Genomic DNA, 57,671 nt, shown 5'->3' on the forward strand with positions numbered 1-57,671 from the left:
CCCTCGTAGCGGAGCTACTAGGGCTTTTGTCCGGTGCGGCGAGAGTGCGTGCCGGGCGTCGCGACGCCACGGAGATCCGTCAGACACCCCCTAGGCCCAGCAGCGGGAAGAAGAGCAGCCAGTAGCCCCCGTACCCGGCGGCGAGTCCGCAGGTCAGGACGGTCATCGCGGCCAGCGCCAGCCAGGTCGCCGGAGACTCCCGCTGTTCCGTCACGAACGCGCGGAAGACGACGTAGATGTAGAGGGAGTTGAAGGTGAGCAGCCCCAGGCCGCCGATCCAGGGGTTGTCGGCGTGGCCCTGGAAGAGGTTGGAGAAGGCGCCTAGGCCGAGCAGCAGCCAGGGCAGCAGCGAGAACCCGGTCGCGCCCCCGCAGTCCCCGTCCGTCTCCCCTCGCGTCTCCGTCCCGGTGTCCCGCCAGTCAAGCCGCGCGAACCCCCAGGTGCCCCCGCGGCGCCCGACCCCACCTGTCCACGGCATGTGACACTCCCCCCGTTCCGGCCGGATTCCCGGCCGCCCGTCCTCCTTCCTCAGCGTAGAAAGCCCCGCCCCGCCGCGACAGACACGTCCGTACGCGATCGGCCGGTACGGATGTCCCGGGTGCGGGCCACTCGCGGGAGCGGTCCCGCCGTATCTGACGTTCCGTCAGAAGTGCTCGCCGGGAGTCTTCCCAACTCCACCGCCCTCGGCTATACAGAGGTGCGCCGCAAGTGGAACGCGTTCTAGATGTCACGTCCGCCCCGCACGCCCTGTCCCGCCCCGGGAGCGTGTTCCCCGGCACCATGACGACCTCGGTGCGGCCGACGGTGCGGACGGCCGTGCCGGGGTCTCACCCCCGACCGCCCAGGAGCCCCATGCCCATCGACGCAGCCAAGGCGCTCGCCGCCGAACCCCGGACCGGCGAGATCGGCTGGGCGCACAAGGACGTTCTCCTCTACCACCTCGGCATCGGCGCCGGAGTCCCCGCCACCGACCCGGCCGAACTCCGCTACGCCCTGGAGTCCCGGCTCCATGTGCTGCCCAGCTTCGCCACCGTCGCGGGCGCCGGAGCACCCGGGGTGATCAGCGGACTCTCGCTGCCCGGCGTCGAGGTGGAGCTGGCCCGGGTGCTGCACGGCGGCCAGCACGTCCAGGTGCACCGCCCGATCCCGGTCCAGGGCACGGCCACCACCGTCAACCGGCTCGCCGCGGTCTGGGACAAGGGGAAGGCCGCCGTGCTGGTGCTGCGCACGGAGGCCGCCGACGCCGACGGACCGCTGTGGACCAACGACAGCCAGATCTTCGTCCGGGGCGAGGGCGGCTTCGGCGGCGAACGGGGACCCGCCACCCGCCTTGAGCAGCCCACCGGGGAGCCCGAGCACACCGTCGACCGGCCGGTCCGCGAGGACCAGGCGCTGCTGTACCGGCTGTCCGGGGACTGGAACCCGTTGCACGCCGACCCCGACTTCGCGAAGACCGCCGGTTTCGACCGGCCCATCCTGCACGGCCTGTGCACCTACGGCATCACGCTCAAGGCGGTCGTCGACACCGTGCTCGACGGCGACCCCGCCCGCGTCCGCTCCTACGCCACCCGGTTCGCCGGGGTGGTGTACCCGGGCGAGACGCTCCGCGTCCGGATGTGGCGACCGGGCCCGGACACCGTACGGGTCGAGGTCGGCGCCGTCGAACGCGGCGAGGCGCCCGTCCTGACCGACACGGTCGTCCAGCACACCTGAACCGACCCCGCCGCCCAGCACACCTGAACCGGCATATCCGAAGGGAGCCGCAGATGCGCGCAGCCGTACTGCACGAGATCGGCCAGGACAAACTGGAGGTCGTCGACGACATCGAGGCGGTGGCCTTCGGCCCCGGCCGGGTCCGCATCCGGGTCAGGGCCACCGGGCTGTGCCACTCCGACCTCTCCGCGATGAGCGGGGTGCTGCCGCAGCCGGGCCCGTTCGTCCCCGGCCACGAGGGCGCGGGCGAGGTGCTGGAGGTCGGCGAGGGCGTACGGAACCTGAAGCCCGGCGACCGGGTGGTGGTCTGCTGGCTGCCCGCCTGCGGCGCCTGCCCCTCCTGCAAGCGGGGTCAGACCGAACTCTGTCTCGCCGGGTTCATGAACGCGGGCACCCCCAACTTCCGCCGCCCCGGCGGCGATGTCTTCGGCTTCGCGGGCACCGGCACCTTCACCGAGGAGGTGGTGGTCGACGCCGGCTGCGCGGTCCCGATCCCGGACGACGTGCCCTACGACATCGCCGCCCTCATCGGCTGCGGGGTCACCACCGGCCTCGGCGCCGCGCTCAACACCGCCGATCTGGAGGCCGGGGCGTCGGTCGCGGTCATCGGCTGCGGCGGGGTCGGCGTCTCCGTCATCCAGGGCGCCCGGCTCAAGGGCGCCGCCGAGATCGTCGCCGTCGACCCGGTCGCCGCCCGGCGCGAGGCCGCCCTCCGGTTCGGCGCCACCCGGGCCGTCGCCCCCGAGGAACTCGCCGACGCCAAGCAGTCCGTCACCGCCGGGGAGGGCTTCGACTACGTCTTCGAGGTGGTCGGCAAGTCCGCCACCGCCCGCACCGCCTACGAGACCACCCGGCGCGGCGGCACCCTGGTCGTGGTCGGCGCCGGAGCCATGGACGACCACCTCAAGCTCAATATGTTCGAGCTGTTCTTCGACGAGAAGCGCATCCTGCCGTCCATGTACGGCGGCGGCGACGTGCTGCGCTCCTACGAGCGGACCATCGCCCTGTGGCGGGCGGGCCGGGTCGACCTGGCGGGACTGATCACCCACCGGGTGCCGCTGGCCGACATCAACGAGGCGCTGGACCAGATGCGTACGGGGACCGCCCTGCGCACCTGCATCGAGATCTGACCGGCCGGCTGGGGGAGTTGTGGGTATGGCACTGCCACTGGAGGGGCTCTCGGCGGTCGTCACCGGGGCCGGACGCGGACTCGGCCGGGCCGAGGCGCTGGAACTGGCCCGGCTCGGCGCGTCCGTCGTCGTCAACGACTACGGACAGCCGGGCCGGGACGGCACCGGCGAGGCGTCCGCCGCCCCCGCCGAACAGGTCGCCGCCGAGATCCGCGCGGCCGGCGGCACCGCCCTCGCGCACACCGGGGACGTGGCCGACCCGGCGGCGGCCGAAGCGCTGGTGCGGACCGCCGTCGAGGCGTTCGGCACACTGGACATCCTGGTCAACAACGCGGGCATCCTGCGCGACCGGATGGTCTTCTCCATGACGGAGGGGGAGTGGGACTCGGTGATCCGGGTCCATCTCAAGGGGCACTTCAACACCACCCGGATCGCCGCCGCGCACTGGCGGGAGCGGTCCAAGGCGGCGGGCGCCCCGGTGTACGGACGGATCGTGAACACCTCCTCGGAGGCGTTCCTCGCGGGCTCGGCGGGCCAGCCCAACTACGCCGCCGCCAAGGGCGGCATCGTCGGTCTGACCACCTCCACCGCGCTGGCGCTCGCCCGCTACGGCGTCACCGCCAACGCCATCTGCCCACGCGCCCGCACCCGGATGACCGAGGACGTCTTCGCGGGCCTGGAACGCCCCGCCGAGGGCCTCGACCCGCTCGCGCCCGAGCATGTGGCCCCGCTGGTGGGCTATCTCGCCGCGCCCGCCGCCGCCCGCGTCAACGGCCAGCTGCTGGTGGTGCACGGCGGCATGGTGGCGATCGTGGAACGGCCCCGGGTGGCGGCGAAGTTCGACAGCAAGCAGGACACCTTCACCTACGACGAACTCGACGCGCTGCTCACCCCGCACTACGCCGGGCGCCCGGCGGGGGAGACCTTCGCGGCGGTGGAAGTACTGGGGCTGCGACGCGACGACCCGCCGCCCGCAGCCCCAGCGGTGTGACGTGCGCTCAGGCAGCGTTCACGGTCGTCTGGTCCACCGGCTTGCGGTGCCGGCCGCTGGGGGCCGACTCGGCGTCCTGGGACGCGACCTGCCCCCGGTGCCGGCCATGACCGGCGGACTCCTCGGCGGCGTCGGCGGACAACGGCTCGGACATGCTGGCGTCGCTCATCGGAAGAACTCACCCCGTCAAAATATGATCGTTCAAACAGCCCGGCGAGTTTAACCGGCGCCCCATATCCCAGATCCAGGCGCACAGGCAACCGCAGTCACTTCGTTACAACCCCTTCACCACCTTGAGGTTTCGACGGTGGGTTACTGGTCGGTTACGTCACACTGCGGAATCTTTACGGGCGTTGGGGAGTTACGCGCGGGCCCTTCCCCTCACCTTCCCCTCACCTTTCCGTCATCCCTTCCGTCGCGCCGGGCGCCCGGTGTCCCGTTCCCCAGCGGCGCCTGTTGCAGCGGCACCGGACGCAGGGCGACGGCGGGGGCTGGGGCGGAAGCCGATCGTGCGGTGCCCTCGGCCCGCGCGTCCGCGACAGCCGAGCCGCCCTCGGCCACCGCTTCCGCCGCCCCCTCCGCCGCCGTTTCCGTCTCGGCCGTCCAGTCCGCCTCCCACCGCCGTACCCCGCAGGGCAGCGCCCCCGTCGCGTACGGCAGTCGCAGCGCCCCGTCCCGGGTCCACAGCCCCGCCCCGGCCAGCCATCCCTCCGGCGCCGGAAGATGACGCAGCCGCCGGTCCGCCGGACGCCAGACCCCCACCCAGGGAACCTCCGCGCCCGGCCCGTCGACCCGCAGCGCGACCCCGCAGCTCTCCGGCGTCAGCATCTGCCCCGGCTGGATCGCGAACGGCGTCACCGCGCACCCCTCCACCCGCAGACACTCCGGGAACCGGACCGGCAGGGTGGAGCCGAGCACCCCCCAGCCCAGCCGCTCGGCGCCGGGCGAGGGGGCGTCGGAGCCGATGAGCAGCAGCCCGCTGTCCGGGTCGGCGAGCAGCAGCCGGTCGTCGCTGTCCGCCGCGATCTGGAGCAGCGGCGAGACCTCGCCGCCCCGGCCCAGGTCCACCACGACCGCCTTGGTGCGCCCGGTGTCCGGGTCGGCGCGGTCCAGCGCCAGCATCCGTCCGCCGCCGTCCAGCCAGACCCCGCCCGTGCAGCGCCCGGGGACATGGGCCATGTGCTCCGGACCGAACGCGCCGCCCGCCACCAGCCACACCGTGCTGTGCTCGGGGCCGGAGGCGAGCGCGTACGCGTGGGCGCCGCCGGGCGCCGGGGGCAGCAGCCGCAGCCGGGCGCCGGGCGGGCACTCCACCGCGCCCAGCGGCAGCTCACCGGTGCCGGGTCCGGTCGGATACAGCAGCGAGAAGAAGTGCCGCCCGTCGGTGCGGCGGCAGATCAGCACCCGGCCGTCGCCCATCGGCTGTACCTCGGTGCCGGGCTCCTCGGGCTGGTTGCCGGGCAGCGGCACCGCGTACGGCTCGGGCCCGTCCAGCGTCCAGCGCTCCGGGAACCAGGAGTCGGCGCCCTGTGCCGGGGAGCCGGCGACGGTGAGGCGGGCCGCGTAGGCGCCGTCCGCGGTGAGCACGCAGCCGGGCCGTGGCGGGGGGTCGTCCCGGTCCGCCGCGGCGGGCTCGATCGAACAGGCCGTCATCGTTCGGTCACCTCCGGCGACGAAGCTAGTTTTCGTACGCACGGGCGGGGGACCGCCGGGCGGCGACTTCACACATAAGGGTGGCCGTGCGGCGGTTCACCTGAGCCGACGGTGACCCCTGTGCTCGGTGGGAGCGGCCCGTACGCCCCGGTCCGGGGCGGCGGAGCGCCAGGTAGCCTTGGCGCGTGCCCCGTCTGTCAGAAGTCATCGCCGCGCTGGAGAAACTGTGGCCCGCCGAGCGGGCCGAGTCCTGGGACGCGGTCGGCACCGTCGTGGGCGACCCCGACCAGCAGGTCTCCCGGGTCCTGTTCGCCGTCGACCCGGTCCAGGAGATCGTCGACGAGGCGGTGAAGCTGGACGCGGATCTGCTGATCACCCACCACCCGCTCTACCTCCGCGGTACGACCACGGTCGCCGCGGGCCACTTCAAGGGCCGGGTGGTGCACACCCTGATCAAGCACGACATCGCGCTGCACGTGGCCCACACCAACGCCGACACCGCCGACCCCGGGGTCTCCGACGCCCTCGCGGGCGCGCTGGACCTGCGGATCGTCGGGCCTCTGGTGCCGGACGCCACCGACCCGGCCGGGCGCCGCGGACTCGGCCGGATCTGCGCGCTGGACCACCCGCTGACCGTCGCCGAGTTCGCCGCGCGCGCCGCGAAGCTGCTGCCCGCCACCGCGCAGGGCATCCGGACCGCCGGGGACTCCGGCGCGACGATCCGTACGGTCGCCGTCAGCGGCGGCTCAGGCGACGGACTCTTCGACCAGGTCAGGGCCGCCGGGGTGGACGCCTACCTCACCGCCGACCTGCGCCACCACCCGGTGTCCGAGGCCCGCGCCGAGACGCCCCTCGCGCTGTTCGACGCGGCGCACTGGGCGACGGAGTGGCCCTGGTGCGAACTGGCCGCCGCCCAGTTGGACGAGATCTCCGACCGCCACGGCTGGGGTCTGCGCGTCCATGTCTCCGACACGGTCACCGACCCCTGGACGACCCACCACCCGTCCACCACCCCGTCCTCCCCTTCCCACAGATCACCTGGAGCCCCCAACTGAACGCCGCGCCCGCCGACCAGATCCGACTCCTCGACGTCCAGGACCTCGACGTCCGGCTCCAGCAGCTCGCCCACAAGCGCAAGTCGCTCCCCGAGCACGCCGAGATCGAGTCGCTGACCAAGGACCACGCCCAGGTGCGCGACCTGCTGGTGGCCGCGCAGACCGAGGAGAGCGACTGCGCCCGCGAGCAGACCAAGGCGGAGCAGGACGTCGACCAGGTACGGCAGCGCGCCGCGCGGGACCAGCAGCGCCTGGACTCCGGCGCGGTGACGTCCCCGAAGGACCTGGAGAACCTCCAGCGGGAGATCATCTCCCTCGCCAAGCGGCAGGGCGATCTGGAGGACGTGGTGCTGGAGGTCATGGAGCGCCGGGAGTCCGCGCAGGAGCGGGTCACCGAACTGACCGAGCGGGTGGGCGCGGTGCAGGGCAAACTGGACGACGCCACGGCCCGGCGCGACGCCGCGTTCGAGTCCCTCGACGGCGAGGCGGCGACGGCCACCAAGGAGCGCGGGGTGATCTCGGCGACGATCCCGGCGGACCTCCTGGGCCTCTACGACAAGCTGCGCGCCCAGCAGGGCGGCATTGGCGCGGCCAAGCTCTACCAGCGCACCTGCCAGGGCTGCCGCCAGGAACTGGCGATCACCGACATCAACGCGATCCGCTCCGCGGCGCCGGACACGGTGGTCCGCTGCGAGAACTGCCGCCGCATCCTGGTCCGCACATCCGAGTCGGGCCTGTAACCCCGATGCCCGCGCCCCTGACTGCCCGCTCACAGAGCACGAACGCCGGTGTCCAGGGGCGCGGGGAACCGCGCACAGATCCCGCACTGACGTCACCTGTCGACTCACAGAGCACGAACGCCGGTATCCAGGGGCGCGGGGAACCGCGCACGGATCCCGCACGCCCGTCACCTGTCGACTCACAGACCATGAACGCCGGTGTCCAGGGGCGCGGGGAACCGCGCACAGATCCCGCACTGACGTCACCTGTCGACTCACAGAGCACGAACGCCGGTACGCAGGGGCGCGGGGAACCGCGCACAGAACCCCCACCCACGGCACCCGTCGACTCACCGACCAAGAACGCCGATCACCAGGGGCGCGGGGAACTGCGCGACCGACCCCCACCCACCGCAACCGCCCCCACCGGCTGGCGCCCCCCAGACCTGGGCCCGCCCACCACCTTCGTCCTCCTCCGCCACGGCGAAACCCCCCTCACCCCCCAGAAGCGCTTCTCCGGCAGCGGCGGCACCGACCCCTCCCTCTCCCCCACAGGCCAGGACCAAGCCACCCGCGCCGCCGAATCCCTCGCCCGCGCCCACACCCCCCACGCCGGTATCGAGGCGATCATCACCTCCCCCCTCACCCGCACCCGCGAGACCGCCACCGCCGTGGCCACCCGCCTGGGACTCGACATCACCGTCGAAGAGGGCCTGCGCGAAACGGACTTCGGCGCCTGGGAGGGCCTCACCTTCGCCGAGGTCCAGCAACGCCACCCCGACGACCTCACCGCCTGGCTGAAAACCCCCGACGCCCGCCCCACCGGCGGAGGCGAGAGCTTCGCGGCCACCGAGACCCGCGTCACCGCCGCCCGGCACAGACTCCTCACCGCGTACGCCGGCCGCACGGTCCTCCTGGTCACCCACGTGACCCCCATCAAGACCCTGCTCCGGCTGGCCCTCGGCGCCCCACCGGAGTCGATGTTCCGGATGGAACTGTCCGCCGCGTCCCTCTCCGTCGTCGCCCACTACTCCGACGGCAACGCGGGCGTCCGCCTCTTCAACGACACCTCACACCTGCGCTGACCGACCGCCCCCGCCGCCCAGCCCGGCGGCGGCCCGCGCCAGCTCCGTGACCCGCCCCCAGTCGCCGCCCGCCACCGCGTCCTTCGGCAGCATCCAGCTCCCGCCGACGCACGCCACATTGGGCAGCGCCAGATAGCCCGGCGCGCTGTCCGGCCCGATCCCCCCGGTCGGACAGAACCGGACCTGCGGCAGCGGCCCGTACAACGACTTCAGATACGCCGTCCCGCCCGCCGCCTCCGCCGGGAAGAACTTCAGCTCCGTCACCCCGCGCTCCAGCAGCGCCACCACCTCGGACGTGGTCGACACCCCCGGCAGGAACGGCACCCCGGACCCCCGCATCGACTCCAGCAGGGCGTCCGTCCACCCCGGGCTCACCAGGAAACGCGCCCCGGCGGCCACCGCGTCCCCGACCTGCCCGGCGCCGATGACGGTCCCGGCGCCGACCACCGCGTCCGGCACCTCCGCCGCGATCGCCCGGATGGCGTCCAGCGCGCCCGGCGTCCGCAGAGTCACCTCGATCGCGGGCAGCCCCCCGGCGACCAGCGCACGGGCGAGCGGCACGGCGTCGGCGGGATCGTCCACGACGACGACGGGCACGACGGGAGCGAGATCAAGGACGGAGACACCCGGGGAGGCGACAGCGGAAGAGACCATGACCGCCATCCTGCCGGTCCGATGCACCCTACGCAAAGCCCATTGCACACACCGCAACGCCCGCCGGGCGCGGCCGGCTGACCCCCCTCAATGCACCTCATCCACCAGCACATCCAGCCCCCACGCCTGCCCACCCCGCCCCGGAGCCTCCGCCTCCACCACATACCCGAGGTCCCGCAACACCTCCACCAGCGCCGCAGGCGTCCGCGGCGCGGCCCCGGCCGACAGCAGACTCCGTACGATCCGCCCCTTGGTCGCCTTGTTGAAGTGGCTGACGACCTTCCGGGTCGGCGCGTGCAGCACCCGGACCGTCGCCGTGCGCCCGGCCACCGCGCCCGTCGGCTTCCACGCCGCCGCGTACGCCGCCGACCGCAGATCCAGCACCAGACCGTCCCCGGCCAGCTCCGGCAGCACCTCGGCCATCGGTGCCCGCCAGTGCCCGGCCAGCGCCCCGAGCCCCGGCAGCCGTACCCCCATCGAACAGCGGTAGGACGGAATCCGGTCGGTCACCCGGACCGCCCCCCACAGCCCCGAGAACACCAGCAGCGAACGGGCCGCCCGCCGCTTCGCCGCGGTCTCCAGCGACGCCAGGTCCAGGGCGTCGTACAGCACGCCCGTGTAGATGTCCCCGGCCGGGCGGGTGCCCGCCGTCCGCAGCTCCAAGTTCTTCGCGATCTCGCCGCGCAGCCCCTCGCTCAGCCCGAGCGCCTCGCTCGCCTTGTCCTCGTCGGCCGCGCACAGCTCGACCAGCTCCGACAGCACCGCCTCCCGGGCGGGCGCGAGCCCCGGCAGCGACAGCGCCTCGGGCTTGAGCGGGGCACCACGCCCGGAGGCGGCCTTGCCCTCGGACGGCGGCAGCAGGACGAGCACGGCGGTGTCTCCCTCGATCGCGATCGGTTCCGTTCCGGACCTCGCGCCAGCGTACGGCGCCTAGGCCCCCGTGCCGCGCCCGCTCGCCCCCGCGCCGCCCCCGCTTCCCCCCGGCGCGACCGCGTCGCCCCCCGCCCCCGCGCCGGCCGCCACCAGCGCCCGTACGAACGCCGCCGGTTCGTCGGCGTTGACCCGTACGGTCCGTACCGGGCGCCGCCGCCCGAGGAAGGTGACGTACTCGACCGGCTCGGTCAGCTCCACGGTGACCGTCGTCTGCCCGGCGACCCCGATGTTCAGCTCGCCGTCCGCCCGGGTGTGGGTCAGCAGCAGCTCGCGCCGCACCCGGGCGATCCGCTCCAGCGGAACCCGCAGCTCGACATGGCCGGCGTACCGCAGCCGCACCGCGTCCGGCTCCAGCACATGCGGCCGGACCACCGCGGCGGCGTACAGCCCGGCCACGAAGAGCACCGTGTAGACATCCAGCACCAGCACCACCAGATGCACGGTCGGCCACCGGGCGAGCAGCACGGACAGCACGACCGTCTCCACCACGGCGACGAAGCCGAAACCGAACATCATCGGCCCGAGCCCCCGGGCCGACGGGAACAGCTCCCCGAGCCGCCCGCCGTGCCGCCGCCGCGCCAGCCACAGCGCGAGACTGCCGAGCAGCCGCAACTCATGCCGGACCAGCCGCACACCGAAGCGCACCACCCCCTTCACGCCCCCTCCCTCTGGTCCGTCACCCGGCGCATGGCGAGGCGGATCGCCGCCGCCTGGGCGGGCGGGAAGTCCGAGAGGAGGGCCCGCAGGAAGCCGTGCTCGGACTCGTCCGGCACACCGCCCTCGGGGAGCAGCCCCGGCGGAAAGCAGTCGGCGAGCACCCGGGCGGCCTCCTCGATCCGCGGATCGTCCGGTCCGGCGTCGGCGAGCGCGTCCAGCAGCGCGTACGCGTGTGTGACCTGGGCGACCGCCTCGGGCCGGTCGAACGCGGCGCGCAGCATGTCATGGATGCGCTGCCGGTCCTCGGGCCCGGCGGTGGTCTCCAGCAGTGTGAAGATCTCCCGGTCCTTGGCGGCCATGGGCGAGTCGGGCACCTGGCCCATCCCCGCGAACAGCTCGGCCAGCTCCGGTGAGACCGGCCCGTCGGCGGACAGCTCCCCGGCCTCCAGCAGCCGCCGCAGCCTGACCCGCCGCTCCCGCAGCGCCGCCTCCTGCCGGGCGAGGTCCGCGTCGAGTTCCTCCAGCACCTCGCCGAGGTCCCGCCCGGCGTCGTCCGCGAGCACGTCCCGTACCTCCGGCAGCCCGAGCCCCAGCTCGGTGAGACGCCTGATCCTGGCCAGCACGACGACATGCCGCAGCGCGTAGCTGCGATACCCGTTCCCGAGCCGCTCGGGCTCCGGCAGCAGGCCGAGATGGTGGTAGTGCCGGACGGTCCGGGTGGTGACCCCGACGACCGCGGCAAGCTCTCCGATCCGCATGACCCCAGTAGAGACGTTGACGCTACGACAAGGTCAAGCGCACCGCTGCGGAACGGGATGACAGGCTGACCGCCACACGCCACGGCGGACGACGAGGGGGCCCGGGATGGAGCAGGCACGCTGGAACAGGACAAGACTCGGCCACGGGGGCCCGGCGCTGGATCTGCTGACGGCGTCCTTCGACCGCCATGTCTACGCCCCGCACGCGCACGACGAGTACACGATCGGTGTGACCGTCGGCGGGCTGGAGGTCATCGACTACCGCGGCGCCCGGGTCGTCTCCGGTCCCGGCAACATCGTCGTACTGGCCCCCGGCGAGACCCACACCGGCGGCCCGGCGGACCGCGCGGGCTACGCCTACCGGGCCCTGTACGCGCCCCCGGCCCTGCTCACCGACGACCTGCCCGGCGGGACCCTGCCGGACTTCCGCGCCGCGGTCCTGGACGACCCCGAGCTCGCCCGCGCGCTCCGCCTGACCCACGCCGACCTGATCGCCTGCCCCGACCCGCTGGAGACCGAGTCCCGCCTGCCCTGGCTGCTGGCCGCCCTCACCCACCGCCACTCCACGGTCCGCCCGCGCCCGGCACCGGCCCCCGCCGCGACCGCCATAGCCGTGGCCGTCCGCGACCGCCTCGCCGACGACCTCCTGTCCCCGCCGTCCCTGGCCGCCCTGGCGGCCGACCTCCACCTGTCCCGCTACCAGCTGCTGCGCGCCTTCCGTACGGCGATGGGGCTGCCGCCGTACGCCTGGCTGGCCCAGCACCGGGTCGGCCGGGCGCGGGTGCTGCTGGAGCGGGGGCTGCGCCCGGCGGAGGTGGCGCCGCTGGTCGGCTTCGCGGACCAGGCCCATATGACCCGCTGGTTCCGCCGGGTCCTGGGCGTGACCCCGGCGGCATACCGCAACAGCGTTCAAGACACGCCCTGACCCCGTCCCGCACACTCCTCGCATGACTGCACGCGCCTGGCTGCTCTTCTCCCTGATGGGAGTGATCTGGGGCATTCCGTATCTGCTGATCAAGGTGGCGGTGGACGCGGACCTGACCCCGTCGACGGTCGTCTTCGTCCGCTGCGCCCTGGGCGCGGCCCTGCTGCTCCCGTTCGCCCTGCGCCAGGGCGGGATGGGGGCGACGGTCCGCCGCCACTGGAAACCGATGCTGGCCTTCGCGTGTATCGAGATCATCGGCCCGTGGTGGACCCTGACGGACGCGGAACGCCACCTGTCCAGCTCGACGGCGGGCCTCCTGATCGCCGGCGTCCCCATCGTCGGCGTCCTCCTCGCCCGCTTCTTCGGCGCCGAGGAGCACCTGGGCCCGCGCCGGGTGACGGGCCTGGCCCTGGGCCTCGCCGGGGTGGGCGTCCTCACGGCCCCCCATCTGACGGGCGGCGACGCCCGCTCCCTCGCCGAGGTCTTCCTCACGGTCCTCGGCTACGCCACGGCCCCTCTGATAGCGGCCCGCCACCTCCGGGACGTCCCGTCCCTCCACCTGACGGCCCCCTGTCTGGCACTGGCGGCGCTGGTCTACGCCCCGGCGGCGGTCCTGACCCGCCCACCGACCCTCCCGTCCCCCGAGGTCCTGGCCTCCCTCGCGGCCCTGGGCGTGATCTGCACGGCCGTCGCGTTCGTCGCCTTCCTGGAGCTGATCAAGGAGGCGGGCCCGACCCGCGCCACGGTGATCACCTACGTCAACCCGGCGGTGGCGGTCGCGGCGGGCGCCCTGTTCCTGGACGAGACGCTCTCGGCCACCATCCTGATCGCCTTCACCCTCATCCTGGCCGGTTCGGTGCTGGCCACGGCCGGTGACCGGAGCCGCCCGCGGAGGCGGCTACCATGGTCCACACGGCAGACGAGCCGGGCGGACGGCCGCGTGGAGGTCCTGATGGATCTCCCCGAGGAACGTCCGGGCTCCACAGGGCAGGGTGGTGGCTAACGGCCACCCGGGGTGACCCGCGGGACAGTGCCACAGAAAACAAACCGCCCGGCGCTTCGGCACCGGGTAAGGGTGAAACGGCGGTGTAAGAGACCACCAGTGCCCAGGGTGACCTGGGCAGCTAGGTAAACCCCACCCGGAGCAAGGTCAAAAGGGAGCACCCCTTTCGGAATCGAGAAGGGCGCGACTGCGTGGACGTCCGAGGGCTGCCCGCCCGAGTCCACGGGTAGACCGCACGAGGCCGACGGCAACGCCGGCCCTAGATGGATGGCCGTCACCCCGACAGCCGCGAGGCGTCGAGGCACAGAACCCGGCGTACAGCCCGACTCGTCTGCCGCTCTCCCTCCCTCCCTTCCCCCCCCGGAGCCGTGTCCGCTCCCTGTCCTGATCCCTCTCCACCCACACCTCCCGGCGGATGGCCGGCGGTACGTTGACCGCAGTGGAGCGGGGTGTCGGGTGGGCGAGAGGGGCGTGCTGTGGAGCGGCGGCGGTTGAGGGTCGGTGGGCGGGGGGTCTCGTATGTCGAGTCGGTGGGGGTCGGGCCCGCTGTCGTGTTCGTGCATGGGAACTCGTCGTCGGCCCGGGTCTGGGAGCCCCTGCTGAGCGGGGGGTTCGGGGAGCGGTTCCGGTGTCTGGCGGTGGATCTGCCGGGGCACGGGGAGTCGGAGGCGGCGGAGGGGGCGGACGGGTACTCGTTGCCGGGGTACGCGGCGGTGCTCGCGGAGTTCGTCCGGCGGACCGGGGCCGAGGATGCCGTGCTGGTGGGGTGGAGTCTGGGTGGGCACATCGTGCTGGAGGCGGCGGCGGAGCTGGCGCGGGCCGCCGGGTTCGTGGTGTTCGGGACGCCGCCGGTCTCCGGGGCCGGGGACTTCGGGCGGGCGTTCCTGCCCAATCCGGCCGTGAACATCGGGTTCACCGACGATGTCGACGCGGCGGGGGCCGAGGCGTACGCGCGGAGTTTTCTCGCGCCGGGGTCCGGGAGGGAGATCGGGGGGCTCGTCGCCGACATCCTCGGGACCGACGGGGCCGCCCGTACCGCGCTGTTCGCCAGTCTCGGCGCCGGGCGGTTCACCGACGAGGTGGGGATCGTGGGGCGGCTCGACCGTCCGCTCGCGGTGTTGCAGGGGGAGGGGGAGCAGTTGGTGAGTCTGGAGTATCTGCGGGGGATCGCCATGCCGACGCTCTGGCGTGGGGAGGTGCAGGTGGTGCCGGGCAGTGGGCACGCGCCGCAGATCGAGGCGACCGAGGTGTTCGGGGACCTCGTGGGGCGGTTCGTCGAGGAGGTTACGGGAGGGCGACGCGTGTCAGGCACGGAACGGTAACGAACCGCCGTTCCGGTGTAGTTGGCTGAATGCGCACCGTAGCATCCTCTGTCCCCGGGCCTTTTGCCGTGGTGTGTCCGGGTGGGGGAGGGGGGAACGGTGAAGTTCCCGTGTGCGACCCGTGGGGGGTCGCGTTCTGCGCAGATACGTGTGGTAATGGGCGCCGGGGTCTGTCTCGGGTTGCTGGTGCTCAGCGGGTGTTCCGGGGGCGGGGGTGACGCCGGGGGCGGGGGGTCCGCCGTACCGTCCGTCGTGGAGAGTGTCACTCCGTCCGTCGTGAGCGATCCGCCGACGTCCTACCTTCCGGAGTCGCCCTCGCCCAGTGACGTGGTCGAGACGACCGAGCCGCCTGTTCCGGAGGAGGAGGTGGTGGAGGAGGAAGAGGCGGTCGGCGGGGCTGAGGCGCTTTGGGGGGTCGAGTACAGCGGGACCGCCGAGGTCTCCGTCGACGTGTACGACTACTGCACCACCGACGGCTCCCGGCAGCTCGCGGACTCCCAGTCGTACGCCATGGACGCCACGCTCAGTCTCGGCTCGCCCCGGTCCGGCGGGGACGCCACCGAGGACAATCCGTTCAGTCTGGTGCTGGCCGTGGGACAGCCCTCCGACGCCGGGGCCGTGTCGCTCTGGTCGTCGTCCGTCAGTACCGTCTCCGGGCAGGATCTGGCCGGAAATCCGCGCGATCCCGATCTGCTGCTCCTCTACTGGCAGTTGGAGTGGGACGACGGTGAGCTGACCGGACAGCTCGTCGACGACCACACCGAGCAGGCCGTCGCCCTCAACCTGGTCAACTGGCCCAGCCAGATAGTGCCCTGCCGCAACGACCTCGGACAGTTGCCCGGCGGCTATCCGCACGCCGTCGCCGAGGGCACCACGCTCGGCGGCGACCTCGACACCGACGGCGCCTCGCTCACCGCCCAGGGCAGCACCGGCGACGGACAGCTGGAGTTCCGCTTCGACTTCAGCGGGAGCGCCTCATGAGCGGGCCGGACGTCCTCGCGGTGTGGGGGCCACGGGTCGCCGAGTGGGCGGCGCCGCACGAGACCGTGCTCGCCGCCCAGCTCGCCCACGCCTACGCGGAGGGCGGCGACGCCCGCCGCGCGCTGTTCCGCACCGGCGGCCACGCCCCGGGCGGCATCGGCGGTGAACTCTCCACCGTGCTGCCGGAGGTGCTCGACGCGCTCGCCCACGCCGCCGACGTGCTGAAGGCGCTGCTCTCCAGCCAGGAGTTCGCCAACACCGTCGCCACCACCGCGCTGCTCGTCAGCCTCCGGGGCGGGCGGTCCACGCGGGGGGAACAGCAGGCTGGGGACGCGGTGGCGCCGGAGGAGGTGTTACGGGCCGCGCTGCGGCTGCGGGAACGGCTGCTCGCCCACGGGGTCGCGCCCGATCTCGCCGACGATCTGGCCGCCCGGCTCACCACCGAACTCCTCGACTCCCGCGACCCCGCCGGAGCCGTCGCCTTTCTCGACGCGCTGGCCGCCCGGGAGGAGCCCGCGGCGCGGGTACCGGGGCGGTGGTCGGCCGGGGCCGTCGCCCGGCTGTTCCGGCGGCACCGGGGGTGAGCGCCCGGCAGAGCGCCCCGCTGGGGGGGCCGCTGTGGGGTCCGCTGTGGGGTCCGCCGCCCTGGCTCTGGCTGACCTGGGCGCTCTGCCTGGTGCAGACGAAGGTGCTGGTCGACTGGGTCGTCTGGTTCGTCGCGGAGGACTTCCGGATCACTCCGGTGCTGTCCGTCGTCCTGGCCATGACCGTCGTCCTCGCGGTGCCCGCGCTGGTCGGGCTGGCCGGGGCGCTCGCCCTGCTGGCGCCACGGGCGCGGGCCCGGCGGGTGGAGCGGCGGTACCGGCTGATGGCGCCCGAGCGGATGGCCGGTCCCGGGTCCGCCGAACTCGCCCGGGTGGTCGGTGAGATACGGGACTTCCTCGCCGCCCGCGCGCCCCGTACCGAACTGCGGGTCTCCCTGCTGCGGGAGCTGCCCGCCCGGGTCTACCCGGGCGGGTTCCGCACCGCCCGGGTCGCGGTCTTCGCGCCCCTGCTCGGGCTGTGGGCCCGCGACCGGCCCGCCGCCGAGGCGATCCTGCTGCACGAGGCCGGTCATCTCGGTCACGCCGAGCAGCATGTGGCCGGGCTCGGCAGTCCGCTCGTCGGGCTGGTGAAGGCATGGCCGTATCTGCTGCTGGGGTTCGGGGTCGTACCCGCCGGGCTGCTGCTCGCGGCCGGGCCGCTGCCCAGCGGGATGCCGTCCGCGCAGGTGCTGTTGATGCTGGCGGTCGTGCCCAAGACGCTGCTGGTGCTGGTCAGCGCGTTGTGGACGGCGGAGTTGACCGCCGACCGGTACGCCGTGCGCGCGGTCGGGCAGGACGTTCAGCTGCGGGCGCTCGGCGCGCTGGGCGGGCGCGGTGGTTCCTGGACCGCGCGGCTGCACCATCCGCCGCTGCGGCTGCGCCGCTGGTTCGTCGCGCGCTCCGGGCGGCCCGGCGCCCAGGCGCTGCTGATGCTGCTGTGGCCCGCCGCGATGGCCGTCGAGAGCGCGGCGGATCTGCTCGTGGCCGTCGCGGGCTACCGGCTGCTCGGCGAGACCCCGGCCGAGGCCGCGCGGACCGCGCTCGCGCTGGCCCACGACACGCTGCTCACGGGCCCCACCTGGTGGGCGACGCTCGCCCTGCTCGCGCTGTGGCCGCCGCTCGCCGGGCGCTGGTCACGGCTGTGGGGCTGGCGGGGGCCGACGGCCGGTACGTTCCGGCCCGCCGTGTACGCCGTCGCCGTGCTGCCGCCCGTCCTCGCGCTGCTGCTGGGGCTGCTGACGGTCCGTCCGGAGGCGGACCCGGTCGCACCGCCCGCCGCGTCCGCCGCCCCGCCGTCCGCGGGTCGGGAGGGGCTTCCCTCGCCCTGTCCCAGTCCCTCCCGGCCCGCGCCGCCCGTGCGGCCCGAGGGTCTCCCCGTCTTCGCCGCCCCGCCCGGCGCCGGGCCCGCCCCGGCCGCCACCGCCGCCCGTACCTTCCGGGGGCTGCGCGCCACCGCCGTCCGGCCGCTCGCCGGGACCAGCGCCCAGGCGGCCCGGGACACCGCCGCCCGGCTGCTGCGACTGCGCTGGACCCTCGCCGCCGACGCCACCCTGACCACCGACGACCCCGGCCTCCCGGCCCTGCGCCCGACCGCCGCGTACGGCGAGGTGCTGCTGTTGCGCGGGGAGCACACCGGCACCACCGAGGTCAGCGCCACCACGACCTGGACCGAGGCCCGGCTGACCCTGCCGGACGGGGGCGGCACCGCGCGGCTGGAGCTGATCCGCGCGGCCACGGGGGTCACCCACGCCGTGGTCGCCTGCCAGGTCTTCGACTCGACGGTCACCACGGCCGCCCGCCTCACCCTGGAACTGGGGGAGGGGTAGCGCACGGTGGACGGGACTTTCGCGCCGGAGTTGCGGAAGTGCCGTTCGGTGGTCCCCCCCCCTCGTGGTGGAAACAGGTTGCGGCGGAACCGCCCGCCGGGGTGGGGTGGGGGGATGAGCCGTGCCATGGGACAGCACACACCCCAGACGCTCCCCCTGCGCGGTCTCGCCGTGCTCGCCGCCCTCATGCTCGCCGCGTTCACCTTCAACACCGCCGAGAACCTCCCGGTCGGGCTGCTGGAGCTGATCGCCGCGAGCCTCGACGTGTCCGTCCCGGCCGTCGGACTGCTGGTCACCGGGTACGCCCTGACGGTCGCCGTCGTCTCGGTGCCGCTGGCGCACGCGGTGCGGTCCGTGCCCCGGCGCCATGTGCTCACCGGGGTGCTCGCCGCGCTGGCCGTCTCCAGCGTCGTCGCCGCGACCGCCCCGTCGTACGGTGTGCTGCTCGCGGCCCGGCTGGTGACCGCGCTGGGCCAGGCGCTGTTCTGGGCGGTGATGGGGCCGGTCGCGGTCGGGCTGTTCCCGGCGCGGATGCGCGGCCGGGTGATCGGGGCGCTGTCGGTCGCCGGGTCGCTCGCGCTGGTCCTGGGCGTGCCCGCCGGGACCTGGCTGGGCCGTACGGGCGGCTGGCCGCTGCCGGTCGCGCTGCTCGCCGTGCTCGCCCTGGCCTCGCTCGTCACGGTCGCCGCCCTGCTGCCGACGTCCCGCCCGGACGAGGAGCCCGCCGCCTACGCCGACCACCCCGACCGGCGCCGGTTCGCCGTGGTGCTGACGGCGTGCGCGCTGGCGGCCACCGGCGCCTTCGCCGGGTTCACCTATCTCGTGGCCTTCCTCGGCGGGGTGAGCCGCTTCTCGCCGGGGGCGGTCAACGCGCTGCTCGTGCTGTTCGGCGTGGCCACGCTCGCCGGGGTGACCCTGACCGGCCTCGTCCTGGACCGCCACCCCAGGGGCGCCCTCACCGCGGCCGTGGCCGTCCAGGCGACCGGCATGATCGGTCTGTACGCGAGCGGCGGGCACCAGACGGCCGTGGTGTTGTTCCTCGCCCTGACGGGCGCCGCCATCGGGCCGGTCTTCATGACCACCCAGAACACCATGCTCCGCTCCGCCCCCGGCCGCACCGACCTCGCCCTGGCCGCCAACTCCGGCGCCTACAACGCGGGGATCGCGGCCGGGGCGGCCCTGGGCGGGCTGATCCTCACCCTCGCCGGTGTCCGCGCCACGTTCCTGGCGGGCGGGCTGCTGACGGTGGCGGGGTCCGCGGTCCTGCTCGCGGGCGGGGGCGGCCAGAGGGCCGACCAAGAGGGCGGCCAAAGAGGCGGGGGCGGGCGAAAGGACGGCGGCGGGCTGCCCGGGGGAGGACCGGTGCCCGCCTGACCCCCGCCCGCTCCCCCGGACTCACCGCAGACTCACCCCGGGCTCACCACATCACCGGCAGTTCGTACAACCCCTTCAGCATCGCCTCCGCCTTCCACTTCAGCTCCTCCTCCGGCACCGCCGGCTTCAGACCGGGCAGCCGCTCCAGCAGCGTCCGCACGGCGACCTGCAACTCAAGCCGCGCCAGCCGCGAACCCACACAGAAGTGGGCGCCATGGCCGAAACTGAGGTGCGGCGCCTCGGGCTTGCGGTCCAGGACCAGCGACTCCGGGTCCCGGTACACCTCCGGGTCCCGGTTGGCCGCCGACATGTCGACCAGCACCGGCTCCCCGGCCCGCACCAGCACCCCGCCCAGCTCCACGTCCTCCAGCGCGTACCGGCAGAAGTTGAGCCCGTTCGGCATGGGCACGTACCGCAGCAGCTCCTCCACCGCCACCGGGATGTCGTCCGGGTTCTCCCGCAGCCGGGACATCCACTCGGGGCGGCGCAGCAGCAGATAGGAGAAGTTGGAGATCTGGTTGTACGTGGTGACGAAACCGGCCGTGAGCAGCTCCGCCGCCAGCTCGAACATCTCCTCGTAGGTGAGCCGCTCCTCCTCGTCCTGGGCCCGGACCAGGGCGCTGAGCAGATCCTCGCCGGGCTCGCGGCGGCGCAGCTCCACGAGTTCGCCGAGGAAGGCGACGAACGCCTCCGACTCGGCGACGAACGCCTCCAGCGACACACGGTGCGCCAGCATCAGATCCAGCCACTCCTGGATCTTGCGGTGGTCGCCCTCCGGGACGCCCAGCAGATCGCAGATCAGGGTGATGGAGAGCGGGAACGCGTAGTCCTGGACGAGGTCGCCGGGCGGGCCCTTCTCCTCCATCCGGTCCATCAGCTCCGTCGCGATCTCCTGCACCCGGTCCGTGAGCTGGTCGACCCGGCGGACACTGAAGTGCCGGGCGACGACCTGGCGCAGCCGGGTGTGCTCGGGCGCGTCGGTGGACATCAGGCCGACGCCGCTGGTGGACAGCGGACGCATCCGGGGCTGGTCCCGGTGGACCCCCGCGGCCAGGCTGAACCGGTGGTCGGCCAGCACGAGCCGGGCGTCCGCGTACCGGGTCACCAGCCAGGCGTCCTCCCCGTACGGCAGTTTCACCCGCGGCAGCGGACCGGCCCGCAGTTCGGGGTAGCGGGGCGAGAGGTCAAGGCACTCAGGGGAGGTGAACGGGTAGCGCAGGGGTGACGGGTGCTCGGTCATCGGTTGTCGCGTCCTTTCCATGATGTCCTCGGATGTCGTCCGGCGGTCGGGGGTCCTGCCGGTCGTGCGGGCCCACCGGGATGACCACATGGGTGGGCGGTGGGGCCGAGGTGTCGACGTCGGCGGTGAACGTCCGTCCGTCGTCCCGGCAGACGAACTGCATGACGTGCCGTCCCGCGGCGGCGGCCCGGATCAGCCCGCCCGTGGTGGCCCACACCCCGGAGAGGTAGAAGTTCGACAGGCCCGGCAGCGCGGGACCGTACTTCTTGATCAGCTCTTCCATCGTCTCGCCGCTCTCCACGAACGGCTGCCAGCCCAGCACGGTCCCGTCGTAGTTCCCGGTGTAGCGGACCTGGGTCAGCGGCGTGGACACGTCCCGGACCGCGACCGTGTCCCGCAGACCGGGGAAGCGGTGCTCCAGGAACTCCAGCAGCGCGTCCCGCACCTGGTGCTTGCCCTCGTAGTACGCCCGGCCGCGGCGCACCGGCAGGGTGTGCAGCTCGGTGCCGCCACGGCTGCGGGTGCGCTGCTCGGGGCCGTCGCTCAGCTCCCGCCACGGCTCGACGTCCGAGAAGTAGGTGACGTAGAGGACGGTGGTGCGCTCCGGGGACAGCTCCGGATAGTGGACGCTGCGGAACTGGACATTGATGCTGGGATGGCGGATACCGGTCAGCCGGGCCGCCTCCTCGTCGGTCAGCAGATACGTGGTGCAGGGGTCGCCCTCGGGGAAGGGGCGGCGCAGCCCGAGGAAGAGGGCGACATAGCCGGGGAAGACCATGCCGGGCTCGTCGATGACCTCGGTGTAGAGCCGCCGGTACTCCTCCGGCATGTAGCGGCCCTTGAGGAGCCGGGTCGTGGTGGCGTGGCCGTCGGCCGCCGACACCACGATGTCCGCGCGGAACTCCTGTCCGTCGCTGAGCCGGACGCCGACCGCCCGGTCGTCCTCGACGAGGATCTCCTCGACCTTCGCGTTGTAGGTGACCTCCCCGCCGAGCCGCCGGTAGCGCTGCTCGATGGAGGTGGACAGCCCCAGTGAGCCGCCCTCGGGCACCCCGGCCGACAGATTGGCGTGCGACGCCAGCTGGAAGTAGAACGGCAGCACGGGGAACGCGGAGTGCTTCTCGTAGAGCACGAAGTTGAACGCCTCGCGCAGCAGCGGGTCCTTGAACTTCGCCGAGTACTCGGTCATCAGGACGCTGATCGACTTCCGGATGACATTGAAGTAAGGGATGAAGGAGGCGAGCATCCGCCAGCGCTCCTTCCGGCCCATCAGCCCGACCGGCTTCAGGAACGGATATGTGGCCAGAGCGGCGCGGAACTTCCGCAGCCCCTGGCAGAAGTCGCGGATGCGCCGGGCGTCCGCCGGGGAGATCTCCCGCAGATGGGCCTCAAGACGGTCCGGGTCGGAGTAGAAGTACACCGCCCGGCCGTCCCGCCCGCGCACCACGTTGAAGACATCGAAGTGGCGCATCTCCTTGCCCTGGAGGGCGCCCAGCTCCAGCCAGATCTGGTGCATCTCGTTGCCGGGGCCGCAGCCCAGCAGCCAGCTCACACAGCAGTCGAAGGTGAAGTCGCCCCGGTCCCAGGCGGTGCAGCAGCCGCCGGGGATCTCATGCATCTCGAAGATCCGGGACCGGTAGCCGTTCATCTGGGCGTAGCAGCCGGTGGACAGTCCGCCCAGACCCGCCCCGATGATGATCATCGTCTGGCGTGGCGACCCGTCCGGTGCCGTCGCCCGCTCGTCGTTCCTCGTCACGCCCACCCTCACCTCGTGCTCTGGTCCAGCTGGGGCAGATGGCCCAGCTTCCCGGCGTGCCACGCCTCGCCGCCGGTGCTCTCCCACGCCTGGAACGGCAGCCCCCACTCCTCGCACAGGTACTGGGCGACGAACCGCCCGCCGGACGCCACCCGCACCAGCCCGCCGCCGGTGAACCACTGGCCCGCCAGCGACAGACCGGCCAGCCCCGGCAGCCGCAGCCGGTCCTTGTCGATCAGCGACTGCACCAGGTCGTCGGCGTCCGTGAAGGACTTCCAGCCGAGGATGGAGCCGCCCAGATTGCCGGTGTAGCGCTCGGTGGTGACCGGCGTGGCCACGTCGATCACCTCGACCCGGCCCGCGATCCCCGGATACCGCCGGTCGAGGAACTCCCGCACGAACGCCCCGGCCCGCTCCTTGCGCGCCCGGTACGCCCGCCGGTCGGTGCGCCGCAGCGCCTTCCAGGAGTCGTAGTCACTGAAGTACGTGCAGTGGATGACGGACTTCCCGGGCGGGGCGAGCCCGTCGGAGAACCGGGAGCGCAACTGCACCACCAGACTGTTCTGGAGCACCCCCGGCAGCCGCGCGCTGTCGGCGTCGGAGAGCAGATACGTGGCGCTGTGCGGGGCGTCCGCCGGGACGTCCCCGTCGAACCCGACGAACACCGACACGACCCCCGGGTACACCGACTCCGGGGTGTCCGGCAGGGTGTCGAACAGCTGCCGTACCCGCGCCCCGGAGTACTGCCCGTCCAACAGCCGCTCCAGGGTGGTGGCGCCGTCGCAGGCCGCCACCACATGGTCGGCGTAGTGCCGTTCCCCGCCGCGCAGCTCCACACCGACCGCGCGCCCGTCCTCCACGAGGATGCGCTCCACCCGGGCCCGGTAGTCGATCCGGCCGCCCAGCGAGGTGTACCGCTCCTCGATGGACCGGGCGAGCCCCAGCGAACCCCCCTGCGGGAAGCCCGCGTTGGACTGGTGCGCGCCCGCCATGTTGAACAGGTACGGCATCAGCGGGAAGACCTCGTGGTCCTGGAAGAAGATGAACGGCAGCGCCTGCCGCAGCAGCGGGTCCTGGAAGCGCGCCGCGAACGCCTCCATCGACGTACCCGCGGTGCGCCGCAGCAGATTCACCTTCGGCAGGATCTTGCGGGCCGCCCGTCCCTTCTCCCGCAGCGTCATCAGCGGGGCCGGTTTCAGGAACGAGAACAGGTCGAGGTCGCCGAAGGCGCGCAGATCCCGGCAGAACCGGCGGATCAGCCGCTCGTCGCCCGGGGACAGCCCCAGCAGATGCGTCTCCAGCCGGTCGGGGTCGTTGTAGAACGCCACCGAGCGGCCGTCGGCGCCGACCACCGTGTTGAAGGTGTCGAAGTGGCGGATCGACTTGCCGTCCAGCGCGCCGAGTTCCCGCCACACCTGGTGGGCGTCGTTGCCGGGGGCCGTGCCGATCAGCCACTCGATGCAGTAGTCGAAGATGTAGCCGTCCCGGCCCCAGGCCGTGCAGCAGCCGCCGGGCAGGACGTGCTTCTCGAAGACCCGGGTCTCCATCCCGCTCATCTGGCTGTAGCAGCCGGTCGACAGCCCGCCGACGCCCGCGCCCACGATGATCACCCGGGGCCGCTCGCCGGGGGCCAGGGTCCGCGCCTCCCAGGGCGCCCGCTGGTTACGGCGCATGAGGGGCCGCCTCCTTCGCCGTTCCGTTCGGCGCCCCGGTCAGCTCGCCCCGCCCGTTCGACGGCTGCTCACCGCCGTTGCCGTTGCTGCCGTTGGTCCGCTCGATGACCGGTGCCTGCGGCTGCTCCAGCACCGACGTCCGGGGCAGCCCCCCGCCCAGCGCCGCCCGCGGCAGCCGGGACGTGGCCCGCGCCGCCGGGGGCTCCGCGTCCTCCGGTGTCCCCGGGGCGACGACCACCGCCCCGGTCAGCACCTCGCGCACCAGCCCCGCGTTGTGCTCCACACACCCCGGGTCCAGCATGTCGGCGTGGACGCCCGCGCCGCGCAGCACCTCGGTGCGCACGGTCGACGTGCCATGCCAGGTGCCGCGCTCCCCGGCCGCGTAGAACGCGGTCTTCGCCTCGTCGGAGACCACGGTCACCCGCGCCCCGACCGTCCCGGTGTTGGGGGTTCGCCCGCTGAACTCGATGTACCCCCGGGCCTGGGCCAGCGTCTCGCGGGCCACCGTCTCCGACCCGGTGTGCTTGCGCAGATGCTCGCTCAGCTCCCGCTCGAACGCCGCGAGATGCTCCGGCCCCGGCGTGAACCCGCTGTCGATCCGGTACGAGTCGAGGATCACCACGTCCCCGACCTCGCGCCCGCGCCGCTCCAGTTCCTTGGCCACCTCGAAGGCGAGGTTCCCGCCCAGCGAGTACCCCAGCAGCGCGCACCGCCCGTCCGGCCGCAGCTCCTCGACCAGATCGGCGTACCGCACCACCTTGTCGTCCCCGGCGAGATAGTTGAACGCGATCAGCTCGTACTCGGGCAGCTGCTCGGCGAAGCGCCGGTACACCAGCCCGTGGCCGCCCGCGGGCGGGAAGCAGAACACCCGCTCCCCGGCGCCCCGGTGGAACGCCAGATACGGCTGGGCGCCCGGCAGCCGCCCGGTGACGATGTCCTCGACCGTACGGGCCATGCCGTGCAGGGTGGTCACCTGGAACAGCCGGCTGACCGGGATGTCCACCCCGAACTCGCCGCGCAGCCCGTGGATCAGCTCGATCAGCTTGATGGAGCTGCCGCCCGAGTCGAAGAAGTCGTCCTGGAGGCCGGGGGACCCGATGCCGAGCAGGGTCCGCCACAGCTCGGCTGTGCGTGTCTCGTACAGCGTGACCGGCGGCTCGTACGCCTCCTTGCCGGTGACGAACCGGGGTTCGGGCAGCGCGGCCACGTCCACCTTGCCGTTCGCGGTGAGCGGCAGCGCGGGCAGTTCGGTGAAGGACGACGGGATCAGATACGTGGGCAGCCGCTCGCCGAGATCGCGGCGCAGCTCCCGCCAGTCGAGGCGCTCACCGGGGACGGCGACCCCGTACGCGCACAGGGTGTTCTCGCCCCGCGCGTCCGGCCGGACCACGACCACCGCGCGCTCCAGCGCGGGCCAGCGGGCGAGCTGGGACTCGATCTCCCCGATCTCCACCCGGTGTCCGGCGACCTTGACCTGCGAGTCGGCCCGGCCCAGCAGATGGATGGTGCCGCCGGTGTCCCAGCGGGCCAGGTCCCCGGTCCGGTACAGCCTGACCGGACGTCCGTCCAGCTCACGGACGGTGAACCGCTCGGCGGTCTGCTCGGCGTCGCCGAGATAGCCGAGCGCGACCCCGGCCCCGCCGATCCACAGCTCGCCCGCGACCCCGGGCGGCACCGGCTCGCCGTGCACGTCCAGGACGTACACCTCGGCGCCCGGGAAGGGCCGTCCGATCGGCACCATCCGGCCGGGCTCCAGCCCCTCGGCGGGGCCTTCGAACCAGGTCGAGTCGATGGTCGCCTCGGTCAGCCCGTAGGAGTTGACCACCCGGGTGTCCGGGCCGCACAGCGCGCGCAGCCGCTCGTACTCGGCGACCTTCCAGGTGTCCGAGCCGACCGCCAGCAGCCGCAGGAAGTCGAGGCGCAGCCCCTCGCTCTCGCAGTGCGCCATCAGCCCGCGCACCACGGACGGCACGAACTCGGCGCAGTCCACGCCCTCCGCCCGCATCGCCGTGTACAGCCGGGCCGTGCTGAACAGCAGCTCCCGCCCGACCGGCACCAGCGTCCCGCCCGAGCACAGGGCCCGCACCAGGTCGCCGGTGAAGACGTCGAACGCCGGGCTCGCCATCTGGAGGTGCACCCGCACCTCGTCGTCCAGCCGGTACGCCTCCCGCCAGGCCGCGTACGCGGCGGCCAGATTGCGGTGGCTGACCCGGACCGCCTTGGGCAGCCCCGTGGAACCGGAGGTGTAGATCACATAGGCGGGGCTGTCCAGCGACACGGTGGGCTCCACCAGGTCGCCCGCCGCCCCGTCCGCCGCCGACTCAAGCTCTGTGTACGGCAGTACGCCCGGCCGTCCCGCCAGCCGCTCGGCCCCGGCCGCGTCGACCACGACCCGGGCCGCCCCGGCGTGCTCCACCAGGGACGCCAGCCGGTCCGCCGGGTTCCCCGGGTCCAGCGGCAGATACGCGCCGCCCGCCCGCAGCACCGCCAGCAGCGTCACGATCAGCTCCGGCGACTTCGCCATGCAGACCCCGACGACCGTGCCCTCGCCGACGCCCAGCGCCCGCAGCCGCCCGGCCAGCGCCCTGCTGCGGGCGTCCAGCTCGCCGTACGACAGCCGTCCGCCCGGACCCGCCTCGTCCGGCATCCGGACCGCCGTCGCCTCCGGCCGCTGCGCGGCGACCCGGCCGATCAGCTCGTGCACCGGCATCCCGGTGTCGGCGGCCCGTCGGCCCGCGCCGCTCCACTCGCCGAGGATCTGCCGTCGCTCGGGCGCGGCGAGCAGCGGGAGCCGGTCGGCGGGCCGCCCGGCCGGGGCGCGGGTCAGGGCGTCCAGCACCTGGACGTAGTGGCCGGACAGCCGGCGCATGGTCTCGGCCAGGAACAGGTCGGTGTTGTACTTGAAGACACAGTGGAAGCGCCGGTCGGCCTCGTCCTCGTACACCGACAGCGTCAGGTCGAACTGGCCCTCCTCCTCCGGGAGTTCGATGTACTCCAGGCGGTAGCCGTACTTCTGGGTGGCCACCTTGTGGGTGAGCAGGATGAACATGGCCTGGAACACGGCGGACCGGCTCGGGTCGTGCTGGAGCCCTAGCTCCTCCACCAGCAGCACGAACGGGTACTCCTGGTTGTCCAGACCGCCCAGCACCACCTCCCGCACCCGGGCGAGCAGCTCCTCCACGGACGGCCCGTCACCGAGGTTCACATGCAGCGGCAGCGGGTTCACGAAGTAGCCGTAGACCGAGGAGAACTCCTCCTGGGTGCGGCCGGTGACCGGGCTGCCGACGATGATGTCGTCCTGCCCGGAGTAGCGGTGCAGCAGTACGTAGTAGGCGCTGAGCAGCACCATGAAGACGGTGACGTTGTGCTCCCGGGCCACCTCGTGGACCCGGGCGCTCAGCTCCTCGTCCAGCACGAAGAACTCCGACGCCCCGTTGTGGGTCTGCACCGGCGGGCGCGGTTTGTCGGTGGGCAGGTCCAGGACCGGCACCTCGGCCGGCAGATGCGTCTTCCAGTAGTCCAGCATCCGGCGCGCCTGCGGGCCCGCGAGGAACTGGTTCTGCCAGTTGAGGAAGTCCAGATAGCGGGCGGCGAGCTGCGGCAGCTCGGGGGAGCGCCCCCGACGCAGCGCCTCGTACACCGCGAGGAGTTCCTCGATGAAGGTGAAGGTGGAGATGGCGTCCGACACGATGTGGTGGACGGCCTTCATCAGCACCCACCGGTCGTCGGCGCGGCGGAACAGCCGCAGCCGGATCAGCGGGTCCCGCTCCAGGTCGTAGGGCTTGCGGTACTCACGCACGATGGTGGCGTGGATGTCGTCCCAGGCCACCCCCTCGACATCGAACAGGCCGGTGTCCGCGCGGGCGGCGGCCTCGGCGGCGGGCGCCACCCGCTGCACCGGCTGCCCGTCCTCGTGGACGAAGGTGGCGCGCAGGCTCGGATGCCGGGCGATCAGCGTGCGGAACGCGTCGAACATCAGCTCGGGGTCGAGCGCGACCCGCACCTCGACGGCCCCGCCGATGTTGTAGGCGAACCCGTCGGGGTTGAGCTGCTTGAGGAACCACAGCGCCTTCTGGTTCTGGGTCAGCGGATGCCGCGACTCGTCCTCGAACAGCTCGACCGCGGTGACCTCGCCCGCGTCCGTCCCGTCGGCGGCCAGCTCCGCGATGCCCTCGTGCAGCCGCCCGACCAGCTCGGCGACCGGGGCGCTGCCCAGCAGGGTGACGACCGGCAGGGCGAGGCCCAGTTCGGCCTGGACGCGGGAGCGCAGCTCCATCGCCAGCAGCGAGTCCAGGCCGAGCGCGCCCAGCGCCGCCGCCGGGTCGACCCGCTCGGCGGGCACCCGCAGCACTCCGGCGACGACGGCCGTGAACCGCTCGGCGACCAGCGCCCGCCGCTCCTCGTCCCCGGCGTCACGGAACGCGTCCAGGAACCCGCTGTGCTCACCGCCCGCGCCCCCGGCCCCGCCCCCGGCGGCGGCCAGCTCCGCGACCAGCGGCGGCGGCACCGGGTACCAGGCCAGGAACACCGGCCAGTCCACCACCGTCGCCACCAGCAGCTGCGCCCGGTCCTGCCCGATGACCCGCTCCAGCACGGCCATCCCGGCGTCCGGCGACAGCGAACTCATGCCCCGGTTCACCCGGTAGTGCTCGATCAGCCCCAGTTCCTCGATCATGCCGGTCGCCCACGGCCCCCAGTCGAGGCTGAGACCGGGCAGCCCCCGCGCCCGCCGGTGGTGGGCCAGCGCGTCCAGGAAGGCGTTGCCCGCCGCGTAGTTGGTCTGCCCGGCGGTGGTCAGCAGGGAGGCGACGGAGGAGAACAGCACGAAGTGGTCGAGCGGTTCGTCCGCGAGCTGCCGGTGCAGGGCGTACGCCCCGAGCACCTTCGGGTCGTGCACGGCGGAGAACGTCTCCCGGTCCATCTCCGGCAGCAGCGTGTCCCGCACCTGCCCGGCCAGATGGAACACGCCCCGCACCGGCGGCGACTCCAGCGACCGGTACTCCGCGAGCCACGCCCCGAGCGCCCGCTCGTCGCTCACATCGAGCGGCGCGAGCACCGGCTGCGCCCCGAGCGCCTCCAACTCCCGTACGAACGCCACCGCGCGGCCCGCCGGGGACGCGGGGTCGGTGGTGCGCCACGCGGACCGCTCGGGCAGCCGGGTACGGCCGACCAGGATCAGCCGCCGCGCCCCCCAGCCCACCAGCGCCCGGCACAGCAGCCGCCCCAGCGCGCCGAACGCGCCGGTCACCAGATACGCCCCGTCGGCCCGCAGCCGCAGCGGCAGCGGCCGGGTCAGCCCCTCGACCGGCGCGAGCCGGCTGGTGAACCGCCGCCCGCCGCGCACCGCGATCTCGTCCTCGCCGTCGGTCGCGGTCAGCTCCCGCAGCAGCGCCGCCGCCTCCGCCCGCCGGTCCCCGCCGGCCGCGTCCAGGTCGATCAGCCGCCCGCGCCGGGCGGTCAGCTCCTGCTGCCACAGCACCCGCCCGATGCCCCACGCCGGGGCGCCCACCGGCTCCACCGGATCGCCGGGCAGCACCGCCTGGGTGCCCCGGGTGACGATGTGCAGTCGCCCCGAGGGCAGCGCCTGGGCGAGCGCGATCAGCGCGTGGCCGCAGCCCCCGGACACCTCCCGCAGCCGCTCCGCGCCGCCCGCCGCGTCCAGCGCGGGCAGATCCAGCGGCCACAGATCCACCACCTGCTCGTACGGGGCCTGTCCGGCCGCCGCCAGCTCCGCGAACAGCCGCTCCAGATCGGCCGCCTCGCCGGGCCGCACGGCCGACTCGCGCCCGTCCCCGGCGAGGCGGTACTCCGCGCCGGGCCGCACCAGGTGGCAGTGCCCGCCGCGTTCGGTGATCAGCGCGGCCAGCGCGTCGGCGACCCCGTCGGCGTCGGCCAGCAGCAGACAGCGCGGGGCGCCCTCCGCCACGGCTTCCTCGTCGTGGGGCCGCTCCACCCAGCCGACGTCCGCCAGCCAGGAGTCGACGGTGGCCAGGCTCACCGCCGCCGACGCCCGCTCCACGTCGGCCGCCCGGAAGCCGCTCACCCGGCCCAGCGCGGCGCCCTCCTCGTCGTGGACAGCGATGTCACCGGTGAGTTCCCCGCCGTCCTCGCGGGTCACCACCGCGTGCGCCCAGATCGCGCGGTCGCCGACGGCGGCCATGCGCACCTCGGCGATCGACAGCGGCAGCCGGATACCGCCCGAACCGCCGGAACCCGCCAGCAACTGCGGGGTCAGCAGGGTCTGGAAGCAGGCGTCCAGCAGCACCGGGTGCATATGGTGCCCCGCCGTGTCGCCCGCGATGGCCCCGGTCGGCCGGATACGGGCCAGCGCCTCACCGGGCCCGATCCACACCTCCTCGATGCCCTGGAACGCCGGACCGTAGTGGTAGCCCAGCTCCGCCAGCGCCGCATAGCACTCCGGCCCGGTCAGCCGCCGCACCCCCCGGGCCCGTACGGCGTCCAGGTCCAGCGGCGGGGCGCCCGTCGCGCGCTGCCCGGCGCGCACCACCCCGCGCGCGTGCACCGACGGCTCACGGCCCTCCTCCCCGGGCACACCCGCCACCGTGAACCCCGCGTCCTCGGGCGAGAACGACAGCTGTACGGCGCTCGCGCCCTGCGCGGGGTCCGCCGCCAGGAACAGCGCCTTGCGCAGCTCGATATCGGCGATCACGGCCTCGCCGCCGCCGGTCAGCTCCCGCACCGCCTGCGTGGCCATCTCCACATAACCCGCCGCCGGGAACAGCGCGTTGCCCTGGATGCGGTGATCGTCGAGATACGGCAGCGCCTCCACGTCGAGCCGCGCCTCCCAGGTCGGCTCGGCCGTCGCCATCCGCCGCCCCAGCAGCGGGTGCGCGCGCCGCCCGAGGCGGATCTGCTCGACCGCCTTCGGCTCCGTCCAGTGCCGGTCGCGCCGCCACGGGTAGCGCGGCAGCGGCACGATCCGCCCGCGCGGATGCGCCCCCGCCCAGTCGATGTCCACGCCCAGCGTGTGCAGCGCGGCCAGCCCCAGCGCGAACCGCTCCCGCTCGCCCTCCTGGCGCCGGATCGAGGGCACACTGCGCCCCTCGGCCCCGTTCGCCGCCAGGCACTCGGCGATCGAGTGGCCCAGCACCGGATGCGGCCCGATCTCCAGGAACAGCCCGAACCCGTCCCCGACGAGCCGGTCCACCGCGTCCCGGAACCGCACGCTGTCCCGCACATTGCGCCACCAGTAGTCCGCGTCCAGCTCGGGCCCCTCGGCCCGCCCCTGCGCCGCCGCCGCGAGCCCGCCGGTCAGATACAGCGGCACCCGCGCCCGGCCCGGCTCCAGCCCGGCCAGCGACGACAGCAGCTCGTCCTTGATGGGGTCCATCCGAGGGCTGTGGTACGGCACCCGCACGGTGAGGAACTTGGCGAACACGTCCTCCAGCCGCAGCGCCTCCGCCAGCTCACCGAGCGCCGCCTCGTCCCCGGCCAGGGTGATCGCGGTGGGGCTGTTCACGGCGGCCACCGACACCCGGTCCGCGTACGGCGCCACCCGCCGCTGGGCCTCCTCCTCCGACAGGCTCACCGCCAGCATGGCCCCGGTGCCGACCAGCTTCTGCTGGAGCCGGCTGCGGTGCACGACGACCGTGACGGCCTCCCGCAGGGTGTACACCCCGGCCTCGTAGAACGCGGCCACCTCACCGGTGCTGTGCCCGACGATCGCGTCCGGCCGCACGCCCCTGCTGCGCCACAGCGCGGCCAGACCCACCTGGACCGCGAAGTTGGCGGGCTGGGCGAGCCAGGTCTCGGCCATCTTGGAGTCGGCCTCGTCCGCGGACAGCTCCTCCACCAGCGACCAGCCGGTCAGCTCCCGCAGCTCCCGGTCGCACGCCTCGACCGCCGCCCGGTACACCGGCTCGGTCGCGAACAGCTCCCGGCCCATCGCCCACCACTGCGGGCCCATCCCGGTGAACACCCACACCAGCCGGGGATCGGACTGCCGCTGCCCGGTCACCACCCGGGGGTGCGACTCGCCGCGCGCGGCGGCCTCCAGGGCCTCCGCCAGCGACTCGGGCGTGTCGTGCACCACGGCGAGCCGCGCCTCCAGGTGCTGGCGGCGCCGGGCGAGCGTGTACCCCAGGTCGGACGCCGCCGCGCCCGCCGCGAGTTCGTCCCGGACACCGGCGGCGGCCCGCACGAGCAGCTCCGGGTCACGGGTGCTCAGCGGAAGGATCGCGAACCCGCCCTCCTGGTGCCCGGTCCCGCCCGTCTCGGCCGGGGCGTCCTGTGCCCGCTCGGGCGCCGCCTCCAGCAGCACATGCGCGTTCGTCCCGCCGAACCCGAAGGAGTTCACCCCGGCCCGCGCGGGGCCCTCGTGCTCCGGCCAGGGCACCGCGCGGGTCGGGATGCGGTACGGCAGGGCGTCCGGGTCGATCGCCGGGTTCAGCTGCTCCAGGTTGATGTGCGGGGGGATCACGCCGTGCTTGAGCGCCAGCGTGGTCTTGATGAGTCCGGCGATCCCGGCCGCCGACTCGGTGTGCCCGATGTTGGTCTTGACCGACCCGACGTAGCAGGCGGCGCCCGGCTCCCGCCCGATGGCCAGCGCCCGGCCCAGCGCCCCCGCCTCGATGGGGTCCCCGACCGGCGTCGACGTCCCGTGCGCCTCCACGTACTGGAGGCTGCCCGGCACCACCCCGGCCTCCGCGCACACCCGCTCGATCAGCGCGACCTGCGCGTCGGCGCTGGGCACGGTGATGCCGTTGGTCCGCCCGTCCTGGTTGACGCCGCTGCCGGTGATCACGGCGTGCACCGGGTCGCCGTCGCGCAGCGCGTCCTCCAGCCGCTTCAGGGCGACGATGCCGACGCCCTCGGCGCGCACATAGCCGTCGGCGGACGCGTCGAAGGTGCGGGAGCGGCCCTCGGGGGACAGGAAGCCGCCCTTGGTCTCGGCGATGGTGTACTGCGGCGCCATGTGCAGCAGCGTCCCGCCGGCCAGCGCGAGCCCGGTCTCGCCCCGGCTCAGGCTCTGACAGGCCAGATGCACCGCCACCAGCGACGAACTGCACGCCGTGTCCAGCGAGACGCTCGGCCCCCGGAAGTCGAAGCAGTACGAGATCCGGTTCGACACCATCGTCATCATCGTGCCGGTGGCGGTGTGCGCGGCGAGCGTCTCGAAGCCGAGGTCGGCGAACTGGAGGATCTTGTAGTCGAGGGTGAACGCGCCGACGAACACCCCCACATCGGTGCCCGCCAGCTCGCCGGGCCGCTGTCCGCCGTCCTCCAGCGCCTCCCAGGCCACCTCCAGCAGCTTGCGCTGCTGCGGGTCCATATGGGCCGCCTCGCGCGGGCTGATCCCGAAGAACGCCGGGTCGAACTCGTCGAACCCGTCGATGTATCCGCCGCGTCCGCCGACCAGCCGCCCCGGCTTGGCCTTGTCCCTGCTGCCCAGGGTCGCCGTGTCGTAGCGGTCCGGGGGCGTCGCCGTGATGCAGTCTCTGCCCTCGACCAGGTTCCGCCAGAACGCGCGGTGGTCGCTGGCGCCGCCGGGCAGCCGGCAGCCGATGCCGATGATCGCGATCTTGTCGCGCGGAACGTGCGGAACGTGCGGAACGTCTCGCGGGACGTCACGGGGCACTTCGCGGGGGACTTCGCGGAGAGCGTCGTGGGGGACGGAGTCCGAGGCGTGGGACATGGCCGAGTCCTTGGTCTGTCGTGAGTGTGGGCGCGTGAGCGGCACGCGCGGGCACGGGAAAGGGCAGGGCGAGGGCCCGGCGCGGGGGAGAGCCGGCCGCGGCCGGGCGGACGAACGCGGACGTACGGGCGCGCGGGCGACAGGCGGTCGCCGCGGCGTACGGCGCGGTGAGGGGGTCTGGTGATCCGGTCCGGCCCGGGAGGGCCCTGAGGGACCCGAGGGCTCTGAGGGACCTGCGGGACCTGCGGGACCTGCGGGACCTGAGGGACCGCGGGGAACCTGGGGCGGTGCCTGGGCGGTGCCTCGGCGGTGCCTCGGCGGTGCCTCGCGCGGTCCGGAGCCGGTCAGCGGGCTCCGGGGTGACGCGCGGTCAGCCCGCCCGGCCCCGCAGCGCCTGGGTGTGGCTGGTGAGCACGGCCTCGGTCCTGGGGAAGGACGTCGGGTCGCTCAGCCCCACCGCGCGCGGCACGCGGTCCGGATACCAGGTGAAGCTGCCGAATATTCGGTCCCACACGGCCAGATCGGAGCCGTAGTGACCGGCTTCCGACAGGTCGGTGCTGTGGTGCAGCCGGTGCTGCTCGGGTCCGGCCAGCCAGCGGTTGAGCCGGCCCAGGCGCACATCGATGTTGGCGTGGATGAAATAGCCCTGGGTGATCACGAAGATGCCGACCGCGAACACCGCGTTCTGGGAGAACCCCAGCAGACTCAGCGTCAGTTGCACCCCGGCCTGCGCGAGCAGCACGTCCAGCACATGGTTGACGCCGTTGTTGGCGACATTGACCTTCTCCGGCACGTGGTGCACGCCGTGCAGCCGCCACAGCCAGCGGTTGGTGTGGCCCAGGCGGTGCACCGCGTAGCTGGCCAGCGATCCCACCAGCAGCGCGCACGGGATCTCGACGGCCAGCGGCAGCGCCGGGACGGCCGGGGAGAGCACCGAGACGACGGCGTCCACCAGCAGTTGCGCGGTGACGCTGCCGAGCGCGGTGAGCATGAAGTAGACGCCGTACCAGCCCCATTCGCGGCGGCTGGGGTTCCAGGAGGGGTCATAGGGGATGAGCCGCTCCAGCAGCACCAGATGCCCGATGACGGCGTACTGGAACGCCGTGGTGGTCAGGGCGCGGTTGAATCCGAGGCCGAGTGCGGTCACGGGAGTGGCGACGGTCGCCAGGAGCAGTACGGGGTAGGCCACCCTGCGTAGCCATAAGAACGACCCCACGAACAACCAACCCCCTAGCCCGGACCCCGAGTTCTTCCCTACCTTCGTGCCCGTAGCGACAGCAGGTAATCTTTTGACGACTAAGAGTGATTATATGATCACGGAGACGCTGTGTAGCCGTACGTTGACGCAGGGCTAGGATCGCGGACATGGTGACGGCTCGGGCGGCTCTGGCGACGGGAATCCGTGCCGTGCTCGTGCTGATCCTCGCGCTGTGCGCCGTCCTGCACACGCTGTCCGGCCCGGAGGAGCACGCGACGGCGGCATCCGCCGCGGTGTCCGTCTCGGTGTCCGCCTCGGCGCCCGGTGAGGCGCCGCACGCGCCGCATCCCCCGCACACCGCCGACCACTGCGCGGTGGACCTCACCCTGCGCACCACCGAGCAGTCCCCCGAGGACCCGCCGCCCGGCGCGCAGGGCCGCGGTCCGTCCGACCGCACGGCCACCGCGGCCGTCGCGGGCCCGCCGTGCGCCGGGGCTCCGGCCGGTCCGCGCGGCCCCACGGGGCTCGCCCGTACCTCCCGGGTACGGATCTAGACCGCTCGCCCGCGACCGGACCGGCCACCGCCCGTCCGGCCGCCGCGCACCCACGACCCGGCCCGAACCGGACCGACTTGGATCGAACTGGCCTGCCTCAGACCGACTCAGGCCGCCTCGGACCGCCTCGGGGCCGATTCAGACCGCCTCGGGCCGACCCGGACCGTTGATGATCCGCACACCGCCGCCCGCCACCGGTGTGCCGTCGTGGGGCGTGAGACGACACCGCGGGACATCGTCGTCGTCGAGCGAGAGCGAGCAGTACGGACATGAAGTCATCGAGCGTGGGGACACCCGGGAACACCGTCGTCGCCCCGGACCGGTCGGCGCTGGCCGCGCTGGTGGGGAACACCCCGCTGCTGTGGGTGGAGCAGGCGCCGGACGGGCGCGGGTTCTGGGCCAAGCTGGAGGGGTTCAACCCCGGCGGGATCAAGGACCGGCCGGGGCTGCACATGGTGGAGCGGGCCCGCGCCCGGGGCGAACTGCGGCCCGGCGCCCGGATCGTGGAGTCCACCAGCGGCACCCTCGGCCTGGGCCTCGCCCTCGCCGGGACGGTGTACGGCCATCCCGTCACCCTGGTCACCGACCCCGGGCTCGAACCGTCCATGGCACGGCTCCTCGCCGCGTACGGCGCCCAGGTCGACACGGTCACCGAGCCGCACCCCGGCGGCGGCTGGCAGCAGGCCCGGCGGGACCGGGTGGCCGCGCTGCTGGCCCAGCACCCCGGCTCCTGGTGCCCGGACCAGTACGGCAACCCCGACAACGTGGCCGCCTACACCCCGCTCGCCCTCGAACTCGCCAGCGCGCTCGGCCGGATCGACGTCCTGGTGTGCAGCGTCGGGACCGGCGGGCACTCCGCGGGCGTCTCCCGCGTCCTGCGCGCGCTCCACCCGGACCTCACCGTCGTCGGCGTCGACACCACCGGCTCCACCATCTTCGGCCAGCCCGCCCGGCCCCGGCTGATGCGCGGGCTCGGCTCCAGCATCCATCCGCGCAACGTGGCCTACGAGCAGTTCTCCGAGGTGCACTGGGTCGCCCCGCACGAGGCGGTGCACACCTGCCGCGCCCTGGCCGCCGCCCATTACGCCACCGGCGGCTGGAGCGTCGGCGCGGTCGCCCTGGTGGCCGGCTGGCTGGCCCGCACCCGCCCGCCCGGCACCCGGATCGTCGCCGTCTACCCCGACGGCCCGCAGCGCTATCTCTCCACGGTCTACGACGACACCTACTGCGCCAACCACGGCCTCCTGGACACCCCGCCCGCGCCCGGCCCCGAGGTGATCGGGCGGCCCGGCGAGAAGGAGGTCACCCGCTGGACCCGCTGCACCACCGTCCTCGACCCGCTCGCCGCCGCCCACCGGACGCCGGAGGCGGGCCGGTGAAGGGGCTGGTCGGACAGGTCCGTTCCTACGACCGCGCGGTCCAGCTGCTGATGGTCAACCAGTTCACCATCAACCTGGGCTTCTACCTCCTGATGCCCTATCTGGCCGCCCATCTCTCCGGCACCCTCGGTCTCGCGGGCTGGCTGGTCGGACTGGTCCTCGGGGTGCGCAACCTCAGCCAGCAGGGGATGTTCCTGGTCGGCGGGACGCTCGCCGACCGCTTCGGGTACAAGCCGCTGATCGTGGCCGGCTGTCTGCTGCGCACCGCCGGGTTCGCGACGCTGGGGCTGGTGGACTCGCTGCCCGCGCTGCTCGCCGCGTCGGCGGCCACCGGGCTGGCCGGGGCGCTGTTCAACCCGGCGGTGCGGGCGTATCTGGCGGCCGGGGCGGGGGAGCGCAGGGTCGAGGCGTTCGCCCTGTTCAACGTCTTCTACCAGGCGGGCATCCTGCTCGGACCGCCGCTCGGGATGGTACTGACCGGCGTCGGGTTCCAGGTGGCCTGTCTGGTCTCGGCGGCGCTGTTCGCGGTGCTGAGCGTCGTCCAGATCCGGGCGCTGCCCGCGCGCCGGGAGCCGGGGACCGGGAGCGGGCGGGCGGCCGGGGGCGTGCTCGCCCAGTGGCGGGGGATGCTCGCCAACCGGCCCTTCCTGCTGTTCGCCACCGCGATGACCGGCTCCTATGTGCTGACCTTCCAGGTGTATCTGGCGCTGCCGCTTCAGGCGCGGCGGCTCGGCGGGGACGGGACCGGCGGGACCGCCGCGGTGGCGGTGCTGTTCGCCGTCTCGGGGCTGGCCACGCTCGCCGGGCAGACCCGGGTGACCCGCTGGTGCGCGGCACGGTACGCGCCCGGCGCCGCGCTGACCGGCGGGCTCGCGGTGATGGGTCTGGCGTTCGTGCCGCTGGTGCTGGCCACCGCCGTACCCGTGCCGGAGGCGGGTGCCGCGCGGTGGCTGCTGGCGGCGGTTCCGGCGGCGCTGGCCGCGCTGCTGCTGGCGTTCGGCACGATGATCGCGTACCCGTTCGAGATGGACACCATCGTCCGGCTGTCCGGGAACCGGCTGGTCGCCACCCACTACGGCCTCTACAACACCGTCTGCGGTATCGGCATCACCGCCGGGAACCTGGTCACCGGTGCCGCCCTGGACGCCGCCCGCGGCTCCGGGCTGCCCGCCCTGCCGTGGCTGGCGCTGTGCGGTCTCGGCGTGGGGTGCGCGGCGGCGGTGTACGGACTGCACCGGCGCGGGCGGCTGACGCCGGAGGGGACGGGGACGGGGACGGGGGTGGCGGTGGCGGTGTGACGGGTTCCCTGGTCGGTGGCGGTGGCGGTGGCGGTGGCGGTGGCGGTGTGCCCCGTTCCCCGGCGGTGGCGGGGGCGTGTGACGGGCCTCCAGCGGTGGCGGGGCGGTGTGATGGGCCCCTGGTCGGTGGCGGTGGCGGGTGACGGGCCCCCAGCAGTGACGGGCCTCCAGCGGTGGCGGGGCCGTGTGACGGGCCCCCGGTCGGTGGCGGGAGCCGCATGGCAGGCCCCCCGGCGGTGTCGGGGGCGCTCCCGTGGGCCCGGTCGGTCAGCGGGCGGTCGGGCGGGGGCCGTTCAGGGAGCGTTCCGTCACCCGGGTCAGGTGGGCGGTGAAGACCGCGCCCGGGTCCGGGGTCAGGGCGCGCAGGGCGACCAGGGCCGTGATGGCGACATCGCAGAGTTCCGCCTGGACGTCGTCCCAGGTGTGGGTCGTGCCCTTGCGGGGGTTCTGGCCGGTGGCGCCGACCGCCGCGGCGGCCACCTCGCCGACCTCCTCCGACAGCTTCAGCAGCCGCAGCAGCACCTCCTGGTGGCCGCCGTCGGGGCGGTCGCGGTCCAGCCAGGTGTGCAGGGCGTCCACGCGGGCCCAGAGGTCGGCCGCGTCGCCGGTCGTGTCACCGGTCAGGTCACCGGTCGTGTCAGTCATGCAGGGAGGGTGCCACGGCGGAGCCGCCCGGCGTCCGTCAGCGGCCGGACGGCGACTCCTCCTCGGGGATGTCGGCGAGGTCGTCGATCTCGTCGACGTCGAACAGGGCCTCCTGTTCCCCCGTCGCCTCCCGGCGCAGTCGCCGGGCGCGCAGCCCGACCACCACCGACGTCACCGCCGCCGTCGCCCCGAGCGCGACCGGGACCATCCAGCCGCGGTTCAGGGCGTGGCCGAGGGCGTGGTCCAGGGACAGCCGTCCGGGACCGGCGACGGCGAGACCGGTCGCCGCCAGGCCGAGGACGGCGGCGAACTCGTAGCCGCCGTCGTGGACGAAGAAGCCCTGCGGGGCGTGCACGGCCGCCGCGCCCGTCATCGCCCCGGCCGCCGCCGCGCCCGCCGCCGGGGTCGCGAGGCCCAGCGCGAGCAGTGTGCCGCCGCCCGCCTCCGCCAGCCCCGCGGCGGTGGCGGCGGCGCGGCCGGGCCGGTAGCCGACGGACTCCATGAACCGGCCGGTGCTCTCGATGCCATGGCCGCCGAACCAGCCGAGGAGCTTCTGTGTGCCGTGCGCGGCCAGTACCCCGCCGGTGGACAGGCGGAGCAGCAGCAGGCCCAGATCACGTCGGTCGGCGCAGGTCATGGGGGCTCCCAGGGGGTGCGGGTGTGGGTCCACCGTGGCACCGGTGGGCGTGCCCCGCCGTGCCCCGGGGGCCGTTCGGGTGGCGGTTCGGGCGGTGGTGCGACGGGGGTCCGGGGCCGGGTGGCGGGGGTCCGCGCGCGGTGTGAGGCTGGCCGGTATGACGATTCAGACCGCCAAGCTCAGCGATCCGGCCGTCCGCGCGTTCGTCGCCGCCGTGAACGCCCATGACCGGGACGCCTTCATGGCCCTGCTCAGCCCCGATGCCACCATGTCGGACGACGGTTCCGACCGGGATCTGGACGACTGGACCGACCGGGAGATCTTCTCCTCCCACGGCCATATGGAGGTCGAGTCGGACAACGGGCGCTCCCTGGTGGCCCGCTACCGCAACGACACCTGGGGCGAGATGCGCACCCGCTGGAGCTTCGTGGTCGAACCGGACGGCCACATCTCCCGCTTCGAGACCGGCCAGGCGTGAACGGGAGTCCCGGCAGAGCTGGCGCGGCCGTCCCGCGGGCCGGTGCGTCCCTCGCGGTCCCTCGCGAGGTCCACCCCCTTCCGGGCCGCGGGACGGCCGCCTCCCCCCTCGGAGTGGGCAGCGGATGGCGCCCTCTTGGGGCCGGTCACGGAAGGCCGGTCCCCCAAGTGTGAAGCTCTGGTGGAGGAAAGTTGAGCACAGCCGCGTCACCGGCCGCAATAGCGCGGACCTGTCGACTCCACTTGTGCCGGCCGTGAAGCCGGGGATTCCCGGGAGTCCAGGGGGAGTTCAGCCCCGGCCGATGAACGGCATCGCCGTCGCCAGCACCGTCACGAACTGCAGGTTCGCCTCCGGCGGCAGCTCCGCCATGTGCCGTACCGTGCGCGCCACGTCGGCCGCGTCCATCACCGGCTCCCGCGCCACCGAGCCGTCCGCCTGGAGCACCCCGCTGCTCATCTTGGCCGTCATCTCCGTCGCCGCGTTGCCGATGTCGATCTGGCCGACCGCGATCCCGTACGGACGGCCGTCCAGGGACAGGGACTTGGTCAGACCGGTCAGGGCGTGCTTGGTGGCGGTGTAGGCGACCGAGCGGGGGCGCGGGACGTGGGCGCTGATCGAACCGTTGTTGATGATCCGGCCGCCCTGCGGGTCCTGCTCCTTCATCTGCCGGTAGGCGGCCTGCGCGCACAGGAACGCCCCGTTCAGATTGGTGTCCACCACGTGCCGCCAGGCGTCGTAGGACAGCTCCTCCACCGGCACCCCGCCGGGGCCGAACGTCCCCGCGTTGTTGAACAGCAGGTCGAGACGTCCGTACCGCTCCACCGTCGCCGCGAACAGCGCCGTCACGTCCTCCTGCCGCGCCACATCGGTCCGTACGACGAGCGCGTCCGTGCCCGGCGCGAGTGCCGCCGTCTCCTCCAGCGCCCCGGGCCGCCGTCCGGCCAGCGCCACCGACCAGCCCTTGCGCAGCAGTTCGACGGCGACCGCGCGGCCGATCCCGGAGCCCGCGCCGGTCACGACCGCGACCCGGGAGCGGTCCCCGGCGGCTTCCTTGCTGTCCATGGCATCCATGAGGCCGCAGGCTACGGGACGGCCCTTGGCCGGGCGCCCGCCGGACGGCTCACGCGCTCTCGCCGGGGTAGCGGACGCCGACGCGGTCGCGGATCGTGTCGAGCGTCCGCATCACCGCGAGCGTGCCGTCCAGCGGGACCAGCGGCGACTCCTTCTCCCCGGCCCGCAGCGCCCGCATCACCTCGCGGGCCTCGTGCTTGAGGGTGTCGCGCGGCCCGTCGGCCGGGTCGAGGACGAACTCCTCCGGGTCCCGGCCCGCCCGGTGCAGCACGAACCGCTCCGGGTGGAAGAACCCGCCCGGTACGTCGATCCGGCCGCCCGCGCCCGTCACCGACGCCGTGGTCGCCGTCGCCCCCACCAGCGAGCAGTGCAGCGTGGCCAGCGCCCCGCCCGCCCAGCCCAGCACCACGCCCGTCTGGAGGTCCACGCCCTCGGCGGACAGGACCGCGCTCGCCGTGACCGAGTCCGGCTCACCCAGCAGCAACTGCGCGAACGACACCGGATACACGCCCAGGTCCAGCAGCGCGCCGCCGCCCTGCGCCGGGTCGCGCAGCCGGTGCGCGGGCGGGAACGGACCGGCGAGACCGAAGTCCGCGTGGACCGTGCGCACCGCGCCGATCGCCCCGTCGTCCACCAGCGCCCGCAGCCGCCGCACCAGCGGGTTGCAGTACATCCACATCGCCTCCATCAGGAAGCGGTCGTGCTCCCGCGCCAGCGCCGTCAGCTCCCCGGCCTCGCGCGCGTTCAGCGTGAACGCCTTCTCGCACAGCACGTTCCGCCCCGCCGCAAGACACAGCCCCGCCGCCGCCCGGTGCGCCGTGTGCGGGGTCGCCACGTACACCACGTCCACGTCCTCGTCGGCGGCGAGCGCGGCCCAGTCGCCGTACGCCCGCGCGATGCCGAAGCGGTCCGCGAACGCCCGCGCCGACTCCGTGGACCGCGAGGCGACGGCCACCACCTCCGCGTCCGGCAGATCCACCAGGTCCGCGGTGAACGAGGCGGCGATCCCGCCCGTCGCCAGAATCCCCCACCGCACCCGACCGTCAGCCGCCATCGCCGTCACATCTCCTCCCGGCCGCCCCGAGGGCGGTCCGTCCGCGCGCCTTGGACAGTCTGTTCGAGCTGAGAGCATAGGTACGGAACCACACACCTAGGGAGGGGACCCGTCATGCCCGACAGCCGGGCACAGCTACCGGATCTGACCGAGGCGACCGCGTCGAAGGCGCGGTCGCCCGTCCGTGCCGCCCGCCGGACCGGGCTGCTGGTCACCCTGATCCTCGGCGGACTCACCGCCACGCCCCCGCTGGCCATGGACATGTACCTCCCGGCCCTCCCGGAGGTCACCGACGCCCTGCACGCGCCCGCCGCGACCGTCCAGCTCACGCTGACCGCCTGTCTCGCCGGCATGGCGCTCGGCCAGCTCGTCGTCGGCCCGATGAGCGACCGCTGGGGCCGCCGCCGCCCGCTCCTCGCCGGGCTCGCCGTGTACGTCCTGGCGACCGCGCTGTGCGCGCTGGCGCCGAACGTCGAGACGCTGGTGGCGTTCCGGCTGATCCAGGGACTCGCCGGGGCCGCCGGGATCGTCATCGCGCGGGCCGTCGTCCGTGATCTGTACGACGGGGTCGCCATGGCCCGGTTCTTCTCCACCCTGATGCTGATCTCCGGGGTCGCCCCGATCGTGGCGCCGCTCATCGGCGGCCAGGTCCTGCGGGTCACGGACTGGCGGGGCGTCTTCGTCGTGCTGAGCGTGGTCGGGGTGCTGCTCGCGCTCGTCGTCTGGGCGAAGCTGCCCGAGACCCTGCCGCCCGCCGAACGCCACGCGGGCGGGGTCGGCGAGGCGCTGCGCGCGATGCGCGGACTCCTGTCCGACCTGACCTTCACCGGGTACATGCTCACCGGCGGCTTCGCCTTCGCCTCGCTCTTCGCGTACATCGCCGCCTCCCCGTTCGTCGTCCAGGAGATCTACGGCGCCTCCCCGCAGACCTACAGCCTGCTCTTCGGCCTCAACTCCATCGGCCTGGTGATCTGCGGGCAGATCAACGGACGGGTGCTCATCGGACGGGTGTCGCTGGAGCGGGTGACGGGCGTCGGCCTGGCGATCGTGATCGCCGCGTCCGCCGCGCTGCTGCTGATGACCAGCGGGGTGTTCGGCGAGGCCGGGCTCGTGCCGGTGGCCGCCGGGCTGTTCGTGCTGATGTCCGCCATGGGCATCACCCTGCCCAACGCCCAGACCCTCGCCCTGCTCCGCGTACGGCACGCCGCCGGGTCCGCGTCCGCGCTGCTCGGGACGTCGTCCTTCCTCATCGGGGCCATCGCCTCGCCGCTGGTCGGGGTCGCCGGTGAGCACACCGCCGTCCCGATGGCCGTCGTCCAGTTGGCGGCGGCGCTGATGGCCGCGGCCTGCTTCGCGGGTATGTGCCGCCCGTGGAGCGGACGGACCGCCCCGGCGGCGGGCGCGGGGGAGGAGAGCTGAGCGCGCCGCGACTGCGCGACGGCAGCGCCGAGCGGGCCGGGCTCGACCCGGCCGAACTCGACCGGATGGTGCGCGAGGTACGGGCCCTCACCCAGGGCGAGCGGCCCTGGGCGCCCGGTGTCGTCCTGGTCGCCGGGCGGGGGCCGGTGGTCGCGGTCCGCGAGGCGGCGGGGCTGGCCGTGCGGTACGGGGCGTACGACGCCGTGGCCGGGCGGGGCGTCGAACTGCCGCCCGAGCGGCAGGTCCCGATGACCGTCGCCACCCCGTTCGACGTGGCCTCCCTCACCAAGCTGTGCACGGCCGTCGCCGCGGTCCAGCAGATCGAGCGGCGCCGGCTCGGCATCGACGCCCGGGTCGGCGCGTACCTCCCCGAGTTCCGGGCGCTGGCCCGGCACGGGGTGACCGTCCGCCACCTCCTCACCCACACCTCCGGGCTGCGCCCTGACGCCCCGCTGTACGACTGCGGCGGGGCGGCGGAGCGGCGGGCGCTGCTGCGGGCGCAGGGGCCGGTCGGGCCGGTCGGGGAGTACCGGTACTCGGATCTGAACATGCTCGTGCTCCAGCAGATCCTGGAGCGGGTCTCCGGGCGCGGTCTCGATGTGCTCGTCCGGGACGGGATCACCCGGCCGCTGGGGATGACCGATACCGGGTTCGGGCCGTGTCCGGGGGCGGCGGCGACGGAGGATCAGCGGCGGCCGTGGGCCAAGGCGGACCGGGGGATGCTGCGGGGGGTGGTGCACGACGAGAACGCGTGGGCGCTCGGGGGGGTCGCGGGGCACGCGGGGCTGTTCTCCACGGCTCGGGATCTGGCGGTGTTGTGCCGGGCGTTGTTGGCGGGGGGTGCGTATGGGCCCGCCCGGATTCTGGGGCGGGACTTCGTGGAGCTGCTGCTGGCTCCGCCGGGGCTGGGGTTCGCTGTTGATCAGGCGTGGTTCATGGGGGAGTTGGCGGGGCGGGGGGCCGCGGGGCATACGGGGTTCACGGGGACGTCGGTGGTGCTGGATGTGGCTACCGACACGTTTGTGGTGCTGCTGGCGAATGTGGTGCATCCGGTGCGGAAGGGGGTGGACAGTCGGCCTCGGGCCGCGGTGGGGACGCGGGTGGCTCGGGCCGTACGGGGTGGGTGAACGGGGGGTTCGCTTTTTTGGTGCGGGGTGGTGGGGGTGGGGTGCGCGGTTCCTCGCGCCCCTTGGGGTGGGTGGGGGTGGGGGTTCGGGTGCGGGTCGGTGAGGGTTGGTCGCGCAGTTCCCCGCGCCCCTGGTGGGGGTGGGTGGGGGTTCGGTGTCGGCTGCGGGTGGGTGGGGGTTGGTCGCGCAGTTCCCCGCGCCCCTGGTGGGTGGCTTGGGCTGGGTGGTGGGTGCGGGTTGTGGGGGGTTTTGCGCAGTTCCCCGCGCCCCTTAGGGGGTGGGGGTGGGCGGGGGTTTTGTGTATGGCTGGGTGAGAGACTTTGGGGGTGGATGGGATTGGGGAGTCTTTGCGTGGGGCGCTTGCCGGGGTTCTGGACGGGGTGTCGGGGCGGCGGGCGGGGGGCGCGGTCGAGCGGCTGATCGGGGTCTATCGCGGGGAGACCCCCACCGACGTGCCGATTCTTCGGGACCGGGCCGATGTCGCCGCCTACGCGGCCTACCGGATGCCCGCCACCTTCGCCGCCGTCAGCTCCGCGCTGGGCGAGTTCGCCGACGCCGTACCGGGGTGGGTGCCCGGCTCGCATCTCGACATCGGTGGGGGGACCGGCGCCGCCACCTGGGCGGTCAGCGCCACCTGGGCCGGTACCCGGCCGGTCACCGTGCTCGACTGGGCCGAACCCGCCCTCGCCCTCGGCCGTGAGCTGGCCGCCGCCCGTCCCGAGCTGCGGGACGTGAGCTGGCGGCGGGCCCGGATCGGCGCCGGGCTCGTCGTCGACGACGCCGATCTGGTCACCGTCTCGTATGTGCTCGGGGAGCTGACCGAGGACGGCCGGGCCGCCGTCGTCGACGCCGCCGCGTCGGCCGGTCAGGCCGTCGTCGTGGTCGAGCCGGGCACCCCCGACGGGTACGAACGGGTCCTCGCCGCCCGCGCACGGCTCATCGCCGCCGGGTTCCGGATCGCCGCGCCCTGTCCGCACAGCGCCGGATGCCCGATCGTGCCCGGCACCGACTGGTGCCACTTCGCCGCCCGCGTCAGCCGCTCCGCCCTGCACCGCCAGATCAAGGGCGGCTCCCTGGCGTACGAGGACGAGAAGTTCTCGTACGTCGCCGCGACCCGGTTTCCGAACGAGCCCGCCGCCGCCCGGGTCGTCCGCCGGCCGCAGCTCCGCAAGGGGCAGGTGCTGCTCGATCTGTGCGAGGCGCAGGAGCGGCTCGCCCGGGTCACCGTGACCAAGCGCCACGGCGACCTCTACAAGGCGGCCCGCGACGCCGACTGGGGCGATCCCTGGCCGCCGCACGACCAGGGCGCCCCGGCCTAGGAGCCCGCGGACTCCTTCCCCTGGCGGCGTTCCTGGAGTTTGCGCAGCAGTTCCCGTTTCTGGGCCTGGGCGTCCAGTCCGCCGCCCACCTGGGACCCCGCGCGGCCACCGCGCAGCGCCTTGCGGCCGAGGTTCTGGCGGGTTCCGCCGACTCCGAGCATGTTTCCTGATCCACTGCGGCTCATCTTGGTTCCCTTTCGTGGGTGACGCGGTGCTTCGGGTTGATGTGTCAGTGGAGAGAGACGAGACGGGTCGTCTTGTTTCTCTCCATGCGTTTATCGTTCGCGAGACGCAGCGTCTTGTCAACCTGTTAAGTTCGGGGCATGGCAGCCATGAAGTCCACGAAGCCCACGCAGTCCACGAAGCCCGACGCCTCCCGGCGCAGTGAGAAGTCGCGGCGGGCCATCTACGCCGCCGCCCTGGAGCTGGTCACCGAGACCGGGTACGCCAAGACCACCATCGAGGGGATCGCCGCCCGCGCCGGAGTCGGCAAGCAGACCATCTACCGATGGTGGTCCTCCAAGGTCGATGTCCTGATGGAGGCGTATCTCGACCTCGCCGGGCAGGTCGCCGAGGAGACCGGTGGCGCCCCCGGCGACCAGGCGCTCCCGGACACCGGTGATCTCGCCGCCGATCTCAAGCTCGTCCTGCGCACCACCGTCGACGAACTCCAGGACCCCCGCTTCGAGGTCCCCTCCCGCGCCCTGGCCGCCGAGGGCGTCGCCGACGAGGCGCTCGGCAGGCAGCTGTTCACCAAGCTCCTCGAACCCGGTCTGCTGCTCTACCTCCAGCGGCTGCGCGCCGCCCAGGACGCCGGTCAGCTGCGCCCGGACGTCGACCCCCGGATCGCCCTGGAACTGTTCGTCTCCCCGCTCGCCCAGCGCTGGCTCCAGCACACCGGCCCGATCAGCCACGCCTACACCGACACCCTGGTCGACTACGCCCTGTACGGGATCGCCTCCCGGACGTCGTCGGACACCGCCCCGTAAATCCCGGCAAGGCACCCGATGCCACCCACTCCGGAACCACCCGGGATGTCGGCTCCGCACCCCCGGAGCGCGCGAAGATGGGACCATAGGGCATGCTGTCCGCACGACGGCGAGGCGAGGGGACAGATGAGCGCGGAGTTCGACGGCGGGACCGGCCGGCAGGGCAAAATCAGCCAGTGGCTGCGCGGACGCCGTCCGAAGGAGACCGCCGCCGACACCGACGGCCGGGAGTCCCTGCTGCTCGCCGCAGCCGCCGCGGGACTGCCGCTGGCCCCCGCCGCGCACCCCGCCCCGGGTTACCGGTGTTCCTGTGACCGGGTGGGCTGTCCCACCCCCGCGCGGCACCCGGTGTCATTCGCCTGGCAGACCCAGTCGACCACCGACCGCGCCCAGATCGAGCGCTGGGCCCGCCATCAGCCGCAGGCCAACTTCATCACCGCCACCGGCATGGTCCACGATGTGCTGGACGTACCGCTGCCGGCCGGCCGGCGGGCGCTGGAGCGGCTGCTCGCCGACGGGATCGAGGTCGGCCCGGTCGCCGAGAGCGACGAGGGCCGCGCGCTGTTCTTCACCCTCACCCGCGGCACCCCCGAGGACGAGGACGAGTGGTGGCCCTGTGAGCTGGACTGCCACCCCGAGACCAAGGACGAGCACCCCGGGCTGCGCTGGCACTGCCGGGGCTCCTACGTCCTCGTCCCCCCGGCCCGGCTGCTCGGTGACGGACAGCGCGTGCGGTGGGTCCGCGGCCCCGAACACCCCCTGCCCGACCCGCTGAGCCTGCTGGAGCACCTCACCGACGCCTGCGCCAAGTACGCGGCCGAGACCGGCGATGACACCGACCATCCGTCGGAAGCCTGGCCCCTGCGCCGCTGAGCCCGACAGGTGGCTAGCCGCCCTGCGCCCCCGTCAAGCCCTGGATGCGGCCCAGGAGTGTCACCCGCTGGTCGCCCGTGCCGCGCTTCGGGGTGCGGACCACCTCGTTGGAGACGAACTCCATCGTCAGGGACTGCTTGATCTCGCCCTTGGTCAGGGCCAGCACCTCGTCGGACGGGTCGGGCACCGCCGTGCCCGTGGCCGCGGTCTGCTTCTCGAAGTGCCGGGTGGCGAAGAACACCAGCGCGCCGCCGTCCTTGGTGCGCAGCCCCAGCGGGGCGTGATCGCCGCCGGTGAGCGGCTCGTCGATGTACTGGGTCGCGAGCCCGGGGCGGCTGGTGTCCTTCGCCCGCTGGTCGCGCCAGCCCGTGGTGTGCGGACCGGCCGCGAAGGTCTTGCCGCCGTCCTGGAGATAGCCCGCGTAGTCCCGGCTCAGATCCCGGGGGCGTACGGCGAGATCGGTGGCGTCGGCCGGGACCGGCTCCGCCCAGCCGTCCGCGTCCGTCGCGAACTCGGGCACCGCGCCCGGCGCGACCAGCGTCAGATACGCGGCCTCCCAGGTGCGGTCGAGACCGTCGCGGGTGAACACGAACAGCCAGCGGCTGTCCCCGCCCTTGTTGGCGCGGGCGTCGGCGACGAACCAGCGCGGCCAGCCCGCCTTCTTCGGGATCGTGAACCCGGTGTCCGACAGCACCAGCGGGCTGTGGTCCGGGTTGCCCTGCGGATGACCCGCCCGGCCCGCGGTCAGCCGGGCCCCGTCGATCGCGGCGAGGGCGCCGGTGACATGGTCCGCGTCCAGGGCGGGGTCGAACGCCTTGTCGGCCGCGTTGTACGCGGCGGTGAACTCCTTGAGCGCCTCGGTGGCCTCCGCCCGGGTGGTCGCCGGGACCACCTCGCGCTCGCCGTGCACCACCACACAGCCGCCCGCCGTCAGCGACACGGCGGTGACGGTGGCCGCTATCCGGGCCCTGCGGTCAATCCTGCGGCGACTGCGCGGCGTTCGCGGGCCGCGATCCCTGCTCATCGGCTGCCTTCACCCTCCCCTTCCCGGAGGCGAACCCTACCGGGGCGAAGAAGAAGGCGAGCGTCGGGACCAGGTACAGCAGCCACACCGTGACCTGGAGGACGGTCGGGTCGGGCTGGAAGTTGAACACGCCCTTCAGCAGCGTCCCGTACCAGCTGTCCGGCGGGATCGTGCCGGAGATGTCGAACGCCTTGTCCGTCAGGCCCGGCAGCCAGTCCGCCTCCTGGAGGTCGTGGAAGCCGTACGCCAGGACGCCCGCCGCGACCACCACCAGCATCGCGCCGGTCCAGGTGAAGAACTTGGCGAGGTTGATGCGCAGGGCGCCCCGGTAGAACAGCCAGCCCAGTACCACCGCGGTGGCGATGCCGAGGGCCACCCCGATCAGCGGGCGCGGCGTGCCGTCCCCGGCCGCGCGCACCGACGCCCACACGAACAGGGCCGTCTCCAGACCCTCGCGGCCCACCGCGAGGAACGCGGTGGCGACCAGCGCGCCGGTGCCCATCGCGAGCGCGGCGTCCAGCCTGCCGTGCAGTTCGGACCGCAGATGACGGGCCGTGCGGCGCATCCAGAAGACCATCCAGGTCACCAGGATCACGGCGAGCACCGACAGGGAGCCGCCGAGCGCCTCCTGCGCCTCGAACGTCAGCTCCTGCGAGCCGAACTCCAGGGCGCAGCCGAAGCCCAGCGCCAGCGCGACGGCGACGGCGATCCCGGTCCAGACCGGCTTGAGGGCGTCCCTGCGGTCCGTCTTGACCAGATAGGCGATGAGGATGCAGACGACGAGGCTGGCCTCCAGACCCTCGCGCAGCCCGATCAGATAGTTGGAGAACACGCGCTAGGCCCCTTCGGTGACATGGGTGAAGAGTGAGCGGCCCCACCAGTCGCGCTCGTCCCGCACGCCCGGCGGGATCGCGAAGACCGCCGAACCCACGTGCTGGAGATACTCGTTGAGGGCGTCGGTGGCCAGATTGCGCTGCACCGGGATGAAGCCGGTGCGCGGATCGCGCTGGTAGGCCAGGAAGAACAGGCCCGCGTCCAGCCGTCCGAGGCCGTCGGTGCCGTCGGTGAAGGAGTAGCCGCGGCGCAGCAGCGTCGCCCCGGCGTTGGAGTCCGGGTGGGCGAGCCGGACATGGGCGGTGGGGAGCATCGCCTTCAGGAACGGCTCGTCACGCTCCTTGGCCTTGCCGACCGGGGCGCCCTCGCCCTTGTCCCGGCCGATGATGTCCTCCTGCTCCTGGAGCGGGGCGCGGTCCCAGGTCTCGATGTGCATCCGGATGCGCCGGGCGACCAGATAGGAGCCGCCGGTCATCCAGCCGGGCCCGTCCTTCGCGCCGACCCAGACGAACTTCTCCAGCCGGTCCGTCTCGGTGCCCGCGATATTGCGGGTGCCGTCCTTGAAGCCCATCAGATTGCGCGGGGTCTGCGCGTCGGGCGTGGTCGAGGACGTCTTGCCGAAGCCGAGCTGCGACCAGCGCACCACGACCCGCCCGAACCCGATCCGGGCGAGGTTGCGGATGGCGTGCACGGCGACCTGCGGATCGTCCGCGCACGCCTGGACGCAGAGATCGCCGCCGCCGCGCCGGGTGTCGAGCTTGTCGCCGGGGAACTTCGGCAGGTCGACCAGCGCGTCCGGGCGGGCCCCGGCGAGATCGAACCTCCCGAACAGGGACGGCCCGAAGCCCAGCGTGAGGGTCAGCCGGGACGGCGGCAGACCGAGCGCCTCCCCGGTGTCGTCCGGGGGCGCCTCGGGCAGCCCGCCGAACCCGCCCTCGCCGACCGGCGCCCCGGCCGTCATCCGGCGGGCGGCGGCCGTCCACTCCTTGAGCAGCGCCACGAACGCGTCCCGGTCCTCGGTCGTCACATCGAACGCGGCGAAGTGCAGCCGGTCCTGCACGGGTGTGGCGATACCCGCCTGGTGCGCCCCGTGGAAGGCGACCGCGCCGCCCGCCGGAGCGGGGTCGTCGTCGCCGGTACCGGCCATCGCGACCGCCCCGCCCGCCGCCGCGGCGCCGAGCGCCAGCCCGGCCCCGCCCCAGCCCAGCAGCGCCCGCCGGGAGGGGGCCGGTGCACCGGTGGTGCCGGTACCGGTGCCGGTGTCGCTGTCGTCCGTCATCGCCGCGCCCCTACTTCGCCACGACCGCGGCGGCCAGCCGGGACAGCGGCTCCGCCAGCGCGTTCACCGCGTCCGACAGCTCCTTGCGATCGGCGGCGCCGACCGTGTCGTAGGAGACGAAGGCGTACGACGAGGTGTCCGGGCGGTACTGGTCCAGCAGGGTGTTCAGCGCGGCGAACTGCTTGTCCAGCTCGGTGGCCAGCGCCGCGTCGTTCTCCTGGGCGACCGGCTTGAGCAGCTCGTACGACTTCTGGGCGCCCTCGACATTGGCCTTGAAGTCGACCAGGTCGGTGTGCGAGTAGCGCTCCTCCTCGCCGGTGACCTTGCCGGTGGCGACCTCGTCCAGCAGTTCCTTGGCGCCGTTGGCCATGGAGGTCGGGGTGATCTCGGCGGTGCCGACCCGCTTCTGCCAGTCGGTCAGATCGGTGATCAGCTGATCGGCGAGCTGCTTGTCCCGGTCGCTGATCTTCCCGTCCTTCCACAGCGAGCGCTCCAGGCGGTGCCAGCCGGTCCAGTCGGTCTCCGGGTCCTGGCCGTCCTCCAGACCGTCCTCGCGCAGATCCACCTTGGGGTCGATGTCCCCGAACGACTCGGCGACCGGCTCGGTGCGCTCCCAGCCGATCCGGGAGGTGGCGTACGCCTTCTTCGCGGCGGCCACGTCCCCGGCCCGCACCGCGTCGGCGAACGCCTGGGCGAGCGGGAGGGTCTCGTCGGCCTGCGCCTGGGCGTAGCCCCGGTAGGCGGCGACGGCCTGGTCGAGCCGGGGGTCGCGCGGGGCGGCGGAACCGCCGGTGACCTTGAGGTCCTGGCGGATGCCGTCGCCCTTCATGCCGGGCTTGCAGGCGATGCGGTAGTCACCGGCCTTGACCTCGGCGGTGACCCGCTGGCTGGTGCCGGGGCCTATGTTCTCCCGCTCGGTGACGACCCGGTCGTCCGGGAAGAGCAGATAGACCTCGTTGACCTTGGTGCCCTTGTTCTCGACGGCCAGTTCGATGTGCCCGGCCGGCACCTCATGGGTGGAGACCTCGCACTTGTCGTCGGTGGCGGTCACCTCGATGACATTGCCGCCGTCGCCCGAACCGCCCTTCTCGGTGCAGCCGGTGAGGGCGGTCAGGGCCGCCGCCGTGACTACGGCGGTGGTGAGCGAGAAACCGGCGGCGCGCATGCGGGCTCCAGAGGACGGACCGGGAAGGAAGGCGCGCCTAACTTATCTGAGGCTTACCTTTCCGATACCCGGTCGGACAGTGATTCAGCTCTCATGCGTCGCCTATGGTCATGGAGCCCTCAATGAGGGGCAATGCGGGTGTCAGGGAACGGTCAAGCGGTGGTCAAGACGGTCATCGGGGCGGCGCTCAGGGCACCGGGCGGGAGGCGATCAGGCGGCCGTCATCGCGGCCGATATCGCGCCCGTCGTCACGGCCCGGGGACGGCCTAGGAAACCTCCCGGCGCGGAGTCACCAGCACCGCCCCCGTCCTCGGATGCGGCAGCACCTCCACCGGCTGGTCGTACACCGCCGACAGCAGCTCCTCCGAGAACACCTGGGCCGGTGGTCCGTCCGCCGCCACCCGCCCGGCCCGCAGCACCGCCACCCGGTGCGCGTACGCCGCCGCGAGCCCCAGATCGTGCAGCACGACCACCACCGCGTCCCCGGCCCGCGCCCGCTCCCGGCACAGCCGCAGCACCAGCTCCTGGTGGCGCAGATCCAGCGCGGCCGTCGGCTCGTCCAGCAGCAGCAGCGGCGCCCGCTGGGCCAGCACCCGGGCCAGCGCCACCCGCGCCCGCTCCCCACCGCTGAGCGCCGAGAACGGCCGTACGGCGAAGGCGGTCACCTCGGTCGCGGCCATCGCCCGGTCCACGGCGAGATCGTCGTCGTCCTGGTCCACCGCGGCCCAGGGCGCCCGGCCCATCCGGACCACCTCCGCCACCGTGAACGGATAGGCCAGCGACGCCGACTGCGGCAGCACCGCCCGGCGCAGCGCGAGTTCGGGCGCCGACCACGCCGACACCGGCCGCCCGCACACCCGTACGACACCGGAGGCGGCCGGGACATCGGCGGCCAGCGCGCCCAGCAGGGTGGACTTGCCCGCCCCGTTGGGCCCGACCAGCGCCAGCACCTCGCCCGCGCGGACGGTGATGTCGACGTCCCGCAGGACCTCGCGTTCACCGAGCCGCACGGACAGCGCCTCGGTGGCGGCCAGGACGTCACCGGGGGCGGGGACGGGCGGGGGAGTGGGGCGGGAGCGCAGCCGCAGCGGGAAGCGGGGCCGCGTGGAACCGGTCGTCGGGGTCATGCCCAGCCTCCTTGCTTGCGGCGGGTGCGGCGCAGCAGCCAGAAGAAGAACGGGCTGCCCACCAGGGCGGTCAGCACACCGAGCGGCAGCTCGGCGGGCGCGGCCAGGGTGCGGGCCGCGAGATCGGCGCCCAGCAGCACCAGCGCCCCGCCGAGCGCGCTGCCCGGCACCAGGAAGCGGTGCCCGGGACCGGCCGCCATCCGCAGCAGATGCGGGACGACCAGACCGACGAAGCCGATCACCCCGGAGACGCTCACCGCGGCGGCCGTCAGCAGCGCGACCACCAGGATCAGTACGATCCGCAGCCGCTCCACCTCCACCCCCAGATGCCGGGCGGGCCGGTCGCCGAGGGCCAGCAGATCCAGCTTGCGGGCGTAGAACGGGGCGACGAGCAGTCCCAGCGCCGCACACGGCAGTACCGCCGCCACCTTCGGCCAGGTCGCCTGGGAGAGCGAGCCGAGCTGCCAGAAGGTGATCTGGTTCACCGCGGCGGTGTCCGCCAGGAAGATGAACAGCCCGACCAGCGCCCCGCAGAACGCGTTCACCGCGATCCCGGTGAGGATCAGCGTCACCACTTCCGTACGGCCGCCCGCGCGGGCCATCCCGTACACCAGCAGCACCGTCCCGAGACCGGCGACGAAGGCCATCGCCGGGAGGGTCCAGGTGCCGAAGAAGCTCAGGCCCAGCGCGATGCAGGCGACCGCGCCGACCGCCGCGCCCAGCGAGACCCCGATGGTGCCGGGCTCGGCGAGCGGATTGCCGAACACGCCCTGCATCAGCGCGCCCGCGCAGCCCAGCGAGGCGCCCACCAGCAGGGCGAGCACGATCCTCGGGAACCGGACGTTCCACAGCACGGACTCGGCGACCCGGTCCAGCTCGTGCCCGCCGAGCCCGATCTGGTGCCGTACGGAGGCGAGGACGTCCCCGACCGGGATCGGATACGCCCCGATGCCCGCCGCCACCGGCACCAGCACCAGCAGCCCGACGACCAGACCGACGGTCAGCAGCCAGGCGGGGCCCCGGCGGACACGGGTTCCTTCGACCGGGGCAGGCGTCTGTGCCGGTGCCGGTCCGGTCGCCTTGTCCAGGATGGTCACGCGGCACCGCCCTCGTAGAGCTGGGCCACGACCGAGGCGAGCACCTGGTCGGTGCGCGGGCCGTAGGTGAGCAGGACGCCGTCCTCGACGGACACGATCCGCCGGTCCAGCCCGGCGGGCGTCTGCGCCACCCCCGGCACCTTCTCCAGGCCGTCGATCCCGCCGACCGACTCAAGTCCCTTGGACATCACGAGGATCGCGTCCGGGGCGGCCTTCACCAGGGCCTCGCTGGTGATCGGGGTGAAATCCTTGGTGAGTCCGGAGGCGGCGCCCGCGTCGACCCCGCCCGCCGCCTCGATCAGCGAGGACGCCCCGGACTCCGCCCCGCCGATCAGATAGACGGAGGCCGAGCCGCGCAGATACAGAAACGCCACCCGGGGCCTGTCCGGCGCCTCGGGAACATCCGCGCGCACGGCCTCGATCCGCCGCTCGGAGCGCTCGGTCAGCTCCCGCCCGGCGGACGGCACCCCGAGCGCCCCGGCGACCGCCGCGATCCGCGGGCCGACATCGCCGAGTCCCTTGGCGGGGGCGACGGTCAGCACCGGGACCCCGGCCGCGCGGATCTGGTCCATCGCCTCGACCGGGCCCGAGGTGGTCTCGGCGAGCACCAGACCGGGCTTCAGCGAGAGCACGCCCTCGGCGGAGACGTCATGGGCGCGGGTCACCAACGGCAGGTCGCGTGCCTGCTCGAAGGTGGTGGACACGTCCCGGCCGACGACCCGGTCGCCGAGCCCGAGGCTGAACACGATCTCGCCGAGCGACCCGGACAGCGGGACGATCCGGTCGGCCGCCTCGACGGTGACGCGCTCGCCGTCGGCCGAAGTGACGGTGACGGGCAGCTCCGGCGCCGGGGCCGGGGTGAGCGGCTCGACCCGGTCGGCGGGGCGCGCGGCTCCGGCCGCCGTGGGGGCCGGGCCGGTACCGCCGCCGGTACCGGCCGAAGCGGAACAGCCCGCCGTGGTCAGGGTGAGCACCGCCAGCAGGGCTCCCGCCAGTCGGGCGCGCAAGGGTCGCACCGTGCCGTTCCTCTCCGCACCGGACCTTCCGGAATCACTCGTTGGAGTTTAGGTTAGCCTTACCTTGCTGGCTAGATCGGGTTGGTTCCTGGCCGGTTCTTTTCGCTGTGGTCGTCTCTGGGGTCGTCTCTGGGGAGCGCCGAGGCCAGCCGCCCCGAGTCGTCATCACCCGTCACTCACCTGTCGTTTCGTCGGAGGTCCGTCATGCCCCCATCCGCGCGGTCGCGCCGCCCCGGCTGGATCGCCGTCCTCTGTCTCGCCGTGCTGGGGGCGCTGCTCCCGGCCGGGATCGCGGCGGCGGCCGACAGCCCGGTGCGGGGCGGACGGCTGGACTGGGGCGTGAAATCGTCCTTCCAGACCTATGTCACCGGGCCCATCGCCCAGGGCGGTTACTCCCTGACCGGCGGTGCCGCCACGGTCGGCGCACAGCAGTTCCGCTTCCACTCGGCCAGCGGCAGCTACGACGGGGGCACCGGGGCCTTCAGCGCCGGGTTCTCGGGCGGGGTGCGGTTCACGGGGCACCGGACCGACTCCGGGGCCCACGAACTGGACATGACGATCAGCCGCCCCACCGTCCGGCTCTCCGGCGGCGGGGGCACGCTGTACGTGGACGTCACGAGCAAGGCGAAGGGCACGGGGGCGGTCACGACGTCCAGCCAAGTGCCCTTCGCCTCCCTCTCGCTGGGCGGCATCGACCTGCGCGGCGGCGGCAGGGCCGTCACCCTGAACAACCTCCCGGCGACCCTCACCGCCGAGGGCGCCCGGTCCTTCGCCGGGTACTACGCGGCCGGGACCCCGCTGGACCCGGTGAGCCTGTCGGCGGACATCGCGCCGAGCACGACACCCGAGGCGAGCGGGTCCGCACCGGACGACGACACGGCCGAGGACGACGCCCCGAAGGCTCCGAAGGCCGCCACCGAGAAGCTGGTCGACGGGGCCGTCGACTGGGGAGTGCGCCGCACCTTCCGGGAGTACGTCACCGGCGACATCGCCCAGGGCGCGTGGACACTGTCGTCGGGCGCACAGGACGGCGGCGCCCTGTTCCGCTTCCCCGGCGCGGAGGGGACGTACCGCGACGGCGAACTGAGAGCCGAATTCACCGGCGCGGTGCGCTTCACCGGTGAACACGGCCTGGATCTCAGGCTGAACGCCTTCCGCGTCACGGTCACCGACGGCAAGGGCACCCTCTACGCCCGCGTGAACGGCGCCACCGAGGACGTCTCCCTCATCACCTTCACCGCGCGGGACCTCACGCCGAAGAACGGCCTGGTCGCCGTCACCGAGGCCCAGGCGCGGCTCACCGCGAGCGGCGCCGAGGCGTTCGACGGCATGTACCGGAAGGGCACGGAGATGGACCCGGTGTCCCTGGCCGTCGCCCTCACCGAGGACGCCCCCCTGCCCGCCCTCCCCGACCTGGGCGACCAGCCCACGCCCGAAGCGGACCCCACTCCTTCCCCGGACCAGGAGACCCCGCCCGCCGAGCCGATCGCCGCGGCCGGATCGTCCGGGGACGGCTTCCCCGCCCTCCCTGTCACCCTCACCGCCACCGCCCTGCTCCTGCTGGCGACAGCCGCGTACCTCCGCTACCGCCACCGCGCCCGCCAGGCACCAGCACAGGCACAGGCACAGACGGACGCCGACTGACCACCACCCCCCTGAACCCTCTCGACACACCCACTCCCAGGAGAACCACCCATGCCCACCCGATCCCGCCGCCGCAGTACCGCCGTCGCCGCCGCCGTGGCCACCGCACTGGGCACCACCGCCCTCGGCCTCGCCGTCGCCACACCCGCCGCCGCGGCCGGTGTCCCCCTGACCGGCTACGAACTGACCTGGGGCATCAAGCAGTCGTACCGCACCTATGTGGTCGGCATGGCCGCGGGCGGCTTCACCGCCTCCGACGGGGCCGCGCAGGCCGCCGACAACGGTGTGTTCACCTTCACCGGCGGCTCCGGGACGTACGACCCCACCGCCCACACCGTGGACCTCGCCTTCAAGGGCGCGCTGAGGATCGCGTCCGAGCGCCATGGCTTCGAGATCACCCTCGCGGACGTCCGGTTCGACAGCGCGGAGGGCGAGATCACCGCCGATGTCACCACGGCGGGCACCACCACCGACGACGTCCCGCTCGCCGAGGTCACCGTCTCGCGCGCCATGACGGACATGGAGACCAGGCTCACCCAGCAGGCCGCCGACCTCCTCGGCAGCGCGAGCTACGCGGGCGCGGCGGGCGACCCGCTGACGGTCCTCCAGAAGACCCCGGAGCCCACGGGCACCCCCACCCCGACCGGCACCCCGACCGGCACCCCGACCCCGACCCCGACTCCGACGAAGACCCCCACCCCCACCCCGACACCCACCAGGACCCCCACCCCGACCGCCACCACCGCGACTCCGGCCG

At 73.6% G+C, this 57,671-nt stretch carries 45 protein-coding genes, 1 other RNA gene and 3 pseudogenes (1 of these 49 running past the window's edge); 25 read left to right on the forward strand and 24 right to left on the reverse strand.

What is annotated here, in order from left to right; all coding sequences use genetic code 11:
• Positions 1-91: 91 nt before the first annotated feature.
• Positions 92-361: pseudogene (locus AB0D49_RS38210) on the reverse strand (sensor histidine kinase); the annotation flags it as partial.
• 491 nt (positions 362-852) lie between these two features.
• On the opposite strand from AB0D49_RS38210, the gene AB0D49_RS38215 reads away from it, so the two are divergent.
• From AB0D49_RS38215 to AB0D49_RS38225, 3 genes are read left to right on the forward strand one after another with little or no spacing between them, the layout of a single operon-like run.
• Complete coding sequence (locus tag AB0D49_RS38215; protein ID WP_362767598.1) at positions 853-1,713, forward strand: MaoC/PaaZ C-terminal domain-containing protein; 861 nt, start codon at positions 853-855, stop codon at positions 1,711-1,713.
• Positions 1,714-1,766: 53 nt separating this feature from the next.
• Positions 1,767-2,843: a Zn-dependent alcohol dehydrogenase gene (locus AB0D49_RS38220; RefSeq protein ID WP_362767601.1), complete on the forward strand. Its 1,077-nt coding sequence runs from the start codon at positions 1,767-1,769 to the stop codon at positions 2,841-2,843.
• Positions 2,844-2,868: 25 nt separating this feature from the next.
• Positions 2,869-3,834, forward strand: a complete 966-nt coding sequence (locus AB0D49_RS38225; RefSeq protein WP_362767603.1) for a 3-oxoacyl-ACP reductase — start codon at positions 2,869-2,871, stop codon at positions 3,832-3,834.
• Positions 3,835-3,841: 7 nt separating this feature from the next.
• Here the strand turns inward: AB0D49_RS38225 and AB0D49_RS38230 are convergent, their stop codons facing one another.
• Complete coding sequence (locus AB0D49_RS38230; protein WP_362767606.1) at positions 3,842-4,003, reverse strand: hypothetical protein; 162 nt, start codon at positions 4,001-4,003, stop codon at positions 3,842-3,844.
• 212 nt (positions 4,004-4,215) lie between these two features.
• The gene (locus tag AB0D49_RS38235) at positions 4,216-5,487 is read right to left on the reverse strand and encodes a hypothetical protein (protein WP_362767609.1); all 1,272 of its coding nucleotides are present in this window, start codon (positions 5,485-5,487) and stop codon (positions 4,216-4,218) included.
• A gap of 185 nt (positions 5,488-5,672) precedes the next feature.
• Between AB0D49_RS38235 and AB0D49_RS38240 the strand changes: the two genes are divergently transcribed.
• From AB0D49_RS38240 to AB0D49_RS38250, 3 genes and pseudogenes are all read left to right on the forward strand, one after another.
• Positions 5,673-6,542 (forward strand): Nif3-like dinuclear metal center hexameric protein, encoded by an 870-nt coding sequence (locus tag AB0D49_RS38240; RefSeq protein WP_362767612.1) that lies wholly within the window; start codon positions 5,673-5,675, stop codon positions 6,540-6,542.
• A complete protein-coding gene (locus AB0D49_RS38245) occupies positions 6,539-7,282 on the forward strand; it encodes a C4-type zinc ribbon domain-containing protein (protein WP_362767755.1) in 744 nt (247 codons plus the stop codon). Before AB0D49_RS38240 ends, AB0D49_RS38245 begins: the two co-directional genes overlap by 4 nt.
• Before the next feature lie 404 nt (positions 7,283-7,686).
• A pseudogene (locus AB0D49_RS38250) lies at positions 7,687-8,346 on the forward strand (histidine phosphatase family protein); the annotation flags it as partial.
• Here the strand turns inward: AB0D49_RS38250 and eda are convergent.
• The 4 genes from eda to AB0D49_RS38270 all read right to left on the reverse strand — a co-directional run bounded on the left by eda (position 8,332) and on the right by AB0D49_RS38270 (position 11,348).
• Complete coding sequence (gene eda, locus AB0D49_RS38255; RefSeq protein WP_362767615.1) at positions 8,332-9,000, reverse strand: bifunctional 4-hydroxy-2-oxoglutarate aldolase/2-dehydro-3-deoxy-phosphogluconate aldolase; 669 nt, start codon at positions 8,998-9,000, stop codon at positions 8,332-8,334. The pseudogene AB0D49_RS38250 and the gene eda sit on opposite strands and share 15 nt — an antisense overlap.
• 87 nt (positions 9,001-9,087) lie before the next feature.
• Entirely contained in the window at positions 9,088-9,870 is a 783-nt protein-coding gene (gene yaaA / locus AB0D49_RS38260) for a peroxide stress protein YaaA (protein ID WP_362767618.1), read from the reverse strand.
• A 60-nt stretch (positions 9,871-9,930) separates the two neighbouring features.
• Positions 9,931-10,590, reverse strand: a complete 660-nt coding sequence (locus tag AB0D49_RS38265; RefSeq protein WP_362767621.1) for a hypothetical protein — start codon at positions 10,588-10,590, stop codon at positions 9,931-9,933.
• Entirely contained in the window at positions 10,587-11,348 is a 762-nt protein-coding gene (locus tag AB0D49_RS38270) for a MerR family transcriptional regulator (RefSeq protein ID WP_362767623.1), read from the reverse strand. Before AB0D49_RS38270 ends, AB0D49_RS38265 begins: the two co-directional genes overlap by 4 nt.
• A 106-nt stretch (positions 11,349-11,454) precedes the next feature.
• On the opposite strand from AB0D49_RS38270, the gene AB0D49_RS38275 reads away from it, so the two are divergent.
• From AB0D49_RS38275 to AB0D49_RS38310, 8 genes and pseudogenes are all read left to right on the forward strand, one after another.
• Entirely contained in the window at positions 11,455-12,273 is an 819-nt protein-coding gene (locus tag AB0D49_RS38275) for an AraC family transcriptional regulator (RefSeq protein WP_362767625.1), read from the forward strand.
• A 22-nt stretch (positions 12,274-12,295) separates the two neighbouring features.
• Positions 12,296-13,126, forward strand: a pseudogene (locus AB0D49_RS38280) (EamA family transporter); the annotation flags it as partial.
• A 67-nt stretch (positions 13,127-13,193) separates the two neighbouring features.
• Positions 13,194-13,610, forward strand: an RNA gene (rnpB, locus tag AB0D49_RS38285) — RNase P RNA component class A.
• A 217-nt stretch (positions 13,611-13,827) separates the two neighbouring features.
• Positions 13,828-14,598 (forward strand): alpha/beta hydrolase, encoded by a 771-nt coding sequence (locus AB0D49_RS38290; protein ID WP_362767628.1) that lies wholly within the window; start codon positions 13,828-13,830, stop codon positions 14,596-14,598.
• Positions 14,599-14,874: 276 nt separating this feature from the next.
• Positions 14,875-15,579 carry a hypothetical protein gene (locus tag AB0D49_RS38295; protein WP_362767630.1) on the forward strand — a complete coding sequence of 235 codons (705 nt, stop codon included), beginning with the start codon at positions 14,875-14,877 and terminating at the stop codon, positions 15,577-15,579.
• Positions 15,576-16,163 (forward strand): hypothetical protein, encoded by a 588-nt coding sequence (locus tag AB0D49_RS38300; RefSeq protein ID WP_362767633.1) that lies wholly within the window; start codon positions 15,576-15,578, stop codon positions 16,161-16,163. The genes AB0D49_RS38295 and AB0D49_RS38300 overlap by 4 nt, the downstream gene beginning before the upstream one ends.
• On the forward strand, positions 16,160-17,989 hold the full coding sequence (locus AB0D49_RS38305; protein ID WP_362767636.1) for a hypothetical protein: 1,830 nt from the start codon (positions 16,160-16,162) through the stop codon (positions 17,987-17,989). Before AB0D49_RS38300 ends, AB0D49_RS38305 begins: the two co-directional genes overlap by 4 nt.
• 126 nt (positions 17,990-18,115) lie before the next feature.
• The gene (locus AB0D49_RS38310; RefSeq protein WP_362767639.1) at positions 18,116-19,363 is read left to right on the forward strand and encodes an MFS transporter; all 1,248 of its coding nucleotides are present in this window, start codon (positions 18,116-18,118) and stop codon (positions 19,361-19,363) included.
• Positions 19,364-19,406: 43 nt separating this feature from the next.
• Here AB0D49_RS38310 and AB0D49_RS38315 read toward each other — a convergent pair whose 3' ends face one another.
• The 5 genes from AB0D49_RS38315 to AB0D49_RS38335 all read right to left on the reverse strand — a co-directional run bounded on the left by AB0D49_RS38315 (position 19,407) and on the right by AB0D49_RS38335 (position 34,909).
• Positions 19,407-20,603: a cytochrome P450 gene (locus AB0D49_RS38315; RefSeq protein WP_362767642.1), complete on the reverse strand. Its 1,197-nt coding sequence runs from the start codon at positions 20,601-20,603 to the stop codon at positions 19,407-19,409.
• Entirely contained in the window at positions 20,557-22,305 is a 1,749-nt protein-coding gene (locus AB0D49_RS38320; RefSeq protein ID WP_362767758.1) for an NAD(P)/FAD-dependent oxidoreductase, read from the reverse strand. The genes AB0D49_RS38315 and AB0D49_RS38320 overlap by 47 nt, the downstream gene beginning before the upstream one ends.
• A 62-nt stretch (positions 22,306-22,367) precedes the next feature.
• The gene (locus tag AB0D49_RS38325; protein WP_362767645.1) at positions 22,368-24,032 is read right to left on the reverse strand and encodes an NAD(P)/FAD-dependent oxidoreductase; all 1,665 of its coding nucleotides are present in this window, start codon (positions 24,030-24,032) and stop codon (positions 22,368-22,370) included.
• On the reverse strand, positions 24,022-33,687 hold the full coding sequence (locus AB0D49_RS38330; RefSeq protein WP_362767648.1) for an amino acid adenylation domain-containing protein: 9,666 nt from the start codon (positions 33,685-33,687) through the stop codon (positions 24,022-24,024). Before AB0D49_RS38330 ends, AB0D49_RS38325 begins: the two co-directional genes overlap by 11 nt.
• 370 nt (positions 33,688-34,057) lie before the next feature.
• Complete coding sequence (locus AB0D49_RS38335) at positions 34,058-34,909, reverse strand: sterol desaturase family protein (protein ID WP_362767651.1); 852 nt, start codon at positions 34,907-34,909, stop codon at positions 34,058-34,060.
• Between the two features lie 143 nt (positions 34,910-35,052).
• Between AB0D49_RS38335 and AB0D49_RS38340 the strand changes: the two genes are divergently transcribed.
• The 3 genes from AB0D49_RS38340 (at position 35,053) to AB0D49_RS38350 (ending at position 38,116) form a co-directional block, all read left to right on the forward strand.
• Positions 35,053-35,439, forward strand: coding sequence for a hypothetical protein (locus AB0D49_RS38340; protein WP_362767653.1), 387 nt, complete (start codon positions 35,053-35,055; stop codon positions 35,437-35,439).
• Positions 35,440-35,708: 269 nt separating this feature from the next.
• Positions 35,709-36,818 carry a PLP-dependent cysteine synthase family protein gene (locus tag AB0D49_RS38345; RefSeq protein ID WP_362767655.1) on the forward strand — a complete coding sequence of 370 codons (1,110 nt, stop codon included), beginning with the start codon at positions 35,709-35,711 and terminating at the stop codon, positions 36,816-36,818.
• Positions 36,815-38,116 carry an MFS transporter gene (locus AB0D49_RS38350; protein ID WP_362767658.1) on the forward strand — a complete coding sequence of 434 codons (1,302 nt, stop codon included), beginning with the start codon at positions 36,815-36,817 and terminating at the stop codon, positions 38,114-38,116. The genes AB0D49_RS38345 and AB0D49_RS38350 overlap by 4 nt, the downstream gene beginning before the upstream one ends.
• 267 nt (positions 38,117-38,383) lie before the next feature.
• On the opposite strand, the gene AB0D49_RS38355 is transcribed toward AB0D49_RS38350, so the two are convergent.
• Positions 38,384-38,761, reverse strand: coding sequence for a MazG-like family protein (locus AB0D49_RS38355; protein WP_362767660.1), 378 nt, complete (start codon positions 38,759-38,761; stop codon positions 38,384-38,386).
• Positions 38,762-38,798: 37 nt separating this feature from the next.
• Positions 38,799-39,398 (reverse strand): DoxX family membrane protein, encoded by a 600-nt coding sequence (locus AB0D49_RS38360; RefSeq protein ID WP_362767662.1) that lies wholly within the window; start codon positions 39,396-39,398, stop codon positions 38,799-38,801.
• A 157-nt stretch (positions 39,399-39,555) separates the two neighbouring features.
• Between AB0D49_RS38360 and AB0D49_RS38365 the strand changes: the two genes are divergently transcribed.
• Entirely contained in the window at positions 39,556-39,876 is a 321-nt protein-coding gene (locus tag AB0D49_RS38365; RefSeq protein ID WP_362767665.1) for a nuclear transport factor 2 family protein, read from the forward strand.
• A gap of 288 nt (positions 39,877-40,164) precedes the next feature.
• On the opposite strand, the gene AB0D49_RS38370 is transcribed toward AB0D49_RS38365, so the two are convergent.
• Entirely contained in the window at positions 40,165-40,938 is a 774-nt protein-coding gene (locus tag AB0D49_RS38370; RefSeq protein ID WP_362767668.1) for an SDR family oxidoreductase, read from the reverse strand.
• A gap of 58 nt (positions 40,939-40,996) precedes the next feature.
• Positions 40,997-42,001 (reverse strand): Gfo/Idh/MocA family oxidoreductase, encoded by a 1,005-nt coding sequence (locus AB0D49_RS38375; protein WP_362767671.1) that lies wholly within the window; start codon positions 41,999-42,001, stop codon positions 40,997-40,999.
• A gap of 114 nt (positions 42,002-42,115) precedes the next feature.
• Here AB0D49_RS38375 and AB0D49_RS38380 point away from each other — a divergent pair, with 114 nt between their 5' ends.
• The 3 genes from AB0D49_RS38380 (at position 42,116) to AB0D49_RS38390 (ending at position 45,866) form a co-directional block, all read left to right on the forward strand.
• Complete coding sequence (locus AB0D49_RS38380) at positions 42,116-43,420, forward strand: multidrug effflux MFS transporter (protein ID WP_362767674.1); 1,305 nt, start codon at positions 42,116-42,118, stop codon at positions 43,418-43,420.
• Positions 43,363-44,547 carry a serine hydrolase domain-containing protein gene (locus AB0D49_RS38385; RefSeq protein ID WP_362767677.1) on the forward strand — a complete coding sequence of 395 codons (1,185 nt, stop codon included), beginning with the start codon at positions 43,363-43,365 and terminating at the stop codon, positions 44,545-44,547. Before AB0D49_RS38380 ends, AB0D49_RS38385 begins: the two co-directional genes overlap by 58 nt.
• Positions 44,548-44,873: 326 nt before the next feature.
• Positions 44,874-45,866: a small ribosomal subunit Rsm22 family protein gene (locus AB0D49_RS38390; RefSeq protein WP_362767679.1), complete on the forward strand. Its 993-nt coding sequence runs from the start codon at positions 44,874-44,876 to the stop codon at positions 45,864-45,866.
• Here the strand turns inward: AB0D49_RS38390 and AB0D49_RS38395 are convergent.
• The gene (locus AB0D49_RS38395; RefSeq protein WP_362767682.1) at positions 45,863-46,051 is read right to left on the reverse strand and encodes a DUF6243 family protein; all 189 of its coding nucleotides are present in this window, start codon (positions 46,049-46,051) and stop codon (positions 45,863-45,865) included. The genes AB0D49_RS38390 and AB0D49_RS38395 overlap by 4 nt on opposite strands.
• A gap of 138 nt (positions 46,052-46,189) precedes the next feature.
• Here AB0D49_RS38395 and AB0D49_RS38400 point away from each other — a divergent pair, with 138 nt between their 5' ends.
• Positions 46,190-46,855: a TetR/AcrR family transcriptional regulator gene (locus AB0D49_RS38400; RefSeq protein WP_362767685.1), complete on the forward strand. Its 666-nt coding sequence runs from the start codon at positions 46,190-46,192 to the stop codon at positions 46,853-46,855.
• A 126-nt stretch (positions 46,856-46,981) separates the two neighbouring features.
• Complete coding sequence (locus tag AB0D49_RS38405; RefSeq protein ID WP_362767688.1) at positions 46,982-47,728, forward strand: bifunctional DNA primase/polymerase; 747 nt, start codon at positions 46,982-46,984, stop codon at positions 47,726-47,728.
• Between the two features lie 13 nt (positions 47,729-47,741).
• Here AB0D49_RS38405 and AB0D49_RS38410 read toward each other — a convergent pair whose 3' ends face one another.
• The 7 genes from AB0D49_RS38410 to AB0D49_RS38440 form a co-directional block, all read right to left on the reverse strand.
• On the reverse strand, positions 47,742-48,752 hold the full coding sequence (locus AB0D49_RS38410; protein WP_362767691.1) for a hypothetical protein: 1,011 nt from the start codon (positions 48,750-48,752) through the stop codon (positions 47,742-47,744).
• Positions 48,703-49,584 (reverse strand): iron uptake transporter permease EfeU, encoded by an 882-nt coding sequence (gene efeU / locus AB0D49_RS38415; protein ID WP_362767694.1) that lies wholly within the window; start codon positions 49,582-49,584, stop codon positions 48,703-48,705. The genes AB0D49_RS38410 and efeU overlap by 50 nt, the downstream gene beginning before the upstream one ends.
• A 3-nt stretch (positions 49,585-49,587) precedes the next feature.
• Positions 49,588-50,865 carry an iron uptake transporter deferrochelatase/peroxidase subunit gene (gene efeB, locus AB0D49_RS38420; RefSeq protein ID WP_362767697.1) on the reverse strand — a complete coding sequence of 426 codons (1,278 nt, stop codon included), beginning with the start codon at positions 50,863-50,865 and terminating at the stop codon, positions 49,588-49,590.
• Between the two features lie 10 nt (positions 50,866-50,875).
• Positions 50,876-52,030 carry an iron uptake system protein EfeO gene (gene efeO / locus AB0D49_RS38425; protein WP_362767701.1) on the reverse strand — a complete coding sequence of 385 codons (1,155 nt, stop codon included), beginning with the start codon at positions 52,028-52,030 and terminating at the stop codon, positions 50,876-50,878.
• A 266-nt stretch (positions 52,031-52,296) separates the two neighbouring features.
• A complete protein-coding gene (locus tag AB0D49_RS38430) occupies positions 52,297-53,157 on the reverse strand; it encodes a heme ABC transporter ATP-binding protein (protein ID WP_362767704.1) in 861 nt (286 codons plus the stop codon).
• Positions 53,154-54,254, reverse strand: a complete 1,101-nt coding sequence (locus AB0D49_RS38435) for an iron ABC transporter permease (RefSeq protein WP_362767707.1) — start codon at positions 54,252-54,254, stop codon at positions 53,154-53,156. The genes AB0D49_RS38430 and AB0D49_RS38435 overlap by 4 nt, the downstream gene beginning before the upstream one ends.
• Complete coding sequence (locus AB0D49_RS38440) at positions 54,251-55,261, reverse strand: ABC transporter substrate-binding protein (protein WP_362767710.1); 1,011 nt, start codon at positions 55,259-55,261, stop codon at positions 54,251-54,253. The genes AB0D49_RS38435 and AB0D49_RS38440 overlap by 4 nt, the downstream gene beginning before the upstream one ends.
• 213 nt (positions 55,262-55,474) lie before the next feature.
• On the opposite strand from AB0D49_RS38440, the gene AB0D49_RS38445 reads away from it, so the two are divergent.
• A complete protein-coding gene (locus AB0D49_RS38445; protein WP_362767713.1) occupies positions 55,475-56,914 on the forward strand; it encodes an HtaA domain-containing protein in 1,440 nt (479 codons plus the stop codon).
• Between the two features lie 51 nt (positions 56,915-56,965).
• A protein-coding gene (locus AB0D49_RS38450; RefSeq protein ID WP_362767717.1) for an HtaA domain-containing protein crosses the window boundary here: on the forward strand, positions 56,966-57,671 show its 5' end (the start). It continues 746 nt past the right edge of the window; the window shows 706 of its 1,452 coding nt (coding positions 1-706); its start codon is at positions 56,966-56,968; its stop codon lies beyond the right edge, outside the window.

The organism is Streptomyces sp. NPDC048290, assembly GCF_040652095.1.
In the GTDB taxonomy this organism is placed as follows: domain Bacteria; phylum Actinomycetota; class Actinomycetes; order Streptomycetales; family Streptomycetaceae; genus Streptomyces.

Coding starts and splice junctions, on each gene's coding strand:
- AB0D49_RS38405 (WP_362767688.1), top strand. CDS start 46,982: ATGAGCGCGGAGTTCGACGGCGGGACCGGCCGGCAGGGCAAAATCAGC.
- AB0D49_RS38355 (WP_362767660.1), bottom strand. CDS start 38,761: ATGACTGACACGACCGGTGACCTGACCGGTGACACGACCGGCGACGCG.
- AB0D49_RS38275 (WP_362767625.1), top strand. CDS start 11,455: ATGGAGCAGGCACGCTGGAACAGGACAAGACTCGGCCACGGGGGCCCG.
- AB0D49_RS38375 (WP_362767671.1), bottom strand. CDS start 42,001: ATGGCGGCTGACGGTCGGGTGCGGTGGGGGATTCTGGCGACGGGCGGG.
- AB0D49_RS38400 (WP_362767685.1), top strand. CDS start 46,190: ATGGCAGCCATGAAGTCCACGAAGCCCACGCAGTCCACGAAGCCCGAC.
- AB0D49_RS38225 (WP_362767603.1), top strand. CDS start 2,869: ATGGCACTGCCACTGGAGGGGCTCTCGGCGGTCGTCACCGGGGCCGGA.
- eda (WP_362767615.1), bottom strand. CDS start 9,000: ATGGTCTCTTCCGCTGTCGCCTCCCCGGGTGTCTCCGTCCTTGATCTC.
- AB0D49_RS38315 (WP_362767642.1), bottom strand. CDS start 20,603: ATGACCGAGCACCCGTCACCCCTGCGCTACCCGTTCACCTCCCCTGAG.
- AB0D49_RS38410 (WP_362767691.1), bottom strand. CDS start 48,752: ATGAGCAGGGATCGCGGCCCGCGAACGCCGCGCAGTCGCCGCAGGATT.
- AB0D49_RS38340 (WP_362767653.1), top strand. CDS start 35,053: ATGGTGACGGCTCGGGCGGCTCTGGCGACGGGAATCCGTGCCGTGCTC.
- AB0D49_RS38325 (WP_362767645.1), bottom strand. CDS start 24,032: ATGCGCCGTAACCAGCGGGCGCCCTGGGAGGCGCGGACCCTGGCCCCC.
- AB0D49_RS38395 (WP_362767682.1), bottom strand. CDS start 46,051: ATGAGCCGCAGTGGATCAGGAAACATGCTCGGAGTCGGCGGAACCCGC.
- AB0D49_RS38430 (WP_362767704.1), bottom strand. CDS start 53,157: ATGACCCCGACGACCGGTTCCACGCGGCCCCGCTTCCCGCTGCGGCTG.
- efeB (WP_362767697.1), bottom strand. CDS start 50,865: ATGACGGACGACAGCGACACCGGCACCGGTACCGGCACCACCGGTGCA.
- AB0D49_RS38445 (WP_362767713.1), top strand. CDS start 55,475: ATGCCCCCATCCGCGCGGTCGCGCCGCCCCGGCTGGATCGCCGTCCTC.
- AB0D49_RS38310 (WP_362767639.1), top strand. CDS start 18,116: ATGGGACAGCACACACCCCAGACGCTCCCCCTGCGCGGTCTCGCCGTG.
- AB0D49_RS38215 (WP_362767598.1), top strand. CDS start 853: ATGCCCATCGACGCAGCCAAGGCGCTCGCCGCCGAACCCCGGACCGGC.
- AB0D49_RS38300 (WP_362767633.1), top strand. CDS start 15,576: ATGAGCGGGCCGGACGTCCTCGCGGTGTGGGGGCCACGGGTCGCCGAG.
- AB0D49_RS38320 (WP_362767758.1), bottom strand. CDS start 22,305: ATGATCATCATCGGGGCGGGTCTGGGCGGACTGTCCACCGGCTGCTAC.
- AB0D49_RS38360 (WP_362767662.1), bottom strand. CDS start 39,398: ATGACCTGCGCCGACCGACGTGATCTGGGCCTGCTGCTGCTCCGCCTG.
- AB0D49_RS38230 (WP_362767606.1), bottom strand. CDS start 4,003: ATGAGCGACGCCAGCATGTCCGAGCCGTTGTCCGCCGACGCCGCCGAG.
- AB0D49_RS38370 (WP_362767668.1), bottom strand. CDS start 40,938: ATGGACAGCAAGGAAGCCGCCGGGGACCGCTCCCGGGTCGCGGTCGTG.
- AB0D49_RS38330 (WP_362767648.1), bottom strand. CDS start 33,687: ATGTCCCACGCCTCGGACTCCGTCCCCCACGACGCTCTCCGCGAAGTC.
- efeO (WP_362767701.1), bottom strand. CDS start 52,030: ATGCGCGCCGCCGGTTTCTCGCTCACCACCGCCGTAGTCACGGCGGCG.
- AB0D49_RS38220 (WP_362767601.1), top strand. CDS start 1,767: ATGCGCGCAGCCGTACTGCACGAGATCGGCCAGGACAAACTGGAGGTC.
- AB0D49_RS38270 (WP_362767623.1), bottom strand. CDS start 11,348: ATGCGGATCGGAGAGCTTGCCGCGGTCGTCGGGGTCACCACCCGGACC.
- AB0D49_RS38345 (WP_362767655.1), top strand. CDS start 35,709: ATGAAGTCATCGAGCGTGGGGACACCCGGGAACACCGTCGTCGCCCCG.
- AB0D49_RS38380 (WP_362767674.1), top strand. CDS start 42,116: ATGCCCGACAGCCGGGCACAGCTACCGGATCTGACCGAGGCGACCGCG.
- AB0D49_RS38365 (WP_362767665.1), top strand. CDS start 39,556: ATGACGATTCAGACCGCCAAGCTCAGCGATCCGGCCGTCCGCGCGTTC.
- AB0D49_RS38235 (WP_362767609.1), bottom strand. CDS start 5,487: ATGACGGCCTGTTCGATCGAGCCCGCCGCGGCGGACCGGGACGACCCC.